The sequence below is a fragment of the Mycobacterium sp. ST-F2 genome (genome assembly GCF_001905655.1).
GTDB lineage: Bacteria > Actinomycetota > Actinomycetes > Mycobacteriales > Mycobacteriaceae > Mycobacterium.
Window position 1 is genome coordinate 1 of sequence record NZ_JMHT01000008.1, and the last position, 57,019, is coordinate 57,019.

General features: G+C 67.1%; 51 protein-coding genes and 2 pseudogenes (1 of these 53 cut by a window edge). 25 read left to right on the forward strand and 28 right to left on the reverse strand.

The genetic code is table 11. The features are described 5' to 3' along the window. Nucleotides 1–46: 46 nt before the first annotated feature. Nucleotides 47–310, reverse strand: a pseudogene (locus tag EB75_RS04540) (SDR family NAD(P)-dependent oxidoreductase); the annotation flags it as partial. A gap of 106 nt (nucleotides 311–416) precedes the next feature. After that, nucleotides 417–1,211 (reverse strand): non-homologous end joining protein Ku, encoded by a 795-nt coding sequence (gene ku / locus EB75_RS04545; protein WP_073694299.1) that lies wholly within the window; start codon nucleotides 1,209–1,211, stop codon nucleotides 417–419. A 46-nt stretch (nucleotides 1,212–1,257) separates the two neighbouring features. Between ku and ligD the strand changes: the two genes are divergently transcribed. Next, nucleotides 1,258–3,474, forward strand: a complete 2,217-nt coding sequence (gene ligD / locus EB75_RS04550) for a non-homologous end-joining DNA ligase (protein WP_073694300.1) — start codon at nucleotides 1,258–1,260, stop codon at nucleotides 3,472–3,474. A 45-nt stretch (nucleotides 3,475–3,519) separates the two neighbouring features. On the opposite strand, the gene rnhA is transcribed toward ligD, so the two are convergent. Genes rnhA through EB75_RS04570 form a run of 4 tightly spaced genes read right to left on the reverse strand, consistent with a single transcriptional unit; the run spans nucleotide 3,520 to nucleotide 5,376 of the window. Beyond that, nucleotides 3,520–3,984, reverse strand: coding sequence for a ribonuclease HI (gene rnhA / locus EB75_RS04555; RefSeq protein ID WP_073694301.1), 465 nt, complete (start codon nucleotides 3,982–3,984; stop codon nucleotides 3,520–3,522). Next, nucleotides 3,981–4,160: a helix-hairpin-helix domain-containing protein gene (locus EB75_RS04560; RefSeq protein WP_073694302.1), complete on the reverse strand. Its 180-nt coding sequence runs from the start codon at nucleotides 4,158–4,160 to the stop codon at nucleotides 3,981–3,983. Before EB75_RS04560 ends, rnhA begins: the two co-directional genes overlap by 4 nt. Further along, nucleotides 4,157–4,801, reverse strand: a complete 645-nt coding sequence (locus tag EB75_RS04565; protein ID WP_073694303.1) for a glyoxalase — start codon at nucleotides 4,799–4,801, stop codon at nucleotides 4,157–4,159. The genes EB75_RS04560 and EB75_RS04565 overlap by 4 nt, the downstream gene beginning before the upstream one ends. After that, nucleotides 4,798–5,376 carry a TetR/AcrR family transcriptional regulator gene (locus EB75_RS04570; protein ID WP_073694304.1) on the reverse strand — a complete coding sequence of 193 codons (579 nt, stop codon included), beginning with the start codon at nucleotides 5,374–5,376 and terminating at the stop codon, nucleotides 4,798–4,800. The genes EB75_RS04565 and EB75_RS04570 overlap by 4 nt, the downstream gene beginning before the upstream one ends. Before the next feature lie 93 nt (nucleotides 5,377–5,469). On the opposite strand from EB75_RS04570, the gene EB75_RS04575 reads away from it, so the two are divergent. From EB75_RS04575 to EB75_RS04590, 5 genes are all read left to right on the forward strand, one after another. After that, nucleotides 5,470–6,630 carry an acyl-CoA dehydrogenase family protein gene (locus EB75_RS04575; protein ID WP_064860750.1) on the forward strand — a complete coding sequence of 387 codons (1,161 nt, stop codon included), beginning with the start codon at nucleotides 5,470–5,472 and terminating at the stop codon, nucleotides 6,628–6,630. 176 nt (nucleotides 6,631–6,806) lie between these two features. Next, a complete protein-coding gene (locus EB75_RS04580) occupies nucleotides 6,807–8,063 on the forward strand; it encodes a COG4705 family protein (RefSeq protein ID WP_083611973.1) in 1,257 nt (418 codons plus the stop codon). A 37-nt stretch (nucleotides 8,064–8,100) separates the two neighbouring features. After that, the gene (locus EB75_RS04585) at nucleotides 8,101–8,718 is read left to right on the forward strand and encodes a phosphatase PAP2 family protein (protein ID WP_073694306.1); all 618 of its coding nucleotides are present in this window, start codon (nucleotides 8,101–8,103) and stop codon (nucleotides 8,716–8,718) included. A 109-nt stretch (nucleotides 8,719–8,827) separates the two neighbouring features. Then, nucleotides 8,828–8,995, forward strand: a complete 168-nt coding sequence (locus tag EB75_RS29180) for a hypothetical protein (protein WP_168175983.1) — start codon at nucleotides 8,828–8,830, stop codon at nucleotides 8,993–8,995. Between the two features lie 34 nt (nucleotides 8,996–9,029). Further along, nucleotides 9,030–9,707 (forward strand): response regulator transcription factor, encoded by a 678-nt coding sequence (locus EB75_RS04590; protein ID WP_073694307.1) that lies wholly within the window; start codon nucleotides 9,030–9,032, stop codon nucleotides 9,705–9,707. On the opposite strand, the gene EB75_RS04595 is transcribed toward EB75_RS04590, so the two are convergent. Beyond that, nucleotides 9,668–11,074, reverse strand: a complete 1,407-nt coding sequence (locus EB75_RS04595; protein WP_073694308.1) for a HAMP domain-containing sensor histidine kinase — start codon at nucleotides 11,072–11,074, stop codon at nucleotides 9,668–9,670. The genes EB75_RS04590 and EB75_RS04595 overlap by 40 nt on opposite strands. A 119-nt stretch (nucleotides 11,075–11,193) precedes the next feature. Then, on the reverse strand, nucleotides 11,194–11,673 hold the full coding sequence (locus EB75_RS04600; RefSeq protein ID WP_142239422.1) for an ATP-binding protein: 480 nt from the start codon (nucleotides 11,671–11,673) through the stop codon (nucleotides 11,194–11,196). 230 nt (nucleotides 11,674–11,903) lie between these two features. Here EB75_RS04600 and EB75_RS04605 point away from each other — a divergent pair, with 230 nt between their 5' ends. After that, on the forward strand, nucleotides 11,904–12,266 hold the full coding sequence (locus tag EB75_RS04605; protein ID WP_073694310.1) for a DUF5709 domain-containing protein: 363 nt from the start codon (nucleotides 11,904–11,906) through the stop codon (nucleotides 12,264–12,266). A gap of 9 nt (nucleotides 12,267–12,275) precedes the next feature. On the opposite strand, the gene EB75_RS04610 is transcribed toward EB75_RS04605, so the two are convergent. Then, a complete protein-coding gene (locus EB75_RS04610) occupies nucleotides 12,276–13,151 on the reverse strand; it encodes an LLM class flavin-dependent oxidoreductase (RefSeq protein WP_060999358.1) in 876 nt (291 codons plus the stop codon). 59 nt (nucleotides 13,152–13,210) lie between these two features. Then, nucleotides 13,211–14,407: a diiron oxygenase gene (locus tag EB75_RS04615; protein WP_073694311.1), complete on the reverse strand. Its 1,197-nt coding sequence runs from the start codon at nucleotides 14,405–14,407 to the stop codon at nucleotides 13,211–13,213. 115 nt (nucleotides 14,408–14,522) lie between these two features. Here EB75_RS04615 and cobF point away from each other — a divergent pair, with 115 nt between their 5' ends. Together cobF and EB75_RS04625 are read left to right on the forward strand one after the other, a co-directional pair. Then, complete coding sequence (cobF, locus tag EB75_RS04620) at nucleotides 14,523–15,269, forward strand: precorrin-6A synthase (deacetylating) (RefSeq protein ID WP_073694312.1); 747 nt, start codon at nucleotides 14,523–14,525, stop codon at nucleotides 15,267–15,269. Continuing rightward, a complete protein-coding gene (locus EB75_RS04625; protein WP_073694313.1) occupies nucleotides 15,266–15,661 on the forward strand; it encodes a phage holin family protein in 396 nt (131 codons plus the stop codon). The genes cobF and EB75_RS04625 overlap by 4 nt, the downstream gene beginning before the upstream one ends. A 51-nt stretch (nucleotides 15,662–15,712) precedes the next feature. Here the strand turns inward: EB75_RS04625 and EB75_RS04630 are convergent, their stop codons facing one another. Beyond that, complete coding sequence (locus tag EB75_RS04630; RefSeq protein ID WP_073694314.1) at nucleotides 15,713–17,497, reverse strand: FUSC family protein; 1,785 nt, start codon at nucleotides 17,495–17,497, stop codon at nucleotides 15,713–15,715. A gap of 40 nt (nucleotides 17,498–17,537) precedes the next feature. Here EB75_RS04630 and EB75_RS29825 point away from each other — a divergent pair. Next, nucleotides 17,538–17,780, forward strand: a pseudogene (locus EB75_RS29825) (DNA-formamidopyrimidine glycosylase family protein); the annotation flags it as partial. Nucleotides 17,781–17,927: 147 nt separating this feature from the next. Next, nucleotides 17,928–18,401: a zinc finger domain-containing protein gene (locus EB75_RS29830; protein WP_286150086.1), complete on the forward strand. Its 474-nt coding sequence runs from the start codon at nucleotides 17,928–17,930 to the stop codon at nucleotides 18,399–18,401. Between the two features lies 1 nt (nucleotide 18,402). Here the strand turns inward: EB75_RS29830 and EB75_RS04640 are convergent, their stop codons facing one another. Beyond that, nucleotides 18,403–18,948, reverse strand: coding sequence for a chorismate mutase (locus tag EB75_RS04640; RefSeq protein ID WP_073694316.1), 546 nt, complete (start codon nucleotides 18,946–18,948; stop codon nucleotides 18,403–18,405). Nucleotides 18,949–19,007: 59 nt separating this feature from the next. Here EB75_RS04640 and EB75_RS04645 point away from each other — a divergent pair, with 59 nt between their 5' ends. After that, on the forward strand, nucleotides 19,008–19,757 hold the full coding sequence (locus tag EB75_RS04645) for an SDR family oxidoreductase (protein WP_073694317.1): 750 nt from the start codon (nucleotides 19,008–19,010) through the stop codon (nucleotides 19,755–19,757). A 51-nt stretch (nucleotides 19,758–19,808) separates the two neighbouring features. Here the strand turns inward: EB75_RS04645 and pgi are convergent, their stop codons facing one another. Then, nucleotides 19,809–21,473: a glucose-6-phosphate isomerase gene (gene pgi, locus EB75_RS04650; RefSeq protein WP_073694318.1), complete on the reverse strand. Its 1,665-nt coding sequence runs from the start codon at nucleotides 21,471–21,473 to the stop codon at nucleotides 19,809–19,811. A 50-nt stretch (nucleotides 21,474–21,523) separates the two neighbouring features. On the opposite strand from pgi, the gene EB75_RS04655 reads away from it, so the two are divergent. Next, nucleotides 21,524–22,972, forward strand: a complete 1,449-nt coding sequence (locus EB75_RS04655) for an NAD-dependent succinate-semialdehyde dehydrogenase (protein ID WP_073694319.1) — start codon at nucleotides 21,524–21,526, stop codon at nucleotides 22,970–22,972. A gap of 51 nt (nucleotides 22,973–23,023) precedes the next feature. Here the strand turns inward: EB75_RS04655 and EB75_RS04660 are convergent, their stop codons facing one another. Further along, nucleotides 23,024–23,317: a chorismate mutase gene (locus EB75_RS04660; protein ID WP_060999377.1), complete on the reverse strand. Its 294-nt coding sequence runs from the start codon at nucleotides 23,315–23,317 to the stop codon at nucleotides 23,024–23,026. Between the two features lie 232 nt (nucleotides 23,318–23,549). On the opposite strand from EB75_RS04660, the gene pcrA reads away from it, so the two are divergent. Further along, nucleotides 23,550–25,889: a DNA helicase PcrA gene (gene pcrA / locus EB75_RS04665; protein WP_073694320.1), complete on the forward strand. Its 2,340-nt coding sequence runs from the start codon at nucleotides 23,550–23,552 to the stop codon at nucleotides 25,887–25,889. A gap of 66 nt (nucleotides 25,890–25,955) precedes the next feature. Here the strand turns inward: pcrA and EB75_RS04670 are convergent, their stop codons facing one another. Together EB75_RS04670 and EB75_RS04675 are read right to left on the reverse strand one after the other, a co-directional pair. Then, on the reverse strand, nucleotides 25,956–26,693 hold the full coding sequence (locus EB75_RS04670) for a hypothetical protein (RefSeq protein WP_502689337.1): 738 nt from the start codon (nucleotides 26,691–26,693) through the stop codon (nucleotides 25,956–25,958). Nucleotides 26,694–26,696: 3 nt separating this feature from the next. After that, a complete protein-coding gene (locus EB75_RS04675; protein WP_142239423.1) occupies nucleotides 26,697–27,782 on the reverse strand; it encodes a M23 family metallopeptidase in 1,086 nt (361 codons plus the stop codon). Nucleotides 27,783–28,051: 269 nt separating this feature from the next. On the opposite strand from EB75_RS04675, the gene sucC reads away from it, so the two are divergent. Together sucC and sucD are read left to right on the forward strand one after the other, a co-directional pair. Further along, nucleotides 28,052–29,215 (forward strand): ADP-forming succinate--CoA ligase subunit beta, encoded by a 1,164-nt coding sequence (gene sucC, locus EB75_RS04680; RefSeq protein WP_060999384.1) that lies wholly within the window; start codon nucleotides 28,052–28,054, stop codon nucleotides 29,213–29,215. A gap of 15 nt (nucleotides 29,216–29,230) precedes the next feature. Further along, nucleotides 29,231–30,133, forward strand: a complete 903-nt coding sequence (gene sucD, locus EB75_RS04685; RefSeq protein WP_020099021.1) for a succinate--CoA ligase subunit alpha — start codon at nucleotides 29,231–29,233, stop codon at nucleotides 30,131–30,133. 134 nt (nucleotides 30,134–30,267) lie between these two features. On the opposite strand, the gene EB75_RS04690 is transcribed toward sucD, so the two are convergent. Further along, entirely contained in the window at nucleotides 30,268–31,353 is a 1,086-nt protein-coding gene (locus EB75_RS04690) for a MarR family transcriptional regulator (protein WP_073694323.1), read from the reverse strand. A gap of 3 nt (nucleotides 31,354–31,356) precedes the next feature. Then, on the reverse strand, nucleotides 31,357–32,469 hold the full coding sequence (locus EB75_RS04695; protein ID WP_073694324.1) for an ATP-binding protein: 1,113 nt from the start codon (nucleotides 32,467–32,469) through the stop codon (nucleotides 31,357–31,359). A 175-nt stretch (nucleotides 32,470–32,644) separates the two neighbouring features. On the opposite strand from EB75_RS04695, the gene EB75_RS04700 reads away from it, so the two are divergent. Further along, nucleotides 32,645–34,174, forward strand: coding sequence for an acetyl-CoA acetyltransferase (locus EB75_RS04700; protein WP_073694325.1), 1,530 nt, complete (start codon nucleotides 32,645–32,647; stop codon nucleotides 34,172–34,174). Nucleotides 34,175–34,254: 80 nt separating this feature from the next. On the opposite strand, the gene EB75_RS04705 is transcribed toward EB75_RS04700, so the two are convergent. Continuing rightward, complete coding sequence (locus EB75_RS04705; protein WP_073694326.1) at nucleotides 34,255–35,106, reverse strand: LLM class F420-dependent oxidoreductase; 852 nt, start codon at nucleotides 35,104–35,106, stop codon at nucleotides 34,255–34,257. Between the two features lie 185 nt (nucleotides 35,107–35,291). Between EB75_RS04705 and sfnG the strand changes: the two genes are divergently transcribed. The 5 genes from sfnG (at nucleotide 35,292) to purH (ending at nucleotide 41,326) form a co-directional block, all read left to right on the forward strand. Next, on the forward strand, nucleotides 35,292–36,422 hold the full coding sequence (gene sfnG, locus EB75_RS04710; RefSeq protein WP_073694327.1) for a dimethylsulfone monooxygenase SfnG: 1,131 nt from the start codon (nucleotides 35,292–35,294) through the stop codon (nucleotides 36,420–36,422). 129 nt (nucleotides 36,423–36,551) lie between these two features. Beyond that, a complete protein-coding gene (locus EB75_RS04715; RefSeq protein WP_073694328.1) occupies nucleotides 36,552–37,505 on the forward strand; it encodes a DUF5336 domain-containing protein in 954 nt (317 codons plus the stop codon). 76 nt (nucleotides 37,506–37,581) lie between these two features. Further along, nucleotides 37,582–39,099, forward strand: a complete 1,518-nt coding sequence (locus EB75_RS04720) for a cell division protein PerM (protein WP_073694329.1) — start codon at nucleotides 37,582–37,584, stop codon at nucleotides 39,097–39,099. A 9-nt stretch (nucleotides 39,100–39,108) separates the two neighbouring features. Beyond that, nucleotides 39,109–39,756, forward strand: a complete 648-nt coding sequence (purN, locus tag EB75_RS04725) for a phosphoribosylglycinamide formyltransferase (RefSeq protein WP_073694330.1) — start codon at nucleotides 39,109–39,111, stop codon at nucleotides 39,754–39,756. Nucleotide 39,757: 1 nt separating this feature from the next. Then, nucleotides 39,758–41,326, forward strand: a complete 1,569-nt coding sequence (gene purH, locus EB75_RS04730) for a bifunctional phosphoribosylaminoimidazolecarboxamide formyltransferase/IMP cyclohydrolase (RefSeq protein ID WP_073694331.1) — start codon at nucleotides 39,758–39,760, stop codon at nucleotides 41,324–41,326. A gap of 62 nt (nucleotides 41,327–41,388) precedes the next feature. Here purH and mqo read toward each other — a convergent pair whose 3' ends face one another. Next, entirely contained in the window at nucleotides 41,389–42,807 is a 1,419-nt protein-coding gene (gene mqo, locus EB75_RS04735; protein ID WP_073694332.1) for a malate dehydrogenase (quinone), read from the reverse strand. An 83-nt stretch (nucleotides 42,808–42,890) separates the two neighbouring features. Here mqo and EB75_RS04740 point away from each other — a divergent pair, with 83 nt between their 5' ends. Further along, nucleotides 42,891–43,796, forward strand: coding sequence for a LysR family transcriptional regulator (locus EB75_RS04740; protein ID WP_073694333.1), 906 nt, complete (start codon nucleotides 42,891–42,893; stop codon nucleotides 43,794–43,796). 11 nt (nucleotides 43,797–43,807) lie between these two features. Here the strand turns inward: EB75_RS04740 and EB75_RS04745 are convergent, their stop codons facing one another. After that, a complete protein-coding gene (locus EB75_RS04745; RefSeq protein WP_073694334.1) occupies nucleotides 43,808–44,824 on the reverse strand; it encodes an alpha/beta hydrolase in 1,017 nt (338 codons plus the stop codon). Between the two features lie 76 nt (nucleotides 44,825–44,900). Here EB75_RS04745 and EB75_RS04750 point away from each other — a divergent pair, with 76 nt between their 5' ends. Further along, entirely contained in the window at nucleotides 44,901–46,295 is a 1,395-nt protein-coding gene (locus tag EB75_RS04750; RefSeq protein WP_073694424.1) for a sigma 54-interacting transcriptional regulator, read from the forward strand. Further along, on the forward strand, nucleotides 46,288–48,255 hold the full coding sequence (locus tag EB75_RS04755) for a vWA domain-containing protein (protein WP_073694335.1): 1,968 nt from the start codon (nucleotides 46,288–46,290) through the stop codon (nucleotides 48,253–48,255). The genes EB75_RS04750 and EB75_RS04755 overlap by 8 nt, the downstream gene beginning before the upstream one ends. 250 nt (nucleotides 48,256–48,505) lie before the next feature. Here the strand turns inward: EB75_RS04755 and EB75_RS04760 are convergent, their stop codons facing one another. The 7 genes from EB75_RS04760 to EB75_RS04790 all read right to left on the reverse strand — a co-directional run. After that, on the reverse strand, nucleotides 48,506–49,093 hold the full coding sequence (locus EB75_RS04760) for a DUF1707 SHOCT-like domain-containing protein (protein WP_061005718.1): 588 nt from the start codon (nucleotides 49,091–49,093) through the stop codon (nucleotides 48,506–48,508). Between the two features lie 90 nt (nucleotides 49,094–49,183). Then, a complete protein-coding gene (locus EB75_RS04765) occupies nucleotides 49,184–49,951 on the reverse strand; it encodes an enoyl-CoA hydratase family protein (protein ID WP_073694336.1) in 768 nt (255 codons plus the stop codon). A gap of 12 nt (nucleotides 49,952–49,963) precedes the next feature. Then, a complete protein-coding gene (locus tag EB75_RS04770) occupies nucleotides 49,964–51,121 on the reverse strand; it encodes an acyl-CoA dehydrogenase family protein (protein ID WP_061005746.1) in 1,158 nt (385 codons plus the stop codon). Nucleotides 51,122–51,123: 2 nt separating this feature from the next. Next, nucleotides 51,124–53,082, reverse strand: coding sequence for an ATP-binding protein (locus EB75_RS04775; RefSeq protein WP_073694337.1), 1,959 nt, complete (start codon nucleotides 53,080–53,082; stop codon nucleotides 51,124–51,126). Between the two features lie 46 nt (nucleotides 53,083–53,128). Further along, on the reverse strand, nucleotides 53,129–54,724 hold the full coding sequence (locus EB75_RS04780; protein ID WP_073694338.1) for an acyl-CoA carboxylase subunit beta: 1,596 nt from the start codon (nucleotides 54,722–54,724) through the stop codon (nucleotides 53,129–53,131). Next, nucleotides 54,721–55,869, reverse strand: coding sequence for an acyl-CoA dehydrogenase family protein (locus tag EB75_RS04785; protein ID WP_073694339.1), 1,149 nt, complete (start codon nucleotides 55,867–55,869; stop codon nucleotides 54,721–54,723). The genes EB75_RS04780 and EB75_RS04785 overlap by 4 nt, the downstream gene beginning before the upstream one ends. Further along, on the reverse strand, nucleotides 55,866–57,019 hold the 3' portion of the coding sequence (locus EB75_RS04790) for an acyclic terpene utilization AtuA family protein (RefSeq protein WP_073694425.1). 547 nt of this gene lie beyond the right edge of the window; the window shows 1,154 of its 1,701 coding nt (coding positions 548–1,701); its start codon lies off the right edge, out of view; its stop codon occupies nucleotides 55,866–55,868. The genes EB75_RS04785 and EB75_RS04790 overlap by 4 nt, the downstream gene beginning before the upstream one ends.

Here is a 57,019-nt window from a genome sequence, read left to right on the forward strand (position 1 = left end):
CGAACGACTCGGTTCATATCTTCAACGAATTCCCGGCGCAGGACACTAGTCGACCGAACGCCTCGACTGCCGCGGCGGCGAGCTTGGCGGTCTCCTCGGGGTGAGCCAGGTCGGCGGCGATGACGTGCGCCTTGCGCCCGGCCGCCTCGACCTGCTTGGCGACCTCCTGCAGCTGGGACTCGGTGCGCGAGGCAATCACCACGTCAGCCCCGGCTTCAGCGAATGCGACGGCAATGGCCGCACCGAGTCCGCGGCCTGCGCCCGTCACCACGGCTACCTGGTCGTCGAGTCGGAATCTGTCCAGAATCACGTGTGCCTCACTCGCCTCGTCGTGGTCGTTGTTAGGCACGCTAGCAAGATTGAGGCGCTGCGGGAACGAATTTCTAGAACACGTTTCAATTGCTTCCGGAAGTGGCTCAGGACTTCCGGGACTTCACGCTGGCCTCCAACTTGGCCAGCAGATCGGACACGTCCTCGGTGGCGTCCAGTTCGGTCGCCGCTTCCTCGGTGGTGAACGCCTCGCCGCCCGCGATCTTGGCTTCGATGAGCTCTTCCATCTGCTCGCGGTAGGTGTCGCGGAACTGCTCGGGGTGGAAGTCCTCGGTCATCGAATCCACCACCTGGCCGGCCATCTTCAGCTCCGGCTTCTTGATCTCGACCTCTTTGTCGAGCACTGGGAAGTCCGGATCGCGAATCTCGTCGGGCCACAGCAGCGTGTGCACGATCATCACGTTGCGTTTACCGAAATCCTTGACCCGCAACGCCGCAAGCCGTGTCTTGTTGCGCAGTGAGAAGTGCACGATGGCCACCCGGTCGGTCTGCGCCAGGGTCTGGGCCAGCAGCACGTACGACTTCGACGACTTCGAGTCGGGCTCCAGGAAATAGCTCCGGTCGTACATCAGCGGGTCGATCTGATCGGCCGGGACGAACTCGACGACTTCGATCTCGCGGCTGCGTTCTTCGGGCAGCGTGGCGATGTCGTCGTCGGTGATGATGACGGTCTGGCCGTCCTCGGATTCGAAAGATTTGGCGATGTCCCGGAACTCGACGACCTCGCCGCAGACCTCGCACACCCGCTTGTATCGGATGCGGCCATTGTCCTTGGCGTGCACCTGATGAAACTTGATGTCGTGATCCTCGGTGGCGCTGTACACCTTCACCGGCACATTGACCAGACCGAAGGCGACTGACCCCTTCCAGATGGACCGCATACCCCAGTATGGCCCATTATCGCGCCGCGGCTTGGATACTTGAGGGGTGGAGCAATTCGGACGGGTGCGGCTGACCAACCCGGACAAGGTGCTCTACCCGGCGACCGGCACGACCAAGGCCGCGGTTTTCGACTATTACCTCGCCGTGGCCGATGCGATGTTGCCGCACATCGCCGGTCGCCCCGTCACCCGCAAGCGGTGGCCCAATGGTGTTGCGCAGCAGCCGTTCTTCGAGAAGCATCTGGCATCGTCAGCACCGGAGTGGCTGGACCGCGGCGCCATCACGCATCGCAGCGGGACGACCGTCTACCCGATCATCGACACCGCGGAGGGCCTGGCCTGGATCGCCCAGCAGGCGGCGCTGGAAGTGCATGTGCCGCAGTGGCGTTTCGTCGGTGCCAGTCCGGGACCCGCCACGCGCATCGTGTTCGACCTGGACCCCGGTGACGGCGTCACCATGGCCCAGCTGTGTGAGGTGGCCCGTGCGGTGCGCGAACTCGTCGCCGGTATGGATCTGCCGGCCTATCCGCTGACCAGTGGCAGCAAGGGCCTGCACCTCTACGTGCCGCTGGCCTCGCCCGTGAGTTCGCGTGGCGCGTCGGCCGTCGCCAAACGTGTTGCCCAGCAACTTGAATCGTCGATGGGCGGGCTGGTCACCGCGACCATGACCCGCAGCGTGCGGACCGGCAAGGTGTTCTTGGACTGGAGTCAGAACTCGTCGGCCAAGACGACGGTGGCACCGTATTCGATGCGCGGCCGCGACGAGCCGACGGTTGCGGCGCCGCGGACCTGGGATGAACTCGATGATCCGGGGTTGCGTCAGTTGCGCTTTGACGAGGTGCTGGCGCGGTTGGCCCGTGATGGTGATCTGCTCGCGGAAATGGATATCGGTGCGCCCGTGGGCGACCGGCTCACCACCTACCGCAGCATGCGGGATCCGGGCCGGACGCCCGAGCCGGTCCCGGCAGAGAAACCGGCGGCGGGGGAGAACAACCGGTTTGTCATCCAGGAGCATCACGCCCGCCGGCTGCACTACGACTTCCGCCTGGAACGCGATGGCGTGCTGGTCAGTTGGGCGGTGCCGAAGAACCTTCCGGACACCTCGACCGTCAACCACCTCGCGGTGCACACCGAGGATCACCCGCTTGAATACGCCACCTTCGAAGGTGACATCCCCAAGGGTGAATATGGCGGCGGGCACGTCACGATCTGGGACGCGGGTACCTACGACACCGAAAAGTTCCGGGATCCGGGCTCTGGCGGTGAGGTGATCGTCAACCTCCACGGGAACCGGGTCTCCGGGCGGTACGTGCTCATCCAGACCGAAGGCAAGAACTGGCTCGTTCGCCGGATGAAAGAGCAACGGCTGCAACCGATGTTGGCCACCCATGGATCAGTGCGCCGCCTGTCCCCGGACGACTGGGCGTTCGAGGGCAAGTGGGACGGCTACCGGCTGCTGGTCGACGCCGACCATGGCCGGATCCGGCTCACCGCTCGCAGTGGCCGCGATGTGACGGCCGAGTTCCCGCAATTGCAGTCCGTGGCAGCTGATCTCGCCGATCATCACGTGGTCCTGGACGGTGAGGTGGTGGCGCTGCAGGATGGCGTGCCCAGTTTTCAGGCCATGCAGAACCGCGGCGCGGACACCAACATCGAGTTCTGGTGTTTCGACATTCTGTCTCTGGACGGACGCGAGCTGTCCCGCGTGAAGTACCGCGACCGACGAAAGCTGTTGGAAACACTGGCTTCCGATGGTGCCCTGACGGTGCCACCGCTGTTGCCGGCGGAGGAGCCACTGGAGTTCGCGAGTGCCAGCGGGTTCGAAGGAGTGGTCGCCAAGAAGTGGGATTCCGGATACCGACCGGGGCGGTCGGAGGCCTGGGTCAAGGACAAGTTCTGGCGCACCCAGGAAGTGGTGATCGGCGGCTGGCGCGCGGGGGAGGGCGGCCGCACCAGCGGCATCGGGGCGCTACTGGTCGGGGTGCCCGAGGGTGACGGCCTGCAGTTCGCCGGGCGCGTCGGTACCGGCTTCACCGACAAGATGCTGGCCGATCTGAAGGCGCTGCTCAAGCCGCTCGAAACCAGCCAATCACCTTTTACCGCACCGCTTTCCACGCTGGACGCCAAGGGCGTCACGTTCGTGCGGCCTGAGCTGGTGGGGGAGGTGCGCTACAGCGAGCGCACAACGGACAATCGGTTGCGGCAGCCCAGTTGGCGCGGCCTACGGCCCGACAAGACCCCGGGGGAGGTCACCTGGGAGTGATTTGTGCACGATTTTCCGCGCCCACCGCGGATTTTCGTGCACAAATCACGGTCGGCAGAGTGCGCCGGCCACGGCTTCTTCCAGGCCGCGCGTCGCCAGCTGGTCGGCCAACTCGTTGTCGGCGACGCCGGCGTGGCCCTTCACCCAGAACCACTCGACCTCGTGCCGGGCGCAGGCGGCCTGCAGCCGCTGCCACAGGTCGACGTTCTTCACCGGCTGCTTCGACGCCGTCATCCAGCCGTTGCGCTCCCAGCCGTACACCCACTTGGTGATGCCGTTGCGGACGTAGGTGCTGTCGGTGTGCAGGTGCACCACGACGGGCCGCGTCAGCGCCTCCAGTGCCATGATCGGCGCCATCAGCTCCATGCGATTGTTGCTGGTTTCACCGGCCTCGCCACCGAACATCTCGCGCACGTGGTGCCGCATGCGCAGCACCGCACCCCAGCCGCCGGGGCCGGGATTGGGGCGGCAGCCGCCGTCGGTGTGGATGACCACGACGTCGTCGCTCATGACTGTCGGGCCTCCTTGAGCAGCCGCACGGCTTTCGGTCCGACACCATGCAGGGGGAGAAGCTCGTCGAGATCGGCCGGCAGGTCCGCGAGGGAGCGGTAACCGGCGTCGATCAGTGCGCCGGTCGCGGGTCGGCCGATCGAGATGCCGTCGAAGACGGAGCCGCGGTCGGTCATGGAGTGAGGTTAGCGTCCCGGACGTGCGGGGAGATCATCGCCGTGCGGACCGATATCCCGAATTCTTGATGGCGCAGCGTGGTGATCCGGCGTCCGGGTTGCACCGCAGGTTTCACCGGCGCGGTCCGATCTCCGAAGAACGCGGCGGTGGCGTCGATGTCCTGCACGACGTAGGTCAACCCCCACAAGGTGGACGGGCCGTCTCCCGTGGCGCCGGGCGAGCCGACGACCTCGAGGATCACCTCGCCCAGCCGGAAGAAGATCTGCCGCATCGGCCGGCCGCCGAGCTGTCCGTCACGTTCCCGGCGCGGGTGGACGCCGACCGCCGCCAGCGATGCGACCGTCCGGTTCAGGTCGAGCGACAGCAGCACGACGTGGTCGACCGAGACGGCGCCGTTGGCGTGCGCGGCCGGTGCGGCGACCTCGGCGTCGGAAAGGCTGGTGGGGATGCCGTCGAGCGGTTGATCGGACGGCACGCCGCGCAGTGCCCATCCGACGATGCCCGTGCCGCGCTCGCGTCCGGCCAACCGGATGCGGACGCCGCCGATCCGGCATATGTCGTCCAGGTCGACGGTGAACCCGGCCGCGGTCCACGCGTCGGCGGTGTCCGCGACCACGAACTCGTCGACGGTGACGGTCATTGCCCGGCCTCGTCGACCGTCACCCGAAGGCGCGGCGGATTCGTGTCCGGCGCCAAACGATCCCACACCGCGTCGACCATCGGCGCCAACAGTAGTTCGCCCATCTGCCGGGCGAGCACGGCGACGACCTGGGTGTTCTCGCGGCGCGTGGTCGAGGCGCGACCGGTCTTGCGGGCCGCGCGGACCTCGCGTTGCGTGAGGTCGACGATGACGTCGACCAGGTGGCTGTCGGCGACGTTCGGTTGCAGCAGGGCCCGGCGCACGTAGTCGACCACCGCCGGATTGGCCCGCAGCATGTCGCGGACGGCGGCGTCGCGCACGGCGGTGGAGGCGTCTTCGGGCACCTCGGCGAGCGCACCCGCGAAGTAGTCGACCACCAGCTGGTCCACCGCGTTCCGCAGGCCGGCCTTGGTCTTGAAGTGGTGCTGCACCAAGCCGACCGCGACGCCTGCCTCCGCGGCGATGGCGCGCAACGAGATTCGGTCTTCGCCGTGTTTGGCGTACAGGTCCAGCGCGGTATTGCGAATGCGGGCCTTCGCTGTCAGGTCGTCGACAGTTGCCCTCGGATCAACCATCAGACCTCCCATCGGCAACCGGATCAATGTACTGTACACATGAACAGGGGCCTATACAGTTGTATAGCGCGCAGAATTTAGCGAGGTGGACCAATGTCAGAGCTCTTCCCGAAGTACCGGGCCAGCTGGGAGACCGACCAGCACCGCGAGCTGCGTCAGCACGCGGCGGCGTTCCTGGCCAAGGAGGCCACGCCCAACCAGGAGCGGTGGGCCAAGAACCACCAGGTCGACCGGGAATTCTGGAACAAGCTCGGCGACGCCGGCCTGCTCGGCCTGGACCTGCCCGAGGAGTACGGCGGCGCGGGCGGTGACTTCGGCTTCTCGGCCGTGGTGGCCGAAGAGTTTGCGCTGGCCCATGATTCGGCCTCGGGCTGGTCGGTGCACTCGCCGATCGTGGCGCACTACATCGACACCTACGGCAACGCGGAGCAGAAGGCCCGCTGGATGCCGAAGATCATCAGCGGCGAGACGGTGCTGGCCATCGCGATGACCGAGCCGGGCACCGGTTCGGACCTGCAGGCCGTCCGCACCACCGCCATCCGCGATGGCGACCACTACGTCATCAACGGCTCAAAGACCTTCATCTCCAACGGATCTCTGTGCGACATGGTGGTGATCGTCGCCAAGACCGATCCCACGCAGGGCGCGGCCGGGGTGTCGCTGATCGTCGCCGAGGTCAACGACCTGCCGGGCTTCGAGCGCGGCCGGGTGCTGGAGAAGGTCGGTCAGCACGGCCAGGACACCCGCGAGCTGTTCTTCACCGACATGCGGGTTCCCGTCGCCAACCTGCTCGGTGAGCAGGAAGGACTGGGCTTCTACCAACTGATGTCGCAGCTGGCCCGCGAGCGGCTGGTCATCGGATCGATCTGCGCCGGCATGGCCGAGGCCGCGGTACTGGAGGCCATCAAGTACACCAAGCAGCGTGAGGCCTTCGGTAAACCGCTGATCAACTTCCAGCACAACCGATTCCAGCTCGCCGAGCTCAAGGCCGAGGTGTTGTCCATCAAGACCACGGTGGACTACTGCGTGCAGGCGCTGATCGACGGCGACAACGATCCGGCGATCGCGTCCATGGGCAAGCTCATCGCCGCCGACCGGGCCGTGGCCGTCGTCGACCGCTGTGTGCAGTTCTTCGGCGGGTACGGCTACATGATGGAGTACCCCATCGGCCGGGCCTACGCCGCGGCGCGCGTCAACAAAATCTACGGCGGCACAAGCGAAATCATGAAGGAAATCATCAGCCGCACGCTGTAGTTGCTCCGCGACTGGCCGCAACAGTTCCAATGGCATCGAAGTGCTCCCCGGAAGTCGGACTGAGAATTTAGCTCCTTCTTCCGGGGAGCATTTGTTTTGCCTTCCACGCGGTACGTGCGCGGCGTCACCTGCTTTCTCAGCGTCTGTTCAGCAACCGGTGTTTACCTTCTGCAGGCATGACCGGTGCTGCCCGCCCATCAACGATGGTGAACCGCGTGACTGCGAGCAAGGTTCCCGAAGTCACGATCTGGTTCTGGCTGATCAAAGTGCTGTGCACCACCGTCGGAGAGAGCTTCGCCGACTGGATCAACGCCGGAATGGGCGTCGGTCTCACCGCCACGGCGGTGATCTTCACAGCCGTGCTCGCGCTGGTAATGGTCGCCCAGCTGCGATTGCCGCGTTACGTCCCGGCCGTGTACTGGCTGACCGTCGTGATTCTCAGCGTCACCGGCACCCTCTACACCGACCTGCTCACCGACAGCCTCGCCGTGCCCTTGGCGACGAGTACGGCGGTCTTCACCGTCATTCTGGGCGTGGTGTTCGGAGTGTGGTTTGCGCGGGAGCGGACGCTGTCGATCCACAGCATCACGACGCGACCCCGGGAGCTGTTCTACTGGCTCGCTGTTCTGGTCACCTTCGCCCTCGGTACCGCGGCCGGTGACTGGACCCTTGCCCTCACAGGGTGGAGCCCAGGGGTATCGGTGCTGCTGCCGCTCACCCTCATCGCGGTCGTGACTGTCGGCTGGCGTTTCGGTGTGAACTCCGTGCTGTCGTTCTGGCTCGCCTACATCCTGACCCGCCCGCTGGGTGCCAATCTCGGCGATTGGCTCGCCGCACCGCGAAGTGCACACGGCCTCGGCCTCGGATACGGTCTGACCAGCGGTATCTTCCTGGCCGCGATCACCGCCGCTGTTATCTACCTGACCCGGACACGAGTCGACGTGATCGATACGAGCGCCGGGAACGACCACACTGTGCCCGCATCCCAACGCCGGGTGTCCGCGGTGGCCACCGTCGGTTTCTACGCCGTCGTCATCCTGGCTGCCGGCGCGCTGCTGCAATGGGCGTCGATGCAGCCGCATGGCTCGGCCGGCGGCGGCGAGGAAGAGGCCGGACCGATCGCTGCGGCCGCAACCATCGCCCCCGGCAGTATCAGCGCATTCCCGGCGACCGACGTCGCGCATTTCCGCAACGTCGTGCAAGACACGCTGGTGAAAGTGGATGCCGGGGATCAAGCCGGCGCCCGGTCCCGAATCACCGACCTCGAAACAGCCTGGGACCACGACCAGGATCGGTTGCAGGCGATGGATCCCAACGCCTGGAACGCGCTCGACCACGAGATCGATGCGGCACTGAAGTCCGTCCGATCGAGCAGTCCGAGTGTCGGCGACGAAAAACGCGCCCTGACCACGCTATTGGATAACCTGCGCTGACGTGTCCCATCCTCCGCACCCATACCGATAGGCCGTGATGGACCTCGATACCCGAATCTTCTACGACATCAACAACTTCGCCCGGGACACTCCCTGGCTGCACCCCGTCGTGGCCGGATACGCTAACGACGGCGTCGTGCTGTTTGCCGGCTTTCTCCTCGCCGGTTGGTGGATCGCCCGCAGAACCAACAACCTCAGCGCGATGACCGCGGCCCTCTGGGCACCGTTGGGCGTACTTGCGGCCGTCGCGATCAACCAGCCGATAGCCGACTCGATCAACACGACCCGTCCCTGTAATGCCTTGCCCCACATCGTGGTTTTGCACTGCAACACCGACGGCGGCTTCCCCAGCGACCACGCCATGATGGCCGGCGCCGTCACCGCCGGTGTGTGGCTGGTGAATCGCCGGCTCGGCGTCGTCGCCGCCATCGCGGCAATAGTGATGGCACTGGCCCGTGTGTACGTCGGTGCGCATTACCCTCAAGACGTCGTTGCCGGTCTCGCCCTGGGCGCGGCGCTGAGTGTTGCCGGATACCTCCTCGCGCGCCCCGTGCTCAGTTGGCTCGTGTTGCGCGCCAAAAAGACTCGGCTGCGTCCGCTCATCACGGCCGTCCCTGTGGAACAGGACGTCATTCATCGACTCGAACGGACCTGATCGGTACGCCACCCTCAGCGTCCTCACAGCCACCCGCTGCCAGTCTGGTGGCATACCCGACAGCCGCTCGGTATCGACTGGCTGAACATCCTGAAAGGTGTTGAGAGACATGACAGCTCGGCGAGAAGCGATCGCCCTGATGGTCGGCGCAGTGATGCTGGTGGCCGCGGCGATGACAGTCCACGAGGCACATGAACGCGCCCAGAACACTCCGGCGGTGTCGGTCGGTGAACACTACGACACTGCCAGCGGCGGCGTGATGCAGCCGGGCAATTGATGGCTGCTGCTTCAGTCTGTGTCAGGCTGAACAGGTGAGACTGCTGCTGGTCGAAGACGAGCCCATGCTTGCCGAGACGATCACCGCCGGTCTGCGCGCCGAAGGGTTCGTCGTGGTCGCGGTGGCCGACGGTGTCGACGGGCTCTGGCAGGCGACGCACGAGCAGTTCGATGTCGTCGTGCTCGACATCATGCTTCCGCGCCTCAGCGGCTATGAGGTCCTGCGCAAGATGCGCGCCGCGCACATATGGACCCCGGTGCTGATGCTGACCGCCAAAGACGGCGATTATGACCAGACCGATGCCTTCGACCTGGGCGCTGACGACTACCTGACGAAACCATTCTCGTTCATGGTGCTCACCGCCCGCCTGCGGGCTTTGATCCGCCGCGGCGCTCCGCAGCGCCCCGTCGTGCTGACTGCCGGCGACATCTCACTGGACCCCGCACGTCGCACTGTGCATCGGGGCGGTCAGAGTGTCTCGCTGACGCCGCGAGAATTCGCGCTACTGGCGTACCTGTTGCGCCACAAGGACACTGTCCTCACCAAGACCGAGATTCTGCACAACGTATGGGACAGCCACTACGACGGTCCTGACAACGTGGTGGAAGTCTATGTCGGCTATCTGAGACGCAAAATCGGCTCGGCCGCGATCACCACGTTGCGTGGCGCAGGCTACCGGCTCGAATCCGGGGAGTCGGATACCGGAAACTGAACTGTCACAACAGTTCCGGTGCCAGCTTCGCGGTCAGTGATGCCGACCGAACCACCGTGGGCGGCCACGATCTCAGCGACGATCGCCAACCCCAATCCGGTCCCACCCCCACGCCGCGATCGGTCAGCATCCAAGCGGACGAACCGTTCGAACACCTTGTCCCGGGCAGCGGCCGGGATTCCCGGGCCGTCGTCGATAACCTGGACGACGGCATTGTCACCCTTCGCGCGCACGACGATGGTCACCTCGCTGGTGGCGTAGCGGGCCGCGTTATCGGCCAGGTTTCGCAACACTCGCACAAATCCGTCAGGGTCGACGCCGGCCTTGACCGCCGACAGATCGGACACGATTCGCAACGTCGTCTCACGCTTGAGTCGCGCCGACTCCGCACTCGCCAGATCATCGAGATCGGTCTCGACGCGACGTAACGGCAGCCCGCGTTCATCGGCGCGCGCCAACAACAGCAGATTCTCGACCAGCGTCTGCATCCGGCGTGCCTCCGGCAACAACGCTGAGGTCAGTAGCGTTCTGTCGAAGAGATCAGGGTGCGTCACCCCGATTTCCAAGGCGGACACCACCGTTGCCAACGGACTCCGTAGTTCGTGGGATGCGTCCCCGACAAACTGTCGTTGCGCGGCATGGCCCGCTTCGATGCGGGCCAGCATGTCGTTCATGGTCACCGCGAGCGCGGAAATCTCATCCGACCTGTCACCGACAGGGACCCGCTCGCCCAGATCGAAGGCGCTGATCGCCGACACTCGCGACCGGATCGCTTCCACCGACCGCAACGACCGCCGCACCAGTAGGTAGGTGACGACCGCGGCCACCACCGCCACGATCGGCGCCGTGATCGCCAACATCTGCCCGGCAGTGGCCGTCATCTGTTCGATCGACTCGATGCCACCGCCGACGAGTACCGTGTATTGCTGTCCTTTACGGGACGTCACCGTAGTTGTGCTGACGCGTACATCGTCATCATCCGTTGCCAGCACGCCGACTCGGGAATCCTTGTGCGGCAGCGGAATCAGCGGAGTATGCGGCGCGGTGTCGGATCGCTGCACCACCGTGCCGGCGGCGTCGGTGATCTGCACGGCCATGATCCGGTGATCGGTGTGCATCAACACCGAATCCACCTCGTCAGGTGGTTCCTTGCGCAGCACATCCGCGACCGCCTGAGCGCGGGCCTGCGCGGCACTGTCGACGTCGGCGCACATCGCCCGGTACAGCAGCACCGTCGAGGCTGCCCCCACGATCACGAGGCCGGCCAGGACGACGGCGCCGGCCACCAGCCCTGAGCGCACCGCGATCCCGGCGAACCAGCCACGCCACCGGGCCACCACACCAGCCAGCGTCACACGCCGGCTCATCGGGCGTCCCGCCCTTGCACGCCCATCAGCGGGACCGACCCGCGACCCACCCACATCGCCCCATCATCCACTGTCGTCACCGGCGGTGATGGCGCACCGCACCCCCGGCGGACGAATTATCAGAATCCACCCGAAATCCCGCTCAACGCCGTGGAATTGCGCCACGATTGCCGCGTGGACGGCAACCGCACGCTCACCGCATTGGCGCACGCGCCGCGTTCACCGACCGCCAGTGTCCCGCCGTGGGTAGCGATGATCCGGGCAGCCAGCTCCAGACCGCAGTGGCGCTCTGACGACGACGGTGACGCTGCCGGGTCCTGATGCTCTCCCTTGGCCACGGCGATATGCGGGCCGTCGTCGCTGACAATGATGACGGCCTGGGCATCGCGGCGATACACCACCAGCTCGATCGCTGATACGGCATTGCAGCGTGCATGCTGAATCAGCGCAGCGACGGCTCGGTTCAACAGCTTTGCGTCACCCACCACGTAGGTCGGCCGCAGGTCGGTGTGGATCGACAACTCGGTGTTCGCTCGCAGCCAACCAGCGTGCTGGACCAACACATCATCGAGAAAGACCATCACTCCATCACTGCTCACTGGGCCGTCCCCCATTGTCGTTGTCGGCGCTGTCGGAGATGTGCGCGCCGGTGCCATATCACTTGCAGTGACGGTATGGACCACGACCTGAAGGCACGCTGAGAACGCCGAAAGCGGACCGAAGTTGTTTTTGCGTCGACAAGATCTACGGCGGCACAAGCGAAATCACGCCGGAAATCGCCAGCCGCACTCTGCTCGCCAGACTCGGCGATCCGTGGCAAGGTGATGACATGAGCGACTCGGATGAGTACAGCATCGACGACGAGGATCAGCTGCCTCAGGAGGACATGCTGATCGACCGCGGCGTCGACGACCTGCTGGACGAGGGCTATGTGCCGCCGGATAAATGGCGTGAGCCCCGGGACAACGAGACTCTCGACGAACTCCTCGCCGAGGAAGAGCCAGACCCGGCGATGCAGTTGGATTCGGTGGACGGCCCCGACGAGCAGTGGGGCGAGGACGAGGTCGGTGACCAGCGATCTGGTCGGCTCGTGGCCGGCGAACAGGATGGCGAGCTGCTCGCGGGGGACGTCGGCATCGACGGGAGCGCGGCCTCCGCTGAAGAGGCCGCGGTCCACATCGTCGACGAGTAGCGCCGAAAACTAAACCTTCGCGATGACGTTCTCGGCGAACATCTCCAGGTGCTTGATCTTCTCGTCGAGCGGCTGGGTGTCCTCGCCCATGATGTAGGGCACCCGGAAGCCGACGATGACGTCGGTGACGCCCTTGTCCTCGAGGCGCTTCACGCCGTCGACGGTGAAGCCGTCGATCGAGATGACGTGAATCTGGAACTCGTCGCACAGCCCGATGCGCTCTTCGGATTCGCGGTACTGCGCAAGCTTCTTCAGCAGCGGGTCGAGCTCGGCCGGGTCGCCGCCGCCGTGCATCCAGCCGTCGTTGCGCGCGGCGCGCTTGAGCGCGGCGTCGGCATGGCCACCGACCAGGATCGGCACCGGCTTGGTCGGCGCGGGCGTCATCTTGGTCTTGGGGATGTCGTAGAACTCGCCGTGGTACTCGAAGTAGTCACCCGAGGTCAGACCGCGGATGACGTCGATGCACTCATCCATGCGCTTGCCGCGGCGGGCGAACGGCACGCCCATGACCTCGTAGTCCTCCGGCCACGGGCTGGTGCCGACGCCCAGGCCCAGGCGGTTGTCGAACAGTGCGGCAAGCGACCCGGCCTGCTTGGCGACCAGGGCCGGCGGCCGGATGGGCAGCTTCAGCACGAAGATGTTGAAGTGCAGTTTGGTCGTGACGGCCGACAGGGCGCCGATCAGCGAGAACGACTCGATGAACGACTTGCCGTCGAGGAATTCGCGGCTGCCGTCGGCGGTGTACGGGTAGGACGAGTCGGACTCGAAGGGGTACGCGATGCTGTCCGGAATCGTCATCGCGTGGTAGCCGGCTTCGTCAGCCGCCTTGGCCAGCGGGATGTAGTACTTCGGATCGGTCATCGCTTCGGCGTAGGTGAACCTCATGAACCGATGCTAGAACGTGTTCTAGTTTTGTGGAATGGGTACCGCCCATTCAGTGGTTGTCAGGTCAGCGGGAACGGCGGCAAACCGGCGCCGCTGATGGCGTAGCCGCCCTGCTGGCTGCGCTCGGTGACGCGCGCCGTCGCGGTCCGTTCGCCGACCCCCACGGTGACGGCTGTGCGCGGCAGCTCGTCGAGCGTCTCGAAAACCGTTCCGCACCAGTGGTATTGGCCGTCGATCGGATCGAGGTGCCCGGCCAGCCGGACCCGCACCTCGCGGCCGTCGATGGTGGCGGGCCCGTCGTACAGGTCCTCGGGTTCGGCAATCTCGGCGCGCGTCGCCGGCGCAATCTTGCCGCCGGGCAGGAAACCGCTGCGCCGCCACAACCGCCGCGCGATGGGCCCGAGGAGTCCAACTTCCTCCAGGAACGACGCGAGCGGCGCGAACCCGGCGATCTGCGTCTCGATCCGGTGCGGCGAGGTCCGCGCCATCCGGCGCGCGGCCCGGGCGTCCAATCCGACGCGGCGGTACTGCACCTTGTTGGTGAACAGGAACCGGAAGAACAGGCCGCCGACCCCGTTGAGGTTGCCGATCCAGAAGCGCTTCGGCCACGACATCTCCGGAGCGCGCTTGCGCAGTCCGTCGCGGGCGAACTGGATGTGCCGGGCCTCTTCGGTGACGTGAATCCGCATGAGCCGCTGCACCATTGGCTGCAATTCCGGATCGTCCATCATCTGGCGTTGCAGCGAATCGAAGATTTCCTCGCCGATCAGTGCGGCCACCCACAGCACCGAACCCTGGAAGGCGAACGGCAGCATGTTGATGATCGTGCGCTGGTACCACTTGGGCCGCACCGGGTCGGCGCCCACCTTCTCGATGGCCTTGCCGAACATCACCATGTGGCGGGTCTCGTCGCCGAGTTCGGTCAGCTCGTAGTGGGTGGCGCTCGCGGTCGGGTCCTGGTGCATCGCCTTGCGGAGCAGGGCCTGGTTGAGGATGTTCTCGAACCAGATGCCGGCCGACAGGGTGTTCACCAGTTCCTGGCGGGAGAGCTCGATCTGCTCGGCCCGGCTCATCGCTTCCCAGATCGGGGTGCCGTACAGCGAGACGACCTTCGGTGGCAGGAAGTACTTGTCCGGGTCGATCGGCGCGTCCCAGTCGATGTCGACGATCGGCGCGTAAGACTTGCGTACAGAGCCCTTGAGCAGGCGCTCGGCAAATTCCTCGCGAGTCGCCTGACCCTTGACCGAAGCTGTCATCGTTGACATCCCTTCGAAAGTGTCCGTAATCCGAAGTTACGTCCGATACCAGAGGTAGTCAATACCTGCGGTACTGGATAAATGTGCGGCTGCTGCGGGCGGCTAGCCTTCGCGGATGCGCACCATCCACGTCATCGGTATCGGCGCCGGCGACCCGGACTACGTCACCGCCCAGGCCGTCACGGCGCTCAACGACACTCAGGTGTTCTTCGCCATGGATAAAGGCGATACCAAGGACGACCTCGTCGCGCTGCGCCGGCTGATCTGTGAGCGCTTCATCGAGAAGCCTGACTACCGGTTCGTGGCGCTGCCGGATCCCAAGCGGGCCAAAGATCGTGAGTACCACGAGGCGGTGGCCGAATGGCATGCCGCGCGGGCCCAGCTGTGGGCCGCGGCCATCGAGACCGAACTCGGGCCCGACGGCGTCGGCGCGTTCCTGGCGTGGGGCGACCCGTCGCTCTACGACAGCACCCTGCGCATCCTGGACCGCGTTGCCGAACACGTCGAGTTCGAGTTCGACGTGATTCCCGGCATCACCGCCATCCAGGCACTCACCGCCCGACATCGTATCCCGCTCAACGACATTGGCGAGCCGGTGCTGATCACGACGGGCCGTCAGTTGCGTGAGCGCGGGCTGGCCGGGGCCGCCGTCGTGATGCTCGACGGCGAATGCTCGTTTCTGGAATGCCCACCGCAGAGCCGGATTTGGTGGGGCGCCTACCTCGGCACGCCGGATGAGATGCTGATCGCCGGCACCGTCGGCGCGGTCGGGGAACAGATCGCCCGGGAGCGGGCCGAGGCCCGGACGCGGCACGGCTGGATCATGGATACCTATCTGCTGCGGGCAGAATCGACAGCATGAAATCGTTGTTGGTGCGGGCCGCGGTGACCGGCCTGGCGTTGTGGTTGGTCACTCGCATGGTGTCGGGGATCTATTTCGTGTTCCCGGTGGGCGCCACCCAACTCGAGCGGGTCGGCATCATCCTGGTCGTGGCGTTCGTCTTCGGCCTGGTCAACGCCATCATCAAGCCGATCGTGCAGCTCTTCGCGATTCCGCTGTACATCCTCACCCTCGGCCTGATCCACGTCGTCATCAACGCGTGGATGCTGTGGATCACGTCGTGGATCACCGAGAACACCACGCACTGGGGCCTGGGCATCGACCAGTTCTGGTTCACCGCGATCTGGGCGGCGATCCTGCTCTCGATCGTCGGCTGGGCCCTGGGTCTGGTGCAGCGCGCCTTCGAAAAGTAGGGATTTGTGCACGTTTTTCCGCGCCCGCCGCGGATTTTCGTGCACAAATCCCTAGGTCAGCGACGCCCGGATCGCGCGTAATTCGTTGGCGCCGAAGGTCGGTAGCTCGCCGATGTCGGCAGCCGGGTGGCCGGTGCGGACCGCGTCGACCAAGTCGCCGATCGTCGCGGTCAGTCGCTCGGCGTCGCCGGGGGTGAACGGCGCTTCGGATCGTTCGGTGGCCCAGGCCGCGGCGAGCGTCCGGTAGGTAAGCTGCTCGGTCGCGACGATGGCAGGCCAAAGTCGTTCTGCCGCAACCCGGCTCCGGGCCGAGCCGCCGATCGCGGTGTCGTACACCGGAAGCATGGCCATCGCGCGCAGCTGCAAATCGCGGCGGTCGCCTCGGGCCTGATCGGTGGTGACCGCGCCCGCGGCCAGATGGCCCACCACGACGGCGACGGCGTCCAGCGTCGCCGCGATCGACTCGGCAGGGCGCGCCGCGGGGTGGCCGCGCCGCGTCAGCCACAGCACGAGAAGTGCCACCGCACAACCGATCACGGTGTCGACGCCTCGAGCGAGCAGCATGGCGGGCACGTCGGCGATGTGGTGGCCGCCCGACGCGATGGTCAATGCCGCAGGCGTGATGAAGATGACCGCGACGGTGTAGTTGCGCACCACGAACATCTCGATGAGGAACTGCAGCGTGCCGACGATGACGGCGAGCCACGGTCCACCCGGCGCGGCGAGCAGGACGCCGCCGGCCAGCAGCAGGCCGAGCCACGTGCCCAAAGTGCGTTCGATGCCGCGTTGTACGGTGCGCCGCCAATCGAAACCCTGATGCAGCATCAGCACCGCCGCCGCCATGGCCCAGTATGCGTGGTCCATGTTCAGGCCGACAGTGACGGTGCCGGCGATCGCGACGGCGACCGCGGTGCGCAGTGCCGCGGTCAGTGGGGGAGCCCCCGGCGTCACCGCCCGGCGCAGCAGCGTCCCCACCGAGGGGCGTCCCAGTGGGATCAGGCCCTCGAAACTGCCGCCGATGTCGTCGGGCACCGTGCCCAGTTTCCGGGCCAGCGCGGCGCCGTCGACAGCCATCGGTTGGCCGCGGTCGGCGGCGGCCATGGCTTCGGCGAACAACACGTGCAGCCGGCGGTTCGTCATCCGCAGCCGGTAGAGAGTGTCGTCGGGCTTGGGCCGTACCGGCTGGAACGTGACGAGAGTGATCCACGCTTCGTGCAGGAGCTGTGCGGCGCGGTGCCGGGCGTCGGGTGACGAGGTTTCGATATAGGTGGCCACCGCTTCGGCGGCGCCGGCGACCGCGGCGCGTTCCGGCGCACGCGGACGGACCAGTACCCCGGCCATGTGCACCACCCAGGAGAAGGCGCCACCGGCCAGCACCAGCGCACCCAGTCGCCACGGGCTCAAGTGCTGGGTGGCAATGCCGACCGCTGCCGCGCACGCCAGCACCGGCATGTAGGCGCCGGGTGGTCCGACCGACAGCGCCTGGCAGATCAGGACGGCGATCATCGCGATCACGGTCACCACGAGCACCGCCGACCACGGGGTGGCAGCCGCCCAATCGCCGAGTGCCACGACCACCGCGAACGACACGGCGATGGCGCCGAGATACATCGCCCGGTTGAGATACGGCCGGCCGCTGCCGTACAGCGAGGTGAAACCGCCGATGGTCGCGACGAGCCCGGCCGACACATCGCCGGCCGCCCACCCGACGAGAATCGGCACCATCATGCAGAACGAGGCCCGTAGCGCGAACGGCCAGCGGCGCGGCACGGCATTCATGACCAGCATGCGTCGCAGCGGATTGGTGGCCGGGGCGGGTGCCGAGCGGTCTGCCATGTGTACAGCATGCGGTACGTCCAGTCGCTAGCCTGAACCCATGCCGGAACTTCCCGAGGTCGAGGCGCTCGCCGATCACCTGCGTCGTCATGCGGTCGGACTGCCGGTCGGCCGCGTCGACGTCGCCGCTCTGTCCGTGCTCAAGACCTTCGACCCGCCGCCGACGGCGCTGTACGGCAGGGAAGTGACGGGCGCCAACCGCTGGGGCAAGTACCTCGGACTGCAGGTCGGCGACCTGCACCTGATCACCCACCTGTCACGGGCCGGGTGGCTGCGCTGGTCGGAGAAGCTGGCGGCCGCACCGCTGAAACCCGGCAAGGGGCCGATCGCGCTGCGGGTGCATCTCGGAAAGCCGGGTGAGGCACCGGGTTTCGACCTCACCGAGGCCGGCACCCAGAAGCGGTTGGCGGTCTGGCTCGTGAACGATCCGCTGGCCGTACCGCAGATCGCCACGTTGGGGCCCGACGCGCTGTCGCTCGGCCCGGCGGAGCTGGGCGCGGTGCTGGCCGGCAACACCGGGCGGATCAAGAACGTCATCACCGACCAACGGACCATCGCCGGGATCGGCAACGCCTACAGCGACGAAATCCTGCATGTGGCCAAGCTTTCGCCGTTCGCGACCGCGGGCAAGCTGACCGCGGAGCAGTTGGCGACCTTGCATGACGCGATGATCTCGGTGCTCACCGATGCCGTGACCCGTTCGGTGGGACAAGGAGCGGCAACCCTCAAGGGGGAGAAGCGCTCTGGGCTTCGGGTCCATGCCCGCACCGGCTTGCCGTGCCCGGTCTGCGGCGACACCGTCCGTGAGGTGTCCTTCGCGGACAAGTCTTTTCAGTACTGCGCGACGTGTCAGACCGGTGGCAAGGTGCTGGCCGACCGCCGCATGTCGAAGCTGCTCAAGTGATTCAGTTGCAGTAATTCCTGGTCGCTGCTGTGAGCGCCTGCTGGTAGAGCGGATCGAGGTGCTGGCTCGTCACTACCTGTGCTCGGGCGGCGTCGAGTGCGGCGACGCAGCCCGGGCCGTGCAGGACTCCTCGTTGTGCCGCCAGCTCCGCGACCATGGTGCGATTGAAACCGTCTATCGCAGTGCGTGATTCGGACAGGTCAGGTGCCGTCGTGGGAGCCGTCGCCGGATCGAACTTCCATTGGCTGAACCGCAGGTACTCGATGCCCTCGGTGGCGTGAATCTGGTCGGTGAACACCTGCTGCACGAACACCGGGTCGGCGCCTGACGCTGTGGCCTGGGCGGCGACCGCTTTCAGCACCTGATCGACCCGCGCGGGATCCTCGATCGAACCGCCCTTGAGCCACTTGACCGCCGCCACCGGATCGGCGGTCTGCAGCCGTTGGGCTGCGGTGTCGACCAAGCGGAACAGCGGATCGTCGTCGGCGTGTGCGAGAGGCACTGACGTCATGCCCACGACGGCGATCAACAGGGCGGCGAGCTTCATACCTCGATCTTGCACCCGCGGCCTTTCTTGACACGTGTCGAGTTGGTTACGCTGCAGGCATGACTCGGCAGAAAATTCTCATCACCGGCGCGAGCTCGGGCCTCGGCGCCGGTATGGCCCGGCAGTTCGCCGCCAAGGGCCGCGACCTGGCACTGTGTGCCCGCCGGCTGGACAACCTCGAAGAACTCAAGGCCGAGCTGACGGCGCAGTACCCCGGCGTGACCGTGGCCATCGCCGCGCTGGACGTCAACGACCACGACCAGGTGCCCAAGGTTTTCGATGAGCTGTCCGACGCGCTCGGCGGCATCGACTGCGTCATCGTCAACGCCGGCATCGGCAAGGGCTACCCGCTCGGTGGCGGCAAGTTGTGGGCCAACAAGGCGACCATCGAGACGAATCTCGTTGCGGCGCTGGTCCAGATCGAGACGGCGCTCGAGATGTTCAAGGCCGCGGGCCGGGGCCACCTGGTCCTGGTGTCATCGGTGCTCGGCAACGTCGGCGTGCCCGGGCACAAGGCGGCCTACGCCGCGAGCAAGGCCGGCGTCACGTCGCTGGGTGAGTCGCTGCGCGCCGAATATCCGTCGGGCCCGATCAAGGTCACCGTCCTGGAGCCCGGCTACATCGAGTCCGAGATGACCGCCAAATCCAACTCCACCATGCTCATGGTCGACAACGAGACCGGCGTGAAGGCCATGGTCGACGCCATCGAGAAGGAGAAGGGCCGCGCCGTCGTCCCCGGCTGGCCGTGGTGGCCGCTGGTCGAGGTGATGAAGCTGATGCCGCCGCGCTTCACCAAGTACTTCGCCTAGGGATTCGTGCACGATTTTCCGCGCCGGCCGCGGAAAATCGTGCACAAATCCCTAGGAAACGCGACCTCGCTCCGCGCGGTAGCGACGCACCAGGGCATCGGTCGAGCTGTCGGACTGCGGGGCCGGCGCGGCCTCGGACGTGATGACCGGCAGCAGGGCCTTGGCCTGGGTCTTGCCGAGTTCGACGCCCCACTGATCGAACGAGTCGATGCCCCAGATGACGCCCTCGGTGAAGACCTGGTGTTCGTACAGCGCGATCAGCTGACCGACCACCGACGGCGTCAGCTTGGTCGCCAAAATCGAAGTGGTGGGCCGGTTTCCGGGCATCACCTTGTGCGGGACGACGTCGGCCGGCGTGCCTTCAGCGGCGATCTCGTCGGCGGTCTTGCCGAACGCGAGCACCTGCGTCTGGGCGAAGAAGTTGCTCATCAGCAGGTCGTGCATGCTGCCGGTGCCGTCGGCGGTGGGCAGGTCGTCGGTCGGCTCGCTGAAGCCGATGAAGTCCGCCGGCACGAGCCGGGTGCCCTGGTGCAGCAGTTGGTAGAAGGCGTGCTGGCCGTTGGTTCCCGGCTCGCCCCAGAAGATCTCGCCGGTGTCGGTGCTCACCGGCGTGCCGTCGGCGCGCACCGACTTGCCATTGGACTCCATGGTCAGCTGCTGCAGGTAAGCGGCGAAGCGGGCCATGTCATTGGAGTAGGGGAGCACCGCACGTGCTTGTGCGCCAAAGAAATCCGAGTACCACAGGCCGATGAGCCCGAGCAGCGCCGGCGCGTTCGCCTCCAGCGGCGCGGCGCGGAAATGCTCGTCGACCAGATGGAAGCCGGCCAGGAACTCACCGAACCGCTCCTTGCCGATGACAGCCATCACCGAGAGCCCGATGGCGCTGTCCACCGAGTAGCGGCCACCGACCCAGTCCCAGAAACCGAACATGTTCGCGGTGTCGATGCCGAACTCCGACACCAGCTTTGCATTGGTCGACACCGCGACGAAGTGCTTGGCGACGGCGTCATCACCGAGCGCGGCGACGAGCCAGCGCCGGGCGGCAGTGGCGTTCGTCAGCGTCTCCAGCGTCGAGAACGTCTTGGAGGCGACGATGAAAAGTGTTGTGGCAGGGTCGAGTCCGTCGAGCTTGGCCACCAGGTCGGCCGGGTCGACGTTCGACACGAACCGCGCCGTGATGCCCGCATCGGCGTAGTGGCGCAGGGCCTGGTCCACCATGACCGGGCCCAGATCGGAGCCACCGATACCGATGTTGACGACGGTCGTGATGCGCTGACCGGTGGCTCCGGTCCACTCACCGCTGCGCAGCCGGTCGGTGAAGGTACCCATCTCGTCGAGGACCGAGTGCACGTCGGCGACGACGTCCTGGCCGTCGACCACCAACGAGGCGCCGCGCGGCAGCCGCAGCGCGGTGTGCAGCACGGCGCGGTCCTCGGAGGTGTTGATGTGCTGACCGGCGAACATGGCGTCGCGCCGCTCCTCGAGGCCGGCCGCACGGGCCAGATCGAGCAGCAGTGCAAGGGTTTCCCTGGTCACCCGGTGCTTGCTGTAGTCGATGTACAGGTCGCCGAAGGTCAGCGTCAGCTCGCGGCCGCGGTCCGGGTCGTCGGCAAATAGCTCGCGCAGCGTGGTCGCCTCGACTGCGGCGTGGTGCGCGGTGAGCGCCTCCCAGGCTGAGGTGGTCGAGATGTCGGCAGCGGGAGAGTGATCAGCCATGCCCCAAACCCTAGTGTGACGTAGGAAACGCCGCCGTACATGATGGGTGTATGGACATCGCCGCGCTGTTGTCGTCTGTCCCAACTGGCCTCTGGATCGGCGGTGAGGAGCGCGCCGGTCAATCCACATTCGAAGTGCTCAACCCGGCTACCGAGGACGTCATCGCCCACGTCGCCGACGCCACCCCGCAGGACGGCGTCGCCGCACTCGATGCCGCGGCAGCCGTCGAAAAGGAGTGGGCGGCAACCCCCGCGCGTGAGCGCGGCGAGATCCTGCGGTCGGTGTTCGAGACCATCACCGCCCGCGCCGAGGACGTGGCCACACTGATGACGCTCGAGATGGGCAAGGTGCTGGCCGAGAGCCGCGGCGAAGTGAAATACGGCGCCGAGTTCTTCCGCTGGTTCGCCGAAGAGGCCGTCCGTATCGGCGGCCGCTACACCCCGAGCCCGGCCGGCACCGGGCGCATCGTCGTCACCAAGTCGCCCGTCGGCCCGTGCTACGCGGTGACACCGTGGAACTTCCCGCTGGCCATGGGGACCCGCAAGATCGGCCCGGCCCTGGCGGCCGGCTGCACCATGCTGGTCAAGCCCGCCGCCGAAACGCCGCTGACCATGTTGCTGCTGGCCAAGCTGATGGCCGACGCCGGCCTGCCCAAGGGCGTCCTGTCCGTGCTGCCCACCACCAGCCCGGGTGAACTGACAAAGGCGCTCATGGACGACGGCCGGCTGCGGAAGCTGACCTTCACCGGGTCGACGGGCGTCGGCCGGGCGCTCGTGCAACAGGGTGGCGAGAAGCTGCTGCGCATGTCGATGGAGCTCGGCGGCAACGCGCCGTTCGTGGTGTTCGACGACGCCGACATCGATGCGGCTGTCGACGGCGCGATCCTCGCCAAGATGCGCAACGGCGGCGAGGCCTGCACTGCGGCCAACCGCTTCCACGTCGCCAACTCGGTGCGCGAAGAGTTCACCACGAAGCTGGTGCAGCGGATGAGCGAGTTCACGCTCGGCAACGGGCTGGACGAGAACGCGACACTCGGCCCGCTGATCAACGCCAAACAGGTCGGCACCGTCACCGAGCTGGTGTCCGACGCGGTGTCCCGCGGGGCGACGGTGGCCGTCGGCGGCACCGCTCCGGGCGGGCCGGGTTACTTCTATCCCGCGACGGTCCTGGCCGATGTGCCCGCCGATGCCCGCATCCTCAAGGAAGAGGTGTTCGGCCCCGTCGCTCCGGTGACCGGTTTCGACACCGAGGACGAGGCGATCGCCGCGGCCAACGACACCGAGTACGGCCTCGCGGCCTACATCTACACGCAGTCGCTGGATCGGGCGCTGCGGGTGTCCGAGGCGCTGGAGTCCGGGATGGTCGGCGTCAACCGGGGCGTCATCTCCGACCCGGCGGCGCCGTTCGGCGGGGTGAAGTCGTCAGGATTCGGCCGCGAAGGCGGCACCGAAGGCATCGAGGAGTACCTCGACACCAAGTACATCGCCCTGACGTCCTAGGGGTTTGTGCACGAAAATCCGCGCTGACCGCGGAAAATCGTGCACAAATCGCTAGTGGCCGAGGCGGCCGCGGCCCAGGCGGAGCAGCAGCATGGCGAGGTCTTTGCCCTCGGGGCCCAGCTCGCTGTAGCGCTCGATGACCTTCATCTCGCGGCTGTGCACCAGCCGGGTGCCGCCGGAGGCCATGCGGGCCTTGCCGATCATCTTGGAGACCTCGGTGCGACGGGCGACGGCCGCCAGGATGGTGGCGTCCAGCTCGTCGATCTCCACGCGGAGCGCATCGATGTTGGGGAGTTCAGTTTCGGTTGACATGGTTTCCTCGCTGTTGGTGGATTCTGGTGTCATCCGAATTCAGGCCTCACACAACAAACGAGCCCCGGATCCGGATGCGGACCACGGGGCTGAAGGGAAGCAGCTAAACCCCGGGTACCGGCGTCCGGTACCCGTAGAAAAATCGCTGCTGCGCATTGAGCACGTTCCGAGTGTGCCATCCCGGCCGGTGCCAGCGCAAAGAGGTGACCGAAGCGACCGGGGAAATGCGTGGGTTGTCGCACCCCGGCGGTAAGTTTGAGCTGATATGACGAGTACAGCCCCCGACATCGATCAGCTCCTGGATGGCCTCAACCCGCAGCAGCGTGCAGCTGTGCTGCACGAGGGTTCGCCGCTGCTGATCGTGGCCGGCGCGGGCTCGGGCAAGACCGCGGTGCTGACCCGGCGCATCGCCTACCTGCTGGCCAACCGCGACGTCGGCGTCGGCCAGATTCTGGCCATCACGTTCACCAACAAGGCTGCCGCCGAGATGCGTGAGCGCGTGGTTCAGTTGATCGGTCCGCGGGCCAAGTCGATGTGGGTGTCGACGTTCCACTCCACCTGCGTCCGCATCCTCCGGAACCAGGCCTCGCTGCTGCCGGGGCTGAACTCCAACTTCTCCATCTACGACGCCGACGACTCGCGCCGGTTGTTGATGATGGTGGGCAAGGACCTGGGCCTCGACGTCAAGCGGTACTCGCCGCGCATGCTCGCGACCGCGATCTCGAACCTGAAGAACGAACTGATCGACCCGCTGCAGGCGGCCTCGGAGGCGTCGGAGGCCGACGAGGACCTGCCGAAGATCGTCGCCGAGGTCTACGGCGAATACCAGCGCCGGCTGCGGGCGGCGAACGCCATGGACTTCGACGACCTGATCGGCGAGACCGTCGCTGTGCTGCAGAGCTTTCCGCAGATCGCGCAGTACTACCGGCGCCGCTTCCGGCACATCCTGGTCGACGAGTACCAGGACACCAACCACGCCCAGTACGTGCTGGTGCGCGAGCTCGTCGGGCACCACGCGCCCGAAGGCGCCGACGACGTCCCGCCCGCCGAACTGTGCGTCGTGGGTGACGCCGACCAGTCCATCTACGCGTTCCGCGGCGCGACCATCCGCAACATCGAGGATTTCGAGCGCGACTTCCCGAATGCGAAAACCATTCTGCTGGAACAGAATTACCGTTCCACGCAGAACATCCTGTCGGCCGCCAACGGCGTCATCAGCCGCAACGCCGGACGCCGCGACAAGAAGCTGTGGACCGACGCCGGCGAGGGCGAGCTGATCGTCGGCTACGTCGCCGACAACGAACACGACGAGGCACGGTTCATCGCCGAGGAGATCGACACGCTGACCACCAAGGGCAGCGGTATCGACACCAAGTACAGCTACGGCGACATCGCGGTGTTCTACCGCACCAACAACTCGTCGCGGTCCGTGGAGGACATCTTCATCCGGGCCGGCATCCCGTACAAAGTCGTCGGGGGCATGCGCTTCTACGAGCGCAAGGAGATTCGCGACATCGTCGCGTACCTGCGGGTGCTGGACAACCCGGGCGACGCGGTGAGCCTGCGGCGCATCCTCAACACCCCCCGCCGCGGCATCGGTGACCGCGCCGAGGCCTGCGTGGCGGTGTACGCGGAGAACACCGGCGCCAGCTTCAGTGACGCGCTGCAGGCCGCCGCCGAGGGCCGGGTGCCGATGCTGAACTCCCGCTCGGAGAAGGCGATAGCCAGTTTCGTCGAGCTCATGGACAGCCTGCGCGGCGGGCTCGACGGCGAGCTGGGTGACCTGGTCGAGACGGTGCTGGACCGCACGGGCTACCGCCGCGAACTGGAAGCGTCCAGCGACCCGCAGGACCAGGCGCGGCTCGACAACCTGAACGAATTGGTCAGCGTCGCACACGAATTCAGCACCGACCTGGCCAACGCGCAGGCGTTGCAGGAAGAGGAACTGGACGAGGACGTGCCCGACACCGGAGCGCTGGCCGCGTTCCTGGAACGGGTCTCGCTGGTGGCGGACGCCGACGAAATCCCCGAAGACGGCGACGGCGTCGTCACGATGATGACGCTGCACACCGCCAAAGGCCTCGAATTCCCCGTGGTTTTCGTGACCGGCTGGGAAGACGGCATGTTCCCGCACATGCGCGCCCTCGGCGACCCGACCGAACTGTCCGAGGAACGTCGGCTGGCGTACGTCGGCATCACCCGGGCGCGCCAGCGGCTGTACCTCAGCCGCGCCAAGGTGCGCTCGTCGTGGGGGCAGCCCATGCTCAACCCGGAATCGCGCTTTCTGCAGGAGATTCCGCAGGAGCTCATCGACTGGCGCCGCGTCGAGCCGCCACCATCGCTGTCGGCGCCGCGAGGCTACGGGTCCGGCGGATCGGGCGGTGGTCTCGGTGGTGGACGTCCGTCGCCCATGCGGCCGGCGCCGAACCGCAACAAGCCGCTGGTGGTGCTCTCGCCAGGTGACCGTGTCACGCACGACAAGTACGGCCTGGGCCGCGTCGAGGAGGTCAGTGGTGTCGGCGAATCGGCCATGTCGCTCATCGATTTCGGCAGCTCCGGCCGGGTCAAACTGATGCACAACCACGCTCCGGTACAGAAGCTTTAGCGTCGGCGCGCGCGAAAGTCGGACGGTGCGATCTCGCTGATTTTTAGCCGGATTCGCTTCGGCGCGTCAGGTTTTGGTGCACCAGCGGCCGGTAACGGGCAGCATCGCGAGCACCATGCTGGCGATCGGCAGCACCGGGATGCCGTAGACGATCGGCGGCAGTTTGGCCCCGGCGACGAACAAACTGGCGAAGATCACCAGCGTCACCAAGGCGCCGACCACCACCACGACCCGGCCCGTGCGGCGCCGCAGCAGGACGGCGATCTGCCCGCCGATGGTGGCGCCGCAGCCGACGGCGGCGAGGAAGCCGATGGCGACGCAGAACAGCGGATCGGTGCGCCACCACCCGGCGATCAGTGAAGTGGCGATGACGGCCGTCGCCCAGCCACTCAAGATGCAGGCCGTGGCGGTGGCGCAGGCGGCGAACGGCCCGGGCGGTGGCTTCGGCGCCGGCGTCGGAGCCGACTCGGGAGCGGGAGCCGCTGCCGGAGCGGGGCCCGAGGCCGGGATGAACGTGGTCGCGGGGGCATCCTCGGCCCGGATCAGGCCGGTCGCGGGCTCGACGGGAATGAGACCGGTCGCGGGCTCGATGACACTCGTTTGAGGAGCGTCGACGACGGGTATCGAACCAGTGGGCGTGCGGCGGATGATGCTGGTGGGCGGTGCGTCGGTGACGGGAAAGGCTCCCGTCGGCGCGCGCCGGATCAACCCCGTTCTGGGTTCGTCGTCAGAGTGACGTCCGAAAGATTGGGTGGGGTCGGACGAATGCGTCTGGGCTGGCCCGTCGGCGTTGTTGTCCGTCACGGATCAGCCGACGTAGTTACCCGGGCTCAGGCCACGCTGTGCCAGCCACGGCACGGGGTCGATGCGCTGGCTGCCGCCCATGAGCACCTCGAAGTGGCAGTGCGGGCCGGTCGAGTTGCCGCGGTTGCCGATGGTGGCGATCTGGTCGCCGGCGAAGACGCGCTGGCCGACCGAGACGACCCAGGTGTTGACGTGGCCGTACAGCGTGACGGTTCCGTCCGAGTGGCGGACCTTGACCCACGCGCCGTAGCCAGCGGTCGGGCCTGCGGCGACGACGACGCCGTCGGACACGGCGACGATCGGGGTGCCGATCGGGCCGGCGATGTCGATGCCGCCGTGCAGCGCGCCCCAGCGGTAGCCGAAGCCGGAGGTGAACACACCCTTGGTCGGCATCACGAACAGCGGGCGGGCCAGCCGGGCTTCGCGCTCGGCGCGTTCCTGCGCGAACGCCGCGCCGTTGGCGAGCTCCTGGGCGTGCACCGCGCCGGACGAGGCGGCGGGTTCGACGTTGACGATCTGGATGCCCTCAGATGACCCGTCCGCGCGGACAACCTGGTCAGCGGCCAATTTCGTGCTGGTCGGCTGATCGGCGCTGGTCATCATCGAGTACCCGGCGGCGGCAGTGGCGCCCACGGCCATCGCGGCGGCGACCAGACGGCCCTTCACGCCATTGACGGGCTCAGGCTTGCGGTGGGTGCCGCGGCTCGCGCGCAGATCGATGATGTCGGTGTCGTCGAGACCGTTGCTGGTATCGGTGTGGCTGTCACGGTAGGCGCTCGCGGAGAGCCGCTGGGCGCCCTCAGGCTGCTGGAATTCGGCCGGGACGGTCAGCGTCAGGGGGGTCTCGTCGTCGGTGTCGTTCAGATCGTCGAGCTCAGGGGCGGCGTTGACGCGGGAATCGCGGTCGAAGGCGCTCTCGGACAGGTCCAGATCGTGCAGGTCGCCGAACTCGTTGAACGGGATGATGTCGGTCACTTCGGCAGGGCTCACAGCGCGGGAAAGCTTGACGGTGGTGCGGGTAGCGTTCTCGGTGATGCCGGCGTCCGTCGCCTCTCCGAGGGGAGTGCCAGACGAATCGTGCTCAGTCAACCGAAAATTCCTTTGCTCCGTGACCGTACCGTTACAGAGACCGCCCATGACGGTACTGAAAATCAGAACCGATTGGCAACCTATAGGTGTCATTGGCCGGGAACTGTGATTTGCCTCACTGGTTGCTCTCAGGTGAGATGTACCACATGGGTAGTAGGCGGTGCTGGCTACTCATTAGTACGTGGCTAAAGTGCCGAGCGAGCCAGTGCGGCCCAATGCTGAAGTGAATTCAACCGTCAACGCAGACAGAACGGGATTTCTCAGAGCTCATGGATCTCTTCGAGTACCAGGCGAAAGAGCTGTTCGCCAAGCACAACGTCCCTACTACACCGGGCCGGGTCACCGAGTCCGCCGATGACGCCAAGGCGATCGCCGAGGAGATCGGCAAGCCCGTCATGATCAAGGCACAGGTCAAGGTCGGCGGCCGCGGCAAGGCGGGTGGCGTGAAGTACGCCGCCACCCCGGAGGACGCCCTCACCCACGCGCAGAACATCCTCGGTCTGGACATCAAGGGCCACATCGTCAAGAAGCTGCTCGTCGCCGAAGCCAGCGACATCGCGGAGGAGTACTACATCTCCTTCCTGCTCGATCGCGCCAACCGCACTTACCTGGCCATGTGCTCGGTTGAGGGTGGCATGGAGATCGAAGAGGTCGCCGCCACCAAGCCGGAGCGTCTCGCCAAGGTTCCCGTCGACGCCGTCAAGGGTGTTGACCTGGCCTTCGCCCGTGAGATCGCCGAGAAGGGCCACCTGCCCGCCGAGGTGCTCGACGCCGCGGCCGTGACCATCCAGAAGCTGTGGGAGGTCTTCGTCGCCGAGGACGCCACCCTGGTCGAGGTCAACCCGCTGGTTCGCACCCCCGACGACCAGATCCTCGCCCTCGACGGCAAGGTCACCCTGGACGCCAACGCCGACTTCCGTCAGCCCGGCCACGCCGAGTTCGAGGACAAGGAAGCCACCGACCCGCTCGAGCTCAAGGCCAAGGAGCACGACCTCAACTACGTCAAGCTCGACGGCGCCGTCGGCATCATCGGTAACGGTGCCGGTCTGGTCATGTCGACGCTGGACGTTGTCGCGTACGCCGGCGAGAACCACGGCGGCGTGAAGCCCGCCAACTTCCTGGACATCGGTGGTGGCGCCTCGGCCGAGGTCATGGCCGCCGGTCTGGACGTCATCCTGGGCGACAGTCAGGTCAAGAGCGTCTTCGTGAACGTCTTCGGTGGCATCACCGCGTGCGACGCCGTCGCCAACGGCATCGTCAAGGCGCTGGAAATGCTGGGCGACGAGGCCAACAAGCCGCTGGTCGTCCGCCTCGACGGCAACAACGTCGAAGAGGGCCGCCGCATTCTGGCCGAGGCCAACCACCCGCTGGTGATCCAGGCCGAGACCATGGACTCCGGTGCCGACAAAGCCGCCGAGCTGGCGAACAAGTAAGGGAGCCAACAACTTATGTCTATCTTCCTGAACAAGGATTCCAAGGTCATCGTCCAGGGCATCACCGGCGGTGAGGGCACCAAGCACACCAAGCTGATGCTGAAGGCCGGCACCCAGGTTGTCGGTGGCGTCAACGCGCGCAAGGCTGGCACCAAGGTCTCGCATGTGGACAAGGACGGCAACGACATCGAGCTGCCCGTGTTCGCCACGGTGGCCGAGGCCATGAAGGAGACCGGCGCCGACGTGTCGATCGCCTTCGTCCCGCCGGCGTTCTCCAAGGACGCCATCATCGAGGCCATCGACGCCGAGATCCCGCTGCTGGTCGTCATCACCGAGGGCATCCCGGTGCAGGACAGCGCGTACGCGTGGGCCTACAACGTCGAGAAGGGGCAGAAGACCCGCATCATCGGCCCCAACTGCCCGGGCATCATCACCCCCGGTGAGGCGCTGGTCGGCATCACGCCGAACAACATCACCGGCAAGGGCCCGATCGGTCTGGTCTCCAAGTCCGGCACCCTGACCTACCAGATGATGTACGAGCTGCGTGACTTCGGTTTCTCGACCGCCATCGGCATCGGCGGCGACCCGGTCATCGGCACCACCCACATCGACGCCATCGAGGCGTTCGAGAAGGACCCGGAGACCAAGGTCATCGTGATGATCGGCGAGATCGGCGGCGACGCCGAAGAGCGTGCCGCCGACTACATCAAGGCCAACGTCACCAAGCCGGTCGTCGGCTACGTCGCGGGCTTCACCGCTCCGGAGGGCAAGACCATGGGCCACGCCGGCGCCATCGTCTCGGGCTCGTCGGGCACCGCCGCCGCCAAGCAGGAAGCCCTCGAGGCTGCCGGCGTCAAGGTCGGCAAGACCCCGTCGGCCACCGCTGCGCTGGCTCGCGAGATCCTGCAGTCGCTGTAATTTCTTTCTGCGCAACAGGCCCCCACCTTCTGGTGGGGGCCTGTTGTGCTTCGCGCGAATGCGGCTGACGACGCGAGTGTGCAAACAGATCGCAGATCCCGACAGTGGGGCGCTCTGGCTGCACATTGGCCGCGTCAGCGCTGGCGGCGCTCGCGGTAGTGCAAGTAGTTGCGGAGCAGTGGATCGCTGAGGTCGTACCAGGTGGCGCGACGGTCGCCGGAGTCCGCTTTGGCGGCGTGGACCCAGCCGCCGGCCGTGAGGCGGCCCAGCGCCGCTGACGCCGACTGGTTCGAAATGCCCACGGCGGCAGAGAGATCGGTGACGGTGCGGGCGCCGTCGGCGCGGGCCAGTTCGACGATCAGGCGTTGTTCGCCGGCCGGAAGCTGCCACAACAACTGCTGATAATGCGGCGTCAGCTGTTCCAATACCGCGTCGGCAGCGGGAGTGACGCTTTCCAGTGCGGCGCGGTCGACGGTCTCGGCGATGATCTGCCAGTTACGCGGTGACCAGCCGATGGTCTGGGCCGTCTCGCCGATCTTGGTCCGACCCTCGGAAGTCTCGACGTACGAGGCCAATCCGCGATCGCGGGCGTGCTGCGTGAGGAACTCGGCGACGTCAGTGTCCGCGAGGTCGGGTAGTTCCTCGATGATGAACGAGCCGTACCACGGGTGGGTGCGGGACGAGACTGCCGGGAACAGCGCCGGAGACGTCGCGAAAACCAAGACGGCGGTGGATGTTTCGACCCAGGCGCGAAAACTGCCCTGGCCCGCCTCGCCGATGGCGTCGAAGATGCGGTCGGCGTTTTCGATCGCGACCAACACCATACGGCCGGCGGCCAGGTCGAGGATTTCCCGTTCCAGCTCCAGTGCGTCGCTGCGAAGCTCCTGGGCTCGTCCGAGTATTTCCGGGCCCTGCGTGCGCAGCAGTTCGACGAGCAGGTCCGGATAGCTGCCGATGGCCAGGGCGTCCTCGGGAAGTGTCAGCAGCAGTGTGGCTTTGGCGGCCTTGCGGTGTTTCAGCGCGCGATGGATCGCGACCCGAAGCGTGTGGGTCTTACCAGCGCCGCGAGGTGCGATGAGCAAGGTGTGCGGCCGGGAGCCGTCCTGCGCGGAGCTGACGATGCGATCCGTCAACCGCTTCAGGAGGGGCCGGCGGCCGACGGTGCGGGCGTCGAGTTCGTCGGGGTCGACGGTGCCGGGGGAGAACGCAGGGTGGGTCATGGCCTACCGCCTCATGGCTCGCCATGCCGACTGCACCAGCCCGGAGGCGAAGCAGTCGTCGTCGCCGACGCGGCGCAGATAGTGGTCCTGCTCGAGGCGCTCGATGAACGACACCAACTGGTCGCGATCGGTGATGGGTGAACCTTCGGTCTTGAGGAACTGCAGTGTTGCGTTGACGCTCAATGGGGTTGGGGCATGGGCGTAGATGTCGAGCAGTCCGGCGATGGCAGGGGCGTCGTCGCCGTAGTAGTTGCGCAGCCGGTCGCGGTAGTGCCGCAGGTCCCAGGGGTCGTGCGGATCGGTGATGGCGGCGGACAGTAGCTCCGCGATGCGGTCCGGCTTGACGGACCCTTCCCGTGCCGCGCCCGCGACCAGGTGCTGGATGTAATACGGCACGTTCTCTGCCGCCGCCGCAATGGATTCCGCGACCAGATGTCGGTCGGTGGTCGGGACGTTCACGCCGAGCAGCAGGCACTCGGCGAGGTAGGTGGCGTGGTCGTGGCGGATCGGGCCGACTGTGACCTTGCGGATGTCGTTGACCGAACTGAGCGCGTCTTCCGAGACATGGTGGAAGCCAATGGAACCGGACAGGACGGTGGCCAGGCGTCCGGAGTGTTCCTGGCGGAACCGGCGCAGCAGGTGCAGGAACGCGTCTCCGCCGCCCGGCTTTTCGCGTTCGAGGTTCCGGGCCAGCACGGTGACCTCGTCGATGAACAGCACCAATGGGCCGTCCTTGGTGCGGGCGACGGCGCGCTGCAGCAGATCGTCGAGAGCGGCGTCGGCGCGGACCCGCTCGAACTTGAACGGCCCGGTGCCCACTGCGACCTTCCAACGGTCGACCTCCTGGCGCAGGGCATTGTCGACGCGGCCGAGCTCGGCGGCGAGAGCCGTGACGAACTCGGCGTAGGTCTGCCGCTCGGCGCTGACCGAGACGACCGTCAGGCCCTGCAGGCGCGCGGTGTGCGCGACGAGTCGGGCCAGGGACGTCTTGCCGTGCCGGCGGTCACCGACGAGAGCAGCGCCACCGTCGGGCAGGCTGGCCAGGATTTCCTGCTGCTCGCGCACGCGGCCCACCACGTTCTCGGGTGGGACGACGCCGCCGACCACGAGGGACATGGGTCTGATAGGCCAATTCATCTGGCAATTGTACGTCGAATTAGATGTACGTCTAGATAGTTGTACGTTTGAATTGTTGTACGTGTGCTCTGGCGTAAATGCCCAGCTACCCGTCATGCGCGGTCGCATCCCAATCGGTTAGCCTATCGAATTAACAGTTGCCTGGAGGTTTGTAATGGGTGTCGATCCGCGTACGCCGGTGATCGTGGGCGTCGGTCAGTTCACCGAGCGCCTTGAGGACCCCGATTACCGCGGCATGTCGTCCGTCGACCTCGCAGCGGCGGCCGCGCAGGCGGCACTGCAGGACACCGGAGCCGACGTCGCGGCAGTTGCCGCGGCCATCGACACGGTCGCGGGCACTCGACAGTTCGAGATCTCCGGCCACGTTCCGGCGCCGCTCGGCAAATCGAACAACTACCCGCGCTCCGTGGCGCAACGCATCGGTGCTGATCCCGCCCGCGCCGTGCTCGAAGTCATCGGCGGGCAGAGCCCGCAACATCTGATCACCGAATTCGCCGGCGAGATCGTGGCCGGCCGCGCCGACGTCGTGATGATCATGGGGTCGGAAAACACGTCCAGCATCCGCTACTTCAAGGGTCGGGATGACAAACCCGATCACTCGGAGACCATCGACGGCCAGCTCGAGGACCGCGGCTACGGGTACGACGGCATCTTCGACGAGTACACCGTCCGGCACGGGCTGATCGGTGCGCCGGTGCAGTATGGCCTCTTGGAGAACGCCCGGCGGGCACGGCTTGGCCTGTCCGTGCAGGACTACCGACAGGCGATGGGGGAGCTGTTCGCCCCGATGTCGAAAGTCGCGGCTAAGAATCCGTATTCGTCGGCGCCGGTGGAGCGGCCCGTCGACGAGCTGGTGACCGTCACCGACAAGAACCGGATGATCTGCGACCCCTACCCGCGGCTGATGGTGGCCCGCGACCAAGTGAACATGGGTGCGGCCGCATTGCTGATGTCCGTGGAGTCGGCGCGCAAACTCGGTGTGCCGGAATCCAAGTGGGTCTACTTGCGTGGTCATGCGGACATGAAGGAGCAGAAGCTGCTCGACCGTCCCGATGTCGGTGCCAGCCCGGCATCGGTACTGGCCGTACGGGAAGCGTTGCGGGTGGCCGGAATTGGAATCGACGACGTCTCGGCATTCGACCTGTACAGCTGCTTCCCGTTCCCGGTGTTCAACATCTGTGACGGCGTCGGCCTGGCGATCGACGATCCGCGGGGTCTGACATTGACCGGCGGCCTGCCGTACTTCGGCGGCCCGGGAAACAACTACTCGCTGCATGGCATCGCTGAAGCGGTCACCCGAATGCGGGAAGCCCCAGGCGAATTCGCATTGGTGGGCGCGAACGGCGGCATCGCCAGCAAGTTCTCGGTCGGCATCTATTCGACCGAGCCGGCGGACTGGGTGGCCGACAACAGCGCCGAATTGTGCGCAGAGGTCGCGTCGTGGCCGACGGTCGCCGTCACCGAGCATGCGAACGGCCCCGCGACCATCGAGACCTACACCGTCCGATACGACTGGACTCCCAACACCGGCATCATCATTGGGCGCCTCGACGCGGATGGCAGCCGGTTCTTGGCCACCACAACGGACGTGGACCTCATGGCAGTGCTATGCGACGGCGAGCCGCTGGGAGCGAAGATCGTCGTCACCTCGACCGACGAGGGTAATCGGGCTGTGCTGGCCTGATCTTGGTTACCGAGATCGACGAAATGGTCGTTCTTGCAAGAGATTAGCGACCAATTCGTCAAGCTCGGCGCGGCAGAACCTCAGATCCCGAAGTCGCTCAGCTTCTTAGCCAGCTTCTCGACATACGCCGATACCGTCGCGTCATCGCTGTCCGGCAACCCGAACAGCACCTCGGTCACACCGAGCTTCTTCCAGTGCGCCAACTTGTCGGCGTCGGGCTTGAAGTCCAGCGCGACGATGGTCGGCGCGCCCGAACGGCCGGCCGCGGCCCAGGTGTCCTGCAGCAGCTTGACCGGCTCGTCGATGTCGAAGTCGCGCGGCGTCGTGATCCAGCCGTCGGCCGACTTGGCGATCCACTTGAAGTTCTTCTCGGTGCCGGCTGCCCCGACCAGGATCGGGACGTGCGACTGCACGGGCTTCGGCCAGGCCCACGACGGACCGAACTTCACGAATTCGCCGTCGTACTCGGCTTCTTCCTGGGTCCACAGCGCGCGCATGGCCTCCAGGTACTCGCGCAGCATGGTGCGGCGGCGGGCCGGCGGGACGTTGTGGTCCTGGAGTTCGTCGGTGTTCCAACCGAATCCGACGCCGACCGAGACGCGGCCGCCGGACAGATGATCCAGTGTCGCAATCGATTTCGCGAGAGTGATCGGGTCGTGCTCGACAGGCAGCGCCACCGCGGTCGACAGCCGCACCCGCGACGTCACCGATGCGGCGGAGCCGAGCGCGACCCACGGATCCAGCGTCCGCATGTAGCGGTCGTCGGGCAGCGTCTCGTCACCGGTGGTGGGGTGGGCCGCCTGGCGCTTGATCGGGATGTGCGTGTGTTCGGGCACATAGAAGGTGGTGAAGCCGTGGTCGTCGGCCAGTTTGGCGGCGGCGGCGGGCTTGATGCCGCGGTCGCTGGTGAAAAGTACGAGCCCGTAGTCCATACGGTGAATTAGAACGTGTTTCAGTATGGGGCGCAAGAGTGGGTGCCAAGAATGCCGAAGTGGGCCCATTACCTGGGAATTTCCGACACGGTGCAGCCGCTGGGCGCCGGTGAACCGATCCGGAGATAACTTCATCGCGAACGTTACCCACGACGGTGGCGTACCTCGCTTGTTCACATGGGCCCATGACGACCGAACGCATCGCCGACCACGTCAAGTTCGCCTACTGGGTGCCCAACGTCAGCGGCGGCCTGGTGACCAGTGACATCGAACAGCGCACCGACTGGAACTACGAGTACAACAAGAAGCTCGCGCAGACCGCGGAGAACAACGGCTTCGAGTACGCCCTCAGTCAGGTCCGGTATGAGGCCAGCTACGGCGCCGAATACCAGCACGAGTCAACGAGTTTCAGCCTCGCGCTGTTGCTGGCGACCGAACGCCTGAAAGTCATTGCGGCCGTTCACCCCGGCCTCTGGCAGCCGGCCGTGCTGGCCAAACTGGGCGCCACGGCCGATCACCTCTCCAATGGCCGCTTCGCCGTCAACGTCGTATCCGGTTGGTTCAAGGACGAATTCACGCACCTGGGGGAGCCCTGGCTGGAGCACGACGAGCGCTACCGCCGCAGCGCCGAATTCCTGCAGGTGCTGCGCAAGATCTGGACCGAGGACGACGTCGACTTCCGCGGCGACTTCTACCGCATCCATGACTTCACGCTGAAGCCCAAGCCGCTCAACACCGCCGAGCGCCCCAACCCCGAACTGTTCCAGGGCGGCAACTCGAGCGCGGCGCGTCGCAACGGCGGCTATTACGCCGACTGGTACTTCTCCAACGGCAAGGACTTCGACGGTGTGACCGAGCAAGTCGTCGACGTCCGCGACCACGCGCGTCAGGTTGCCCGGGAAGTCCGCTTCGGCCTCAATGGCTTCATCATCGCGCGCGATACGGAGAAAGAGGCGAAAGAAGTCCTCCGCGAGATCGTCGCGAAGGCCAACCGGCCCGCCGTCGAGGGATTCCGCCAGGCAGTGCAGCAGGCCGGCAACTCCACCGGTGACAAGAAGGGCATGTGGGCGGATTCGAGCTTCGAAGACCTGGTGCAGTACAACGACGGTTTTCGTACCAAGTTGATCGGAACTCCGGAACAGATCGCCGAACGGATTGCTGCCTACCGCAAACGGGGCGTGGACCTGATCCTCGGCGGCTTCCTGCATTTCCAGGAGGAAATCGAGTACTTCGGAGCCAAGGTGCTGCCGTTGGTGCGGGAAATCGAGGAGGCGGAACAGGACGCCGCGGAGGCGCCGATCCGCGTCCCGGCGTGACGGCTCGGCGAGTTTGCTCAGGACCGTCGCGGCCGGTCAGGGCGGTGCACTGCGGGCCGAACTGATGCGGGGCGACCTCAGTGAAGTGCGCTAGCGTGGTTGGTCGAGTCGACAGGTACAGGAGAGGTCATGACGTACCAGCCCGGTAACCCCGGCTACCCGCCCGCCCAACAGCCCGGCCAGTACGGCAACCAGTACGGCGGGCCGACCCAGCAGTTCAACCGTCTGCCCGAGCAGATCCCGGCTGCGCCTGCGGCGCCGGCCGGCCCGAGCAAACTGCCGGAGTACCTGACCATCGCGGTCGCGGCGCTCGGCCTGCTCATCTTCGGCTTCAACTTCGCGCCCCAGTTGGGTGCGGGAGGCCTGGATGCGGGCACTGGCAGCATCCTGACCCAGGCGCCGATCGTCGTCGCCGTACTGGCGGCGCTGCTCGCCGGTGTCAGCCTCCTGCCCAAGCAGAAGAGCTTCAAGTCGTGGGTCGCCATCCTGGCGGTGCTGGCCCTGCTGCTCGTGATCAACGAGATCGTGCAGGCGCCCAAGGGCATCGAGGTCGAGTGGGGCCTCTATGTCGTGCTCGCGCTGTCGGTGCTGCAGGCCGGTAGCGCGGTCGGGGCGCTGCTGCTGGACGCCGGCGTCATCCAGCCGCCCGCACCGCGTCCGCAGGCCGATCCGTACAACTACGGCGGACCGGCGCAGGGCTACAACCCGCAGGCTCAGTACTACGGCCAGCAGCCTCAGCAGCAGTACGGCCAGCAGACCGGCCAGCACTTCGGTCAGCAGGGTGGCTACCAGCCGCAGTCCCAGAACGGTCCCATCGGCGGCTACACCGGTGCACAGAGCGCGTCGCAGCACGGCGCGGACTCGGGTCCGCCGACCCCGCCGACCGGGTTCCCGGCCTTCGGTCAGCCGCAGCAGTCGGCCGGCCAGTCGTCGTCCCCGCAGCAGTCGTCGGGCCAGGGTCCGTCGGCGTCCGAGGCCTCGGCCGGATCGTCGTCGTTCACCTCGTCGCCCAGCGTTCCGGGCTCGACGGGATCCGGCTCGGAGCCGACGACGACCTTCCAGCAACCCCCGGCTCCGCAGTAATCGGGTCCGGCTTCGTCATAATCGCTAGGGCGCTCGCGGCACGCGAGTGACGACCTCGCGAGGAGTGACCCAGCTAGTGGATAACCGACCAGTCGGTACGCGTCAGGCGCGTGACCTGCTTCGGGTTGCGTTCGGCCCGTCGGGCATCGCCCTGGCGATCATCGCCGCGCTGGTGCTGATCCAGCTGGTCATCGCCAACAGCGATCTGACCGGCGCGTTCGGCGCGATGGCCAGTATGTGGCTGGGCGTGCACGGCGTCCCGGTGTCGATCGGCGGTGCCGAGCTCGGCGTGATGCCCCTGGCCCCGCTGCTGGCGATGGTCTGGGGCACGGCCCGCACCACGGCCGCGGCGACGCGGCCGGGTGCGTCCTGGTTCGTGGTCCGGTGGATCGTCGCGTCGGCGCTCGGTGGACCACTGCTGATCGCGGCGATCGCGATCGCGGTGATCCACGATGCGTCGTCGGTGCTCACCGAGCTGCAGACTCCGAGTGCCCTCCAGGCATTCGGCTGCGTCCTGGCGGTGCACGCGGTCGGCGCGGCCATCGGTGTCGGCTCGCGCCTGCAGGGACGGCTGCTGACCGATGCGCACCTGCCGGACTGGCTCCCGGAGGCGTTGCGCGGGGCCGTCGCCGGCGTGTTGGCGCTGCTCGGTCTGTCGGGATTGGTCGCGGTCGGCTCGATGGTCGTGCACTGGTCGACCATGCACGACCTCTTCGGCATCACCGATTCGGTGTTCGGCCAGCTCAGCCTGACCGTGCTGTCTGCGCTGTACATCCCGAACGTGATGGTCGGCGCCGCCGCGGTGGCGGTCGGTTCGAGCGTGCACGTCGGGTTGGCCACGTTCAGTTCTTTCACGGTCCTCGGCGGGGATGTGCCCGCCGTGCCGGTACTCGCCGCCGTGCCGTCACCTCCGCTGGGTCCGGTATGGGTGGCGCTGCTGATCATCGCGGCGGCCTCGGCCGTGGCGGTGGGCCAGCAGTGCTCGCGGCGCCCGGCCCCGTGGCCGATTGCTTTCGCCAAGTTGGCGGTGGCGTCGCTCCTGGCTGCGGTGATGATGGTCCTGCTCGCGGTCGCCGGCAGCGGTCGCCTGGGCAACTTCGGTGAGCTCGGCGTCGATCAGACGACGTTCGGGCCTGCGGTTTTCCTGTGGTTCATCTCCATCGGCGGTCTCACGGTGGCCATGGCGGGCGGCCTGACCCGCCGTCCGGCCCGGCCGGCACCCGTCGCGCCGGCCCCGCCGGTTGACGAGGAACCGTACGAAGATGAGGCGGCAGACGTCGTCGACGATGACGAGCCCGTGACCGAGAAGCTGATCGGTGACGTGTCGGCCGCCCCGGCGGACGGGGACGACGACTCGCACTTCGCCGGTGGCCCGGCATTCGAGCCGGCCGCCGAGACTGCGCCGGAGCCGGATGCTGAACCCGCGCCCAAACCCGCCGAACCACGCCGGCCGGCGCGTCCGGAACCGGACATGACCCCGGCACCGGCGGAGGCCTATCAATCCGGCACCACCGATCGCATCGGTGAGCACGTCACCTTCGACCCGGACGAGGACCCTGAGGCGCATTTCGTGGTCGACGACGACGGCCACTAGGCTGCTCCCGTGCAGCTACCGGTCCGTGTGCCCCCGACTGCGCCGGCGCGGCTCGTCGTCCTGGCGTCCGGGACCGGTTCGCTGCTCGAGTCTGTGCTTGCCGCGGCGGTCGGCGACTACCCGGCGCGCGTCGTGGCCGTCGGCGCGGACCGTGACTGCCCGGCACTGCAGATCGGGGCGGCCGCCGGGGCGGCGACGTTCACCACGCGGCTGCGTGACCACGCTGACCGGGCCGCCTGGGACGCGGCGTTGACTGCCGCCGTCGCGGCCCACGAGCCGGATCTGGTGGTGTCGGCCGGGTTCATGAAGATCCTCGGACCTGCATTTCTTGCGCGCTTCCAGGGACGGGTGCTCAACACCCACCCGGCGCTGCTGCCGTCGTTTCCGGGCGCACACGCGGTGTCCGAGGCCCTCGCCTACGGGGTTCGGGTCACCGGCAGCACGGTGCACCTGGTCGACGACGGCACCGATACCGGCCCGATCCTGGCACAGGAGCCGGTGGCGGTACGCGACGACGATGACGAATCGTCGCTGCATGAGCGGATCAAAGTCGTCGAACGACGACTGTTGGTAGATGTGATCGCCGCGGTGGCCCTCCGCGGTGTGACGTGGAGTGGGCGAAAGGCGGCCATCGGGTGCCGCGGTGAGGAGCAATAGGATGACGCGACGACCGATTCGGCGCGCGCTGATCAGCGTGTACGACAAGACCGGCCTGGCCGAGCTGGCCCGCGGGCTGCACGAGGCCGGGGTGACCCTGGTGTCGACCGGTTCGACAGCGAAAACCATTGCTGCCGAGGGTATCCCGGTGACTCCCGTCGAAGAGGTCACCGGTTTCCCGGAGGTGCTGGACGGCCGGGTCAAGACGCTGCACCCGCGCGTGCACGCCGGCCTGCTGGCCGACACCCGCAAGGCCGAGCACCTCGCCGCGCTCGATGAGCTCGGGGTCGAGGCGTTCGAACTCGTTGTGGTGAACCTGTATCCGTTCACGCAGACCGTGGCGTCGGGCGCCTCCGAGGACGAGTGCGTCGAGCAGATCGACATCGGCGGCCCGTCGATGGTCCGCGCTGCGGCCAAGAACCACCCCAGCGTCGCCGTCGTCGTCGACCCGCTGGGGTACGACGGTGTGCTGGCCGCCGTCCGGGATGGCGGTTTCACGCTCGAAGAGCGGAAGAAGTTGGCGTCGTTGGCTTTCCGTCACACCGCCGAGTACGACGTGGCCGTCGCATCCTGGATGGGGTCGGTGCTGGTGCCCGGCGACGACGAGGCGTCCGCCGCCGGTATGCCCGCGTGGCTCGGTTCGACATGGCGTCGCACTGACGTGCTGCGCTACGGCGAGAACCCGCACCAGAAGGCGGCGCTCTACAGCGACGACGCCGGCTGGCCGGGGCTGGCCCAGGCCGAGCAGCTGCACGGAAAAGAGATGTCCTACAACAACTACACCGACGCCGACGCGGCGTGGCGGGCGGCGTTCGACCACGAGGACATCTGCGTGGCGATCATCAAGCACGCCAACCCGTGTGGCATTGCGGTGTCGTCGATCTCGGTTGCCGATGCGCACCGCAAGGCCCACGAGTGCGACCCGCTGAGCGCGTTCGGTGGCGTCATCGCGGCCAACACGGCCGTGACCGAGGAGATGGCCGAGACTGTCGCGGACATCTTCACCGAGGTGATCGTCGCTCCCGCCTTCGAGCCGGGCGCCGTCGAAATCCTGAGCCGCAAGAAGAACATTCGCATCCTGGTGGCGAGCGAACCGCAGCCCGGCGGCACCGAGTTCCGTCAGGTCAGCGGTGGCCTGCTGGTGCAGCAGCGTGACGCGCTCGATGCCGCGGGCGACGACCCGCTGAACTGGACCCTGGCGACCGGCAGCCCGGCGGACCCGGAGACGTTGGCCGACTTGGTGTTTGCCTGGCGCGCGTGCCGCGCGGTGAAGTCGAACGCCATCGTGGTCGCTGCCAACGGCGCCACCGTCGGCGTCGGCATGGGCCAGGTGAACCGCGTCGACGCGGCCCGGCTGGCGGTCGAGCGGGGCGGTGACCGCGTCAAGGGCGCCGTCGCTGCCTCCGACGCGTTCTTCCCGTTCCCGGACGGTTTGCAGACCCTGACCAACGCCGGCGTGAAAGCCATTGTGCACCCGGGTGGTTCGGTCCGTGACGACGAAGTGACCGCGGCCGCCGCGGCTGCGGGCATCACGCTGTACCTGACCGGGGCGCGGCACTTCGCCCACTAGATTCACAGGCTGATGGCCAGGTTCGCACGGAGATGCTCCGTGCAAACCTGGCCATTGGCCGTTCAGAGGCTGAGCAGCGCTGCAGTGTCGCGAGGGGCCACGGCATCATCCATGCGGGACTGCCAGGAGGCGGCCCAGCGCTCGGGGAAGCACCGCTGCAGGAGGCCGAGCATGATCGGCACGGCGGTCGAGGCTCCCGGAGAGGCGCCCAGCAGTCCTGCGATGGTGCCGTCGGCCGACGTGACGAGCTCGGTTCCCGATTGCAACACGCCGACGCGCTTCGGGTCCGGTGTGACGAGCTGAGCCCGCTGTCCGGCCGGTATCAGCTCCCAGTCGCCGGGGTCGGCCTCCGGGTAGAACCGTTGCAGCTGTTTGATCTTGCCGCTGAGCGGGGTGAGCAACTCGCCGATCAGATAGCGCACCAGGGTCAGGCTCTGCAGGGCCGCGGCGGCCAGCACATGCAGGTTGTGCCACCGCAGTGTGGTGAAGAAGTCGGTGAGCCTGCCGCCTTTGAGCAGCTTGGTGCTGAACGTCGCATACGGGCCGAACATGAGGTAGCCCTTGCCGTCGACGACGCGTTTGTCCAAGTGCGGCACCGACATCGGCGGGGCGCCTATCGCCGCCTGGCCATACACCTTGGCATCGTGTCGTGCGACGACGTCGGGTTGCGCGCACCGCAGGAACGCTGCGCCGACGGGCAGCACACCGTAGCCGCGGACCTCGGGAACGTGCGCGCGCTGCAGCAGCCGCAGGGCGAACCCGCCGGCTCCGACGAACACGTGGCGCGCCCTCAGCTGAAACCTGTTGTGCGACTCTGTACGTCGGCCGCCGACCAACCAGGTGCCGTCCGGGTCCTGGTGTAACCGGCGCACGTCGTGCCCGAGCCGGACCTCGCCGTCGTTCGAGGTGATGATGCGGGTCAGTCCGTGGGTGAGCGCTCCGAAGTCGACATCGGTGCCGCCGGGGTGGCGGGTGGCCGCAATCGGTTGCGCCGGATCGCGGCCGGCCATCACCAACGGTGCCCATGCGGCGACTTCGGCGGGATCGTCACTGAACTCGAGATCGGCGAAAAGCGGATCGGCGCTGAGGGTTTCGAATCGGCGCCGGAGGTAGGCCACGTCGTGGTCGCCGAACACCACGTCCATGTGCGGCGTGCCGTGGACGAAAGTCGCCGGGTCCAGCAGGCCCTGCTGGACCAGATGTGCCCACCAATGGCGGGACAACTGGAACTGTGCGGCGATCTGCGTGGGCGCGCTGCCGTCTTGGGGATCGGGCATGTAGTTGAGTTCGCAGTAGCCGGAGTGGCCCGTGCCGGCGTTGTTCCACGGCCCGCTGCTCTCCGTGGCGATGTCGGATGCCCGCTCCACCAACACAATGCGCCACTGTGGTTCCAATGTGCTGATCATGGCGCCCAGGGTGGCAGACATGATGCCGCCACCGATGAGGACGACGTCGGCGACTTCCGGTTCAACAGGGTTCATGGTTGCTCCTTGTCTCGTTACTCCAGCATCACCCCCGAGAATTTGATCCGTCCAATGAATGTTCTGGCGATTATCATCCGAATATGGATCAATGGATGAGTCTGCTCGCGCCGCAGCTTCGGGCGCTCGAAGAGCTCGACTCCCAGAGCGGACACATGACCCGTGCCGCCGACAGCCTGGGTATTCCGCAGTCATCGATGAGTCGGCGCATCCACGCCTTGGAGAAGATGCTCGGCGTCCGGCTGCTCACACAGGAGGGGCGGACGGTGCGGCTGACGCCGGTCGCGGTGCAGCTTGCCGAACAGTCACGGCGGCCGTTGCGCGAGCTCGAAGCGACGGTCGAGACGATCGCCGGCGAAGCCGACCCCGAACACGGGACCATCCGGTTCGGCTTCCCCCTGACGATGGGAGCCGGCGTGGTGCCGAACCTGGTCACCGAATTCCACCGGCGCGCACCGGGAATCCGGCTGCAGATGAAGCAGGCGCACGGCAGTGAACTCGCCGCGGATCTGAAGGCCGGGATGCTCGACGTCGCTGTCGTGATCCCGCCGCCCGACGGCGTCGAACATGTGGTGATCGGCGGACAACACATCCGGGCCGTGTTGCCGGCGGCCCATCCGCTCGCGGCCCGTCGTCGTCTTCGGCTGGACGAACTGCGCGACGAGACCTTCATCGCCAACCCGGCCAGCTATCACCTGCGTCAGGCGACGGAAAGCTGGTGCCGTGACGCGGGTTTCGTTCCGCACGTGCCCGTGGAGATCACCGAATTCTCGACCATCCGCGAGCTGGTCGGCCGGGGGATGGGCATCGCGCTGCTGCCGCACGACGAGCACACCTCACGCAAGGTCCGGGAAATCCCGTTGACGCCCACCAACTATCAGCGACAGATCGCGCTGGCGTGGGCGCCGACCGCCGGCACTCCCGCAGCGCGCAGGCTGCTGGCCTTCCTGCGTACGGAGTGGGCGGCCAAGGCCGCCCACAACCGCTGACGCCGCGTGAATCAGGACGCGACCTCGCCGGACTGCTGCGTGGTCGTGGCGTATTCGAAGAAGTCGACGATCTCGTCGACGGCCTTGCGGGCGTCCGGGTTGACGTCGAAGCTCAGCTGGAACATGTGCATCGCCTTGTCCCACACCTGAACCCATGCCTGCGCACCCGCCGCGCGCAACGCGTCGGCGAGCGCGAACGAGTCGTTGCGCAGCATCTCGTTGTTGCCGACCTGCAGGAGCGTGGGTCCCAGGCCGTGCAGGTCGGATTCGGTCGGCATCTCGGGCACCGGGTGGGTGCCGTTCTTCGTCGCGAAGACGTCGTAGAGGTACTTCACCGCCATGAACGGGAACAGCACGTCGCGGTGTTCGAGCATCGCGTTGTACTTCAGGTTCATGTCGGACGACGTCAGCGGCGACAGCAGGATTTGGCCGGCGGGCACCGGCAGGCCTGCGTCACGCACGGCGAGCGCGGTGCCGGTCGCGATCAGGCCGCTGGCGGAGTCACCCGCGAACACGATCTTCTTCGCGTCGACGCCGGCGGCGAGCACCATGCGGTAGGCGCACACGCCGTCGGCGATGGCGTCCTCGATCAGGGCCTGCGGCGCCAGTCGATAGCCGACGTTCAGGACCCGGGCGCCGGTCGAGGCCGACAGCTTGCTGGCCCAGCGCCGGTGCGAGTTCAGCCCGAGCGTGATCAACGCCGAACCGTGGAAGTAGATGATCACGCGATCGGAACCCTGTGCGCGCGGCGCGATGATCCATTCGGCGTCGCAGTCGTCCAGCTTGATCGGTGTCACCGTGGTGCCGGGCAGGGCGCGGAACGCGCGGAAGGGCCCGTCGATGATGTCGTAGCGGCCGCGCTGGACCAGTTCCGGATAGAACCGGTTGACGACGAGGCCGATGAGCGTGAGCAGGGCAATTACCGGTCGGACGAACACCGCGGTCAGCCCGCCGAGCAGTCGGCTCTGCCACGCGGCGGGGCCGAACTCGAGGTCGGTGGGGCGGTGAGTCCAGTCGAGCGAGTTCACGATACCGAGGGTACTGGGTAAAGCTCCGGAGCCCAAGGGGCTGCCGCTCACCGTGTGCCGTCGTAGCGTGGAGGTCGTGACATCACCTAACGACCTTCCGTCCGACCTGCCGCGGACCGTCGGCGAGCTCAAGGCCTCGGGCCACCGCGAGCGGGGCATCAAGACCGAGATTCGCGAGAACCTGCTGGCAGCACTGGCTGACGGCGACGACGTTTGGCCCGGCATCTTCGGCTTCGAGGACACCGTCCTGCCGCAGCTGGAGCGCGCGTTGATCGCCGGGCACGACATCGTGCTGCTCGGCGAGCGCGGACAGGGCAAGACCCGTCTGCTGCGCGGGCTGGTCGGTCTGCTGGACGAGTGGACGCCCGTCATCGCGGGCTCGGAGCTGGGAGAGCATCCCTACTCGCCGATCACGCCCGAGTCGATCCGCCGGGCGGCGGACTCCGGCGACGACCTGCCGATCACCTGGCAACACCGCAGCGAGCGCTACTTCGAGAAGCTGGCGACGCCCGACACCAGCGTCGCCGACCTCGTCGGCGACATCGACCCCATCAAGGTGGCCGAGGGGCGGAGTCTGGGTGACCCGGAGACCATCGCCTACGGCCTCATCCCGCGGGCGCATCGCGGCATCGTCGCGATCAACGAGCTGCCCGACCTCGCCGAGCGCATCCAGGTCGCCATGCTCAACGTGATGGAGGAGCGCGACATCCAGGTGCGTGGCTACACGTTGCGCCTGCCGCTGGACGTGCTCGTGGTGGCCAGCGCCAACCCCGAGGACTACACCAACCGTGGCCGCATCATCACGCCGCTGAAGGACCGCTTCGGCGCCGAGATCCGCACCCACTACCCGCTGGAACTCGACGCGGAGGTCGGCGTCATCAAGCAGGAAGCGCACCTGGCCGCCGAGGTCCCGGAGTACCTGCTGCAGATCCTGGCCCGCTTCGCCCGGTACCTGCGTGAATCGCAGTCGATCGATCAGCGCTCCGGCGTCTCGGCCCGGTTCGCGATCGCCGCGGCCGAAACCGTCGGCGCCGCGGCCCAGCACCGCTCCGCGATTCTGGGTGAACAGGATCCGGTCGCTCGCGTGGTCGACCTGCAGACCATCATCGGTGTGCTGCGCGGCAAGCTGGAATTCGAGTCGGGTGAGGAAGGCCGCGAGCAGGCCGTCCTGGAGCACCTGCTGCGGCGGGCCACCGCGGACACCGCGCAACGGCTGCTCGGCGGCATCGACGTCGGTTCCCTGGTCGTTGCGGTGGAAGGAGATTCACCGGTCACGACGGGCGAGCGGGTGTCGGCCAAGGACGTGCTGGCCGCGCTGCCGGATCTGCCGGTGATCGACGCGATCGCCGACCGGTTGGGCGCGCAGTCCGACGGCGAGCGGGCGGCGGCCGTCGAGCTGGCACTGGAAGCGCTGTATCTGGCCAAGCGCATCGACAAGACCTCCGACGACGGCGAAACGGTATATGGCTAACCACCTCTCGCGGTATTCGCGCTACACCGGCGGGCCCGACCCGCTGGCGCCTCCAGTCGACCTGCGGGAGGCGCTGGAGCAGATCGGGCAGGACGTCATGGAGGGCGCGTCGCCCCGGCGCGCGCTGTCCGAGCTGCTGCGCCGGGGTACCCAGAACATGCGCGGCGCCGACCGGCTGGCCGCCGAGGCCAACCGGCGCCGTCGGGAGTTGCTGTCGCGCAACAACCTTGATGGCACCCTGCAGGAGATCAAGAAGCTGCTCGACGAGGCCGTGCTCGCCGAGCGCAAGGAACTGGCCCGCGCGCTCGACGATGACGCGCGGTTCGGTGAACTGCAGTTGGAGTCGCTGTCGCCGTCGCCGGCCAAGGCGGTGCAGGAACTCTCCGAATATGACTGGCGCTCGGCCGAGGCACGGCAGAAGTACGAGCAGATCAAGGATCTGCTGGGCCGGGAGATGCTGGACCAGCGATTCGCCGGCATGAAGGACGCGCTGCAGAACGCCACCGATGAGGATCGTCAGGCCGTCAACGACATGCTCGACGACCTGAACAACCTGCTGGAGAAGCACGCCAACGGCGAAGACACCCAACAGGATTTCCAGGATTTCATGGCCAAGCACGGCCAGTTCTTCCCGGAGAACCCGCAGAACGTCGACGAGCTGCTGGACTCCCTGGCCAAGCGTGCCGCCGCCGCGCAGCGGTTCCGCAACAGCCTGTCGCCCGATCAACGCGCCGAGCTGGATGCGTTGGCGCAGCAGGCATTCGGATCGCCGTCGTTGATGAACGCGCTCGATCGGCTCGACGCCAACCTGCAGGCCGCCCGCCCGGGGGAGGACTGGACCGGCGAGCGCAATTTCAGCGGAAACAACCCGCTGGGCATAGGGGAGGCCGCGCAGGCGATGGAAGACATTGCCGAACTGGAGCAACTGGCAGAACAGCTTTCGCAGAGCTACGCCGGTGCCCAGATGGACGATGTCGACCTGGACATGCTCGCCCGGCAACTTGGCGACGAGGCCGCCGTCGACGCCCGCGCCCTGGCCGAACTGGAACGCACCCTGATGAACCAGGGCTTCCTGGACCGCGGTTCCGACGGACAGTGGCGGTTGTCGCCGAAGGCCATGCGCCAGCTGGGACAGGCGGCGCTCCGCGATGTGGCACAACAGCTTTCCGGCCGCCACGGCGAGCGGGACACCCGTCGCGCCGGTGCCGCCGGCGAACTGACCGGCGCCACCCGGCCGTGGCAGTTCGGCGACACCGAGCCCTGGAACGTCACCCGTACCTTGACCAACGCGGTACTGCGGCAGGCGGGCACACGCGACGACGGGCCCCTGCGGATCACCGTCGACGATGTGGAGATCTCGGAGACCGAGACCCGCACCCAGGCTGTGGTGGCGCTGTTGGTGGACACCTCGTTCTCGATGGTCATGGAGAACCGGTGGCTCCCGATGAAGCGCACCGCCCTGGCGCTCAACCACCTGGTGAGCACCCGGTTCCGGTCAGATGCGTTGCAGATCATCGCTTTCGGCCGGCATGCCCGCACCGTGTCGGCGGCCGAACTGACGGGGCTGGAAGGCGTCTACGAGCAGGGCACCAACCTGCACCACGCGCTGTTGCTCGCCGGCCGGCATCTGCGGCGTCATCCCAACGCACAGCCGGTCGTCCTCGTCGTCACCGACGGCGAGCCGACGGCGCACCTCGAGCAGTACCGCAACGGGACCGAGACGTTCTTCGACTACCCGCCGCACCCACGCACCATCGCCTTCACGGTGCGCAGCTTCGACGAGGTGGCCCGGCTGGGGGCGCAGATCACGATCTTCCGGTTGGGCAGCGATCCCGGCCTGGCGCGCTTCATCGACCAGGTGGCTCGCCGCGTCGAAGGCCGCGTCGTGGTGCCCGAACTCGACGGATTGGGCGCCGCGGTGGTCGGTGACTACCTGCGCTCGCGGCGGCGTCGTCGCTGACCCAGTCGTCGCTGACCACCTTCGTCGCTGACCACCTTCCGCGAGCGGCCGTGTCTGTACCGCGACACGCCGCCGAACCCGTGCAGGAGGCGGACTCTCGTCGGCCGCGAGCGTGACGAAATTGCACGCCTACGACGGCGTGTTGGTGGCAGACACGCACGCTCGTCGCCCGCGAGCGGGCCGAAAATGCACGCGAGATACGGCGCGTCGGGGTACAAACACGGCCGCTCGCGGGAAGGGGAGTTGGCGGCTAGTCGGCGGGCGGGGGCTTGCGCTTCTTGGACTTGATGCCGACGCGGCCCCACAGTGAGAAGCCGCGGATGGTGACGCGCGGGGCGCCGGGGGTGCCCTGCTGACCGAGGTGGTCGAAAGCGCCCATGACACCGACGCCGTGCACGTCGACGTTGACCTCGGGCGGCAGCAGGATGGTCTGCCCGCCGAAGATCGAGTAGGAGTGGATCTCGACGTCCGGTGAGGTGAAATCGGCGTAGCGCAGATCGATGACACCGCCACCGAAGAGTGAGAACGACGTCAGCCGCTGCGGCACGTTCCAGCGGCCCCGGCGCTCGAATCCGCTCATGATCGCCAGCAGCAGCGTCGAGGGCGCGGGATGGCATTCGCCGCCCGTTTCCCACGGCGCGGTGGTGATGTACGGCAGGTCGGCGCTCAGCTTCGACAGTTCGGCGTACGTCTGCGCGGAATAAGCGCGGTTCAGCCGGTCTTCGTACTCGGACATCGGCAGCCGGCCCTGCGCGGCCGCATCGCTGAGGAGGTGAGCGACCTGGATCCGGTCGGTATCGGCGGCGCGCATCTGTGCGCGCGAACCTGGGGTGCTCATCAACTCGAGCCTACGACGATCACAGCGACTTGCAAGGCTGTTGAGGCAAACTGTGGCCGCATCGATGTCCCATCCGTTACGGGATATGGATCACTTATTCCAGTTCGGCTGCCGCTTCTGGAGGAAGGCCATCATGCCTTCCCGGGCCTCGTCGGAGACGAACAGCTGCGCCGACTGATTGGCCAGCTTCTCGGCGTCGCGGTCGAAATCGGCCAGGATCGACGCCGTGGTCAGTGCCTTGGATGCGGCCAGACCCTGCGGTGAACCCTTGGTGATCTCGTCCGTCAGCTGCGCCACGGTCGCCGGTACGTCATTAGTCGCGACGGTCACCAGGCCGATGCGTTCGGCTTCCTCGGCGCCGAACTTCTCGCCTGTCACGAAGAAGCGACCGGCCGCGCGGGCCGTCATCTTCGGCAGCAGCGTCAGCGAAATGATCGAGGGCGCCACGCCGATCCTGGCCTCGGTGAGGGCGAAGGTACTGGCGGTGCCCGCGACCACGAGGTCGCAGGCCCCGATCAACCCCATGCCGCCGGCGCGGACGTGACCATCGATCGCGGCGATCACCGGAACGGGCAGCTCCAGAATCGACCGCAGCAACCCGGCGGCCTCCAGCGCCCGCGCGGTGGCCAGGTCGCCGGGGTCGCGACCCGCGGCTTCACTCAGATCGGCCCCGGCGCAGAACGTGCCGCCGGTGTGGCCGAGCACCACGACCCGCACGCCCGGATCGTCCGCAGCATCGGTGAGGCCCTGCCGCAACTGGTCCACCAGCGCGGTCGACATCGCATTGCGGTTGTGCGGTGAGTCCAGCGTCAGCCGGGCGACACCGTTTTCGACGGAGTAGTGGACCAGTGCGGTCATGAGACTTTCCTGTCAGTACGAGCGCGGCAGACCCAGCGAGGTCTGCGCCACGAAGTTAAGCACCATCTCACGGCTGACCGGAGCGATGCGCGCCAGTCGCGACGCCGTGACCGCGGCGGCGATGCCGTACTCCTTCGTCAGGCCGTTGCCGCCGAGCGACTGCACGGCCTGGTCGACCGCGCGGACCGAGGCCTCGCCTGCGGCGTACTTGGCCATGTTGGCGGCTTCGGCGGCACCGAAGTCGTCACCGGCGTCGTACAGCGTGGCGGCCTTCTGCATCATCAGCTTGGCCAGCTCGAGCTCGATGTGGATCTGAGCCAGCGGGTGCGAGATGCCCTGGTGCGAACCGATCGGCACCTTCCAGACCTGACGGGTCTTGACGTACTCGGTCGCGGTGCGGATCGCGAGTCGACCGGTGCCGACGGCCATGGCCGCACCGATGATCCGCTCCGGGTTCAGGCCCGCGAACAGCTGCGCGATCGCGGCGTCCTCGGAGCCGACGAGCGCGTCGGCGGGCAGCCGCACCTCGTCCAGGAACACCTGGAACTGGCTCTCGGGGCTGATGATCTCCATCTCGATCTTGGTCCAGCTCAGGCCCGGTGCATCGGTTGGGACCACGAACAGTGCCGGCTTGAGGTTGCCGGTCTTGTGGTCCTCGGTGCGCCCGACGACCAGCACGGCGTCGGCCTGGTCGATGCCCGAGATGAAGACCTTCTGGCCGGACAGGATCCAGTCGCCGCCGTCGCGGCGCGCCGTCGTGGTGATGCGGTGGCTGTTGGAGCCGGCGTCGGGTTCGGTGATCGCGAAGGCCATGGTGAGCGAGCCGTCCGCGAGACCCGGCACCCAGCGCTTCTTCTGATCTTCGGTGCCGTACTTGGAGATGATGGTGCCGTTGATGGCCGACGAGACCACCATCATCAGCAGCGGACAGCCGTTGGCGGCCATCTCTTCCATGACCAGGCTCAGCTCGTACATGCCGGCACCGCCACCGCCATACTCCTCGGGCATGTTGACGCCCAGGAAGCCGTGCTTGCCTGCCTCGGCCCACAATTCGTCGGTGTGCTGGCCGGCGCGGGCCTTCTCCAGGAAGTAGTCCTGGCCGAACTTCGAGGCCATCGCGACGACGGCCTCGCGGAGCGCCTTGCGCTCGTCGGATTCGATGAAAGACATGGTCATTCTCCTTCTGGGGTTTCGACCCGGGCCAGCACAGCGCCGACATCGACCTGTTGGCCGGGTTGCACGTTGAGTTCGGTGAGCACACCGGAATCCGGTGCGGCGATGGTGTGTTCCATCTTCATGGCTTCCAGCCAGATCAGGGGCTGGCCGGCGGTGACCGAGTCACCGATGGCCGCACCGACCCGGACCACGAGTCCGGGCATCGGCGCCAGCAGCGAGCCCTGCGCGACCGCCGCGTCCGGGTCCGGGAATCGCGGCTGGGCCACGAGGTGGACGGCACCGGCGGGGGAGTCGACGAAAACGTCGGCACCGTATCGGGCGACGTCGAACGAACGTTCAACTCCGTTGACCGACAACACCACTCGAGTGGGATCGGCGGTCACGACGGTGACGTCGTCGCGGTCGGGCAGCTCGACGCCGGCGCGCGCGTATCGGTACCGCACCTGGTGTTCGGCGCCGGCCGCGTCACTGTACGTACGGCTCTGGTAGCCCGACGCGAGGTTCCGCCAACCACTCGGTGCCGCGGCGAAAACCGTTGCCGTGGCGCGGTTGTGTGCCGCATCGGCCAGGGCCGCGGCGACGGCGGCCAGCGCGACGTCGGTGTCCGCCGGTGCCGCCAGTTCGGCCAGGCCGTGTGTGTCGAAGAACGCGGTGTCGGTGTCACCGGCCAGGAACGCGGGGTGCCGCAACACATTCACCAACAGGTCGCGGTTGGTGCGCAGACCGTGGATGCGCGCGCGGGACAACGCATCGGCGAGGATCGCCGCGGCCCGGTCGCGCGTCGGCGCGAACGAGATCACCTTGGCCAGCATCGGGTCGTAGAACACCGACACCACCGAACCGTCGACGATGCCGGAGTCGACGCGCGTTCCGGCCCGACCCAAAAGGCTGAACTCGGTCCGCACACCCGGTACCTCGAATCGGTGCACCGTGCCGGCCTGCGGCTGCCAGTCCTTGGCCGGATCCTCGGCGTAGAGCCGGGCCTCGATCGAATGTCCTTGCGTCGCGGGCGGTTCCGCTGCGAGCGCACCACCGTCGGCCACGTCCAATTGCAGTTCGACCAGATCCAGTCCGGTGGTCTCCTCGGTGACCGGGTGCTCGACCTGCAGGCGGGTGTTCATCTCCAGGAAGAAGAAGTCGCCGTTCGCGTCCGACATGAACTCGACGGTGCCGGCACCGGTGTACCCGATCGCGGTGGCCGCCAGTCGGGCCGCCTCGAACAGCTTGGCGCGCATGCCCGGCATCCGCTCCACGAGCGGGGACGGCGCTTCCTCGATGACCTTCTGGTGCCGCCGCTGAATGGAGCACTCGCGTTCGCCGACGGCCCACACCGTGCCGTGGGCATCGGCCATCACCTGTACCTCGATGTGGTGGCCGCTGGCCAGATAGCGCTCGCAGAACACCGTCGGATCGCCGAACGCGGACTGGGCCTCGCGCTGCGCCGCCGCGACTTCAGTTGGCAGCGCCGACAATTCGCGGACGATGCGCATACCACGGCCACCGCCGCCGGCCGACGCCTTGATCAGGACCGGCAGTTGGTCGGCGGTGACGGTGTCGGGGTCCAACTCGGTCAGCACCGGAACGCCGGCCGCCGACATCAGCTTCTTGGCCTCGATCTTGGAGCCCATGGCCTGCACGGCCGCCACCGGCGGACCGATCCACGTCAGCCCGGCATCCTGCACCGCGGCCGCGAAATCGGGGTTCTCCGAGAGGAATCCGTAGCCGGGGTGAATCGCGTCGGCGCCCGAGGCCTTGGCCGCGGCGATCAGTTGTGCGGCGTCGAGATAACCGGTGCGACCCTCGAGCCGCACCCGGTCGTCGGCCTCGGCGACGTGCGGGGCGGCCGCGTCGGGGTCGGTGTACACCGCGACGGTGCCGATGCCGAGCCGGCGGCAGGTGGCGAACACGCGGCGGGCGATTTCGCCGCGGTTGGCGACGAGAACCTTACGAATCATGAACTGTGTCCTCTGCTCTTCGCGCAAGCGCTCATCGGAAGGCTCCTCACATCCGGAAGACGCCGAAATTCGACGTCCCCTCGATCGGCGCATTGGCAATGGCGGACAAGCACATTCCCAGCACGGTGCGGGTGTCGCGGGGGTCGATTATGCCGTCGTCGTAGAGCCGGCCGGACAGGAACGCCGGCAGTGATTCGGCGTCGATCTGCGCTTCGACGGCGGCACGCAATGCGGCATCGGCGGCTTCATCGACCTGGCCGCCGCGGGCTTCGGTGGCCGCGCGACTGACGATGGACAGCACGCCGGCCAGCTGCGCTCCGCCCATCACCGCGGACTTCGCGCTGGGCCAGGCGAACAGGAACCGGGGGTCGTAGGCCCGGCCGCACATGCCGTAGTGGCCGGCGCCGTAGGAGGCACCGATGAGCAGCGAGATGTGCGGCACCTTCGAATTGGAGACGGCGTTGATCATCATCGAGCCGTGCTTGATCATCCCGCCTTCCTCGTACGCCTTGCCGACCATGTAGCCGGTTGTGTTGTGCAGGAACAACAATGGTGTGTCGGACCGGTTGGCCAGCTGGATGAACTGCGTGGCCTTCTGGGACTCCTCGCTGAACAACACGCCGCGCGCGTTGGCCAGGATGCCGACCGGGTAGCCCCACAGGTTGGCCCAGCCCGTCACCAGTGACGAGCCGTACAGCGGCTTGAACTCGTCGAAGTCCGAGCCGTCGACGATGCGGGCGATGACGTCGCGCGGATCGAACGGGATGCGCAGATCGGCGCCGACGATGCCGAGCAGTTCGTCTTCCGGATAGAGCGGCGGCACCACCGGCGCCGGCGTCGGGCCCTGCTTGCGCCAGTTCAGCCGGGCCACGATGCGCCGGCCGATGCGGATGGCGTCGAGCTCGTCCTGTGCGAAGTAGTCGCCGAGTCCCGATGTGCGGGAGTGCATTTCGGCGCCGCCGAGGGATTCGTCGTCGGACTCCTCGCCCGTGGCCATCTTGACCAGCGGCGGGCCGGCCAGGAACACCTTGGATCGTTCCTTGATCATCACCACGTGATCGGACATGCCGGGGATGTAGGCGCCGCCGGCGGTCGAGTTGCCGAACACCAATGCGATGGTCGGGATGCCCTCGGCCGACAGCCGGGTCAGGTCGCGGAACATCGCGCCGCCGGGGATGAAGATTTCTTTCTGCGTGGGCAGATCCGCGCCGCCCGACTCGACCATCGAGATCACCGGCAGCCGGTTCTCGCGGGCGATCTGGTTGGCGCGCAGGATCTTTTTGAGCGTCCACGGGTTACTCGTGCCGCCCTTGACGGTCGGATCGTTGGCGACGATCAGGCACTCGACGCCCTCGACGACACCGATGCCGGTGACAAGGCTGGCGCCGACGACGAAGTCGCTACCCCACGCGGCCAGCGGACTGAGCTCCAGGAACGGCGAGTCCGGATCCACGAGTTGTTCGATGCGCTCGCGCGCGGTCAGCTTGCCGCGGGCATGGTGGCGGTCAACATATTTCGCGCCGCCACCGGCCAGCGCCTTGGCGTGCTCGGCATCCAGCTCCGCGAGCTTGGCCGTCATCGCCGCGGCAGCCTCGGTGTAACCGGCCGCCGCGGAATTGAGGGTGGATTTGAGCGCGGTCATGACTGGAATCCCAACGTCTTGGCGGCCAGCGAGGTGAGAATCTCGGTGGTGCCACCGCCGATGCCGATGATGCGCATATCGCGGTACTGCCGCTCGATTTCCGACTCGGCCATGTAGCCCATGCCGCCGAACAACTGGACGCCTGCGTTGGCCACCCACTCACCGGCCTCGACGGCGGTGTTCTTGGCGAAGCACACTTCGGCGATGAGGTTCGTCTCCCCGGCGAGCTCCCGCTCCACCAGGTGATGTGTGTAGACCCGGGCGACGTCGATGCGCCGTGCCATCTCGGCGAGGGTGTTCTGCACCGACTGCCGCGTGATCAGCGGCCGGCCGAACGTCTCGCGGTCCCGGCACCACTGCACGGTCAGGTCCAGGCAGCGCTGCGCGCTCGCATATGCCTGCGCGGCAAGCCCGACCCGCTCGGAGACGAAGGCGCCGGCGATCTGCAGGAAGCCGGAGTTCTCGGGCCCGACCAGGTTGGTGGCCGGGACGCGGACGTCGACGTAGGACAGCTCTGCGGTGTCCGACGAGCGCCAGCCCATCTTCTCCAGCTTGCGGCTGACGGTGAAGCCCGGCGTGTCCTTGTCCACGACGATCAGCGAAACACCCGCCGCGCCTGGGCCGCCGGTGCGTACCGCCGTCACCACGTAGTCGGCGCGCACACCCGAGGTGATGTAGGTCTTGGCGCCGTTGATGATGAAGTCGTCGCCGTCACGGTCGGCGCGCGTGGTCAGGTGCCCGACGTCCGAGCCGCCACCGGGCTCGGTGATGGCCAGTGAACCGATCATCTTGCCCTGCAACGTCGGTCGCACGTAGGTGTCGATCAGTCGCTGATCGCCGGAGGCGATCATGTGCGGCGTGGAGATGCCGCAGGTGAACAGCGACGCGAAGACGCCGCCGGGCACACCGGCGTAATGCAGTTCCTCACAGACGATCACGGCGTCGGCGCCGTCGCCGCCGCCACCGCCGACGGATTCGGGTGCCTGGGCGCCCAACAGGCCGGCCGCACCGGCTGCCTCGTGCAGCGAGCGGGGCAGCTCGCCGCTGCGCTCCCATTCGTCGACGTGGGGGAGGATCTCGCGTTCGGCGAACGCGCGCACGGTCTTTCGCAGTGCGTCACGTTCGGGCGTGGTCCATATGCTCACGAAAACAGTTCCTCCGGGATGTCGAGATGACGGGTTCGTAGCCATTCCCCGAGGCCCTTGGCCTGGGGATCGAATCGGGCCTGGTACGCGACGCCTTCGCCGAGGATGCCCTCGATGACGAAGTTGATGGCGCGCAAGTTGGGCAGCAGGTGTCGCGTCACGGGCAGCTCGGCGGATTCGGGCAGCAGCTCGCGAAGCTTCTCGACCGTCAAAGTGTTTGCCAGCCAACGCCATTGGGGATCGGTGCGCACCCAGACGCCGACATTGGCGGACCCGCCCTTGTCGCCGCTGCGGGCCCCGGCGATGGTGCCCAGCGGCGCGCGACGGGCCGGTCCGGCGGGCAGCGGTTCCGGCAGGGCCGGATCGCCGACCGGTCCCAGCGCCACCGTCTCGGCGGACGGCGCGATGTCCGTCCGGGTGCCGTCGGCCAGCACCGCCACGTGTGGCACCAGGGCCGCGTCGACGTAGCCCGGCTTGAACAGGCCGTACACCTGGCCGTCGCCCGGGGGTGCGGTGGTGGTGAAGCCCGGGTAGCTGGCCAGCGCGAGTTCGACTGCCGCCGCGGAGAATTGGCGGCCGACCTTCTTCGGGTCCGGGTCGCGCACCACGCAGTGCAGCAGGGCGCTGGCCCGCTCCTCGGTGTCGGCGTCGGGATGGTCGGTCCGCGCCAGCGTCCACTGCAACTCGGCCGGACGCTCGGTGATGGCGGCCTCCAGTTGGCGCTGCAGCAGGTCTGCCTTCGCCTCGATGTCGAGGCCGGTGAGGATGAACGACGCCGCGTTGCGGAAGCCGCCGATGCTGTTGAGCGACACCTTCAACGTGGGCGGCGGCGCCTCGCCGCGGACGCCGGAGATGCGGACGCGGTCCTGCCCGTCGGCCGTCAGCTCCAGCGAGTCGACCCGCAGGGTCGCGTCGGGATTGGCATAGCGCGCGCCGGTGATCTCGTACAACAGCTGCGCGGTGACGGTGTCGACGCTGACGCGTCCCCCGGTGCCGGGGTGCTTGGTGATCACCGACGACCCGTCCGCGGAGATCTCCGCCAACGGGAAACCGGGGCGGATGAGGTCGGGAATCTCGGTGAAGAAGCTGAAGTTGCCGCCGGTGGCCTGAGTGCCGCATTCGATGACATGGCCGGCGGCGATCGCGCCGG

Bases quoted from the DNA above. Each gene is read 5' to 3' on its own strand.
- EB75_RS04775 (WP_073694337.1), bottom strand. From the start codon at position 53,082: ATGATTCGTAAGGTTCTCGTCGCCAACCGCGGCGAAATCGCCCGCCGC.
- EB75_RS04705 (WP_073694326.1), bottom strand. From the start codon at position 35,106: ATGGACTACGGGCTCGTACTTTTCACCAGCGACCGCGGCATCAAGCCC.
- EB75_RS04770 (WP_061005746.1), bottom strand. From the start codon at position 51,121: ATGTCTTTCATCGAATCCGACGAGCGCAAGGCGCTCCGCGAGGCCGTC.
- EB75_RS04615 (WP_073694311.1), bottom strand. From the start codon at position 14,407: ATGACAGCTTCGGTCAAGGGTCAGGCGACTCGCGAGGAATTTGCCGAG.
- EB75_RS04610 (WP_060999358.1), bottom strand. From the start codon at position 13,151: ATGAGGTTCACCTACGCCGAAGCGATGACCGATCCGAAGTACTACATC.
- EB75_RS04625 (WP_073694313.1), top strand. From the start codon at position 15,266: ATGAAATCGTTGTTGGTGCGGGCCGCGGTGACCGGCCTGGCGTTGTGG.
- EB75_RS04690 (WP_073694323.1), bottom strand. From the start codon at position 31,353: ATGACCCACCCTGCGTTCTCCCCCGGCACCGTCGACCCCGACGAACTC.
- EB75_RS04605 (WP_073694310.1), top strand. From the start codon at position 11,904: ATGAGCGACTCGGATGAGTACAGCATCGACGACGAGGATCAGCTGCCT.
- sucC (WP_060999384.1), top strand. From the start codon at position 28,052: ATGGATCTCTTCGAGTACCAGGCGAAAGAGCTGTTCGCCAAGCACAAC.
- purH (WP_073694331.1), top strand. From the start codon at position 39,758: ATGACGCGACGACCGATTCGGCGCGCGCTGATCAGCGTGTACGACAAG.
- EB75_RS04765 (WP_073694336.1), bottom strand. From the start codon at position 49,951: ATGACCGCACTGGTCCACTACTCCGTCGAAAACGGTGTCGCCCGGCTG.
- cobF (WP_073694312.1), top strand. From the start codon at position 14,523: ATGCGCACCATCCACGTCATCGGTATCGGCGCCGGCGACCCGGACTAC.
- pcrA (WP_073694320.1), top strand. From the start codon at position 23,550: ATGACGAGTACAGCCCCCGACATCGATCAGCTCCTGGATGGCCTCAAC.
- EB75_RS04595 (WP_073694308.1), bottom strand. From the start codon at position 11,074: ATGAGCCGGCGTGTGACGCTGGCTGGTGTGGTGGCCCGGTGGCGTGGC.
- EB75_RS04575 (WP_064860750.1), top strand. From the start codon at position 5,470: ATGTCAGAGCTCTTCCCGAAGTACCGGGCCAGCTGGGAGACCGACCAG.
- EB75_RS04700 (WP_073694325.1), top strand. From the start codon at position 32,645: ATGGGTGTCGATCCGCGTACGCCGGTGATCGTGGGCGTCGGTCAGTTC.
- EB75_RS04695 (WP_073694324.1), bottom strand. From the start codon at position 32,469: ATGTCCCTCGTGGTCGGCGGCGTCGTCCCACCCGAGAACGTGGTGGGC.
- EB75_RS04630 (WP_073694314.1), bottom strand. From the start codon at position 17,497: ATGGCAGACCGCTCGGCACCCGCCCCGGCCACCAATCCGCTGCGACGC.
- sfnG (WP_073694327.1), top strand. From the start codon at position 35,292: ATGACGACCGAACGCATCGCCGACCACGTCAAGTTCGCCTACTGGGTG.
- EB75_RS04655 (WP_073694319.1), top strand. From the start codon at position 21,524: ATGGACATCGCCGCGCTGTTGTCGTCTGTCCCAACTGGCCTCTGGATC.
- EB75_RS04755 (WP_073694335.1), top strand. From the start codon at position 46,288: ATGGCTAACCACCTCTCGCGGTATTCGCGCTACACCGGCGGGCCCGAC.
- EB75_RS04580 (WP_083611973.1), top strand. From the start codon at position 6,807: ATGACCGGTGCTGCCCGCCCATCAACGATGGTGAACCGCGTGACTGCG.
- EB75_RS04640 (WP_073694316.1), bottom strand. From the start codon at position 18,948: ATGAAGCTCGCCGCCCTGTTGATCGCCGTCGTGGGCATGACGTCAGTG.
- mqo (WP_073694332.1), bottom strand. From the start codon at position 42,807: ATGAACCCTGTTGAACCGGAAGTCGCCGACGTCGTCCTCATCGGTGGC.
- EB75_RS04565 (WP_073694303.1), bottom strand. From the start codon at position 4,801: ATGACCGTCACCGTCGACGAGTTCGTGGTCGCGGACACCGCCGACGCG.
- pgi (WP_073694318.1), bottom strand. From the start codon at position 21,473: ATGGCTGATCACTCTCCCGCTGCCGACATCTCGACCACCTCAGCCTGG.
- EB75_RS04780 (WP_073694338.1), bottom strand. From the start codon at position 54,724: ATGACCGCGCTCAAATCCACCCTCAATTCCGCGGCGGCCGGTTACACC.
- EB75_RS04660 (WP_060999377.1), bottom strand. From the start codon at position 23,317: ATGACACCAGAATCCACCAACAGCGAGGAAACCATGTCAACCGAAACT.
- EB75_RS04560 (WP_073694302.1), bottom strand. From the start codon at position 4,160: ATGACCGACCGCGGCTCCGTCTTCGACGGCATCTCGATCGGCCGACCC.
- EB75_RS04645 (WP_073694317.1), top strand. From the start codon at position 19,008: ATGACTCGGCAGAAAATTCTCATCACCGGCGCGAGCTCGGGCCTCGGC.
- ku (WP_073694299.1), bottom strand. From the start codon at position 1,211: ATGCGGTCCATCTGGAAGGGGTCAGTCGCCTTCGGTCTGGTCAATGTG.
- EB75_RS04715 (WP_073694328.1), top strand. From the start codon at position 36,552: ATGACGTACCAGCCCGGTAACCCCGGCTACCCGCCCGCCCAACAGCCC.
- EB75_RS04585 (WP_073694306.1), top strand. From the start codon at position 8,101: ATGGACCTCGATACCCGAATCTTCTACGACATCAACAACTTCGCCCGG.
- EB75_RS04760 (WP_061005718.1), bottom strand. From the start codon at position 49,093: ATGAGCACCCCAGGTTCGCGCGCACAGATGCGCGCCGCCGATACCGAC.
- rnhA (WP_073694301.1), bottom strand. From the start codon at position 3,984: ATGAGCGACGACGTCGTGGTCATCCACACCGACGGCGGCTGCCGCCCC.
- EB75_RS04740 (WP_073694333.1), top strand. From the start codon at position 42,891: ATGGATCAATGGATGAGTCTGCTCGCGCCGCAGCTTCGGGCGCTCGAA.
- EB75_RS29180 (WP_168175983.1), top strand. From the start codon at position 8,828: ATGACAGCTCGGCGAGAAGCGATCGCCCTGATGGTCGGCGCAGTGATG.
- EB75_RS04570 (WP_073694304.1), bottom strand. From the start codon at position 5,376: ATGGTTGATCCGAGGGCAACTGTCGACGACCTGACAGCGAAGGCCCGC.
- sucD (WP_020099021.1), top strand. From the start codon at position 29,231: ATGTCTATCTTCCTGAACAAGGATTCCAAGGTCATCGTCCAGGGCATC.